This is a genomic window from Streptomyces sp. NPDC059567, assembly GCF_042735655.1.
GTDB lineage: Bacteria > Actinomycetota > Actinomycetes > Streptomycetales > Streptomycetaceae > Streptomyces.
In genome coordinates this window covers 11,549-54,441 of sequence record NZ_JBHWBS010000037.1, presented here as the reverse complement: position 1 = coordinate 54,441, position 42,893 = coordinate 11,549, and the positions used below count along the sequence as shown (strand labels likewise).

The following is a 42,893-nucleotide window of genomic DNA, read 5'->3' as shown; positions in this document are numbered from 1 at the left end:
CCGCGGCGGCGGCGCCGCCGGCCGCCCCCGCGTCGCGCGGGGCGGTCGCCGGGGGCGGCGCGCCCCCCGGCTCCCGGCAGAAGCTCCTCGCGCTCGGCCCGGAGGGCTTCGCGCGGAGCCTGCGCGAGTCGCCGACGATCGGTGTCACCGACACCACCTTCCGCGACGCCCACCAGTCGCTCCTCGCCACCCGGGTCCGGACCAAGGATCTGCTCGCCGTCGCCCCCGCGGTGGCGCACAACCTGCCGCAGTTGCTGTCCCTGGAGTGCTGGGGCGGCGCCACGTACGACGTCGCGCTGCGTTTCCTCGCGGAGGACCCGTGGGAGCGCCTTGCCGCCCTGCGCGAGGCCGTGCCGAACATCTGCCTGCAGATGCTGCTGCGGGGCCGTAACACCGTCGGGTACACCCCGTATCCGACGGAGGTGACCGACGCCTTCGTGCAGGAGGCCGCCGCCACCGGCATCGACATCTTCCGGATCTTCGACGCGCTCAACGACGTCGACCAGATGCGCCCCGCCATCGAAGCCGTACGGGAGACCGGGACGGCGGTGGCCGAGGTCGCGCTCTGCTACACGTCCGACCTCTCCGACCCGGCGGAGAAGCTGTACACGCTGGACTACTACCTGCGGCTGGCCGAGAAGATCGTCGCCGCGGGGGCGCATGTGCTGGCGGTCAAGGACATGGCGGGCCTGCTGCGCGCCCCCGCCGCGGCCAAGCTCGTCTCCGCGCTGCGCAGTGAGTTCGACCTGCCGGTGCACATCCACACCCACGACACCGCGGGCGGCCAGCTCGCCACGTATCTCGCGGCGATCCAGGCCGGGGCGGACGCGGTGGACGGCGCGGTGGCCTCCATGGCCGGTACCACCTCTCAGCCGTCGCTGTCGGCGATCGTCGCCGCGACCGACCACTCCGATCGGCCCACCGGCCTCGACCTGCAGGCGGTCGGCGACCTGGAGCCGTACTGGGAGAGCGTCCGCAAGGTCTACGCCCCCTTCGAGGCGGGCCTGGACTCACCGACCGGGCGCGTGTACCACCACGAGATTCCCGGCGGGCAGCTCTCCAACCTGCGCACGCAGGCCGTCGCGCTCGGCCTCGGCGACCGCTTCGAGGACGTCGAGTCGACGTACGCCGCCGCGGACCGGATGCTGGGCCGGCTGGTGAAGGTCACGCCGTCGTCGAAGGTGGTGGGTGACCTCGCACTGCATCTCGTGGGCGCCGGGGTGGCGCCCGAGGACTTCGAGGCGGCGCCGAACCGCTTCGACATCCCCGATTCGGTCGTCGGCTTCCTGCACGGCGAGCTGGGCACGCCTCCGGGCGGCTGGCCGGAGCCGTTCCGCAGCAAGGCGCTGGAGGGCCGTGCCGGCCCCAAGCCGATGCGGGAGCTGACCGCGGAGGACCGCACCGGCCTGGCCAAGGACCGGCGCGCGACGCTGAACCGTCTCCTCTTCCCCGGACCGACGAAGGCGTTCGAGACACACCGTCAGGCGTACGGCGACACGAGCGTGCTCGACAGCAAGGACTTCTTCTACGGGCTGCGCCCCGGGAAGGAGTACACCGTCGACTTCGGGCCCGGTGTGCGGCTGCTCATCGAGCTGGAGGCCATCGGCGAGGCCGACGAACGCGGCATGCGCACCGTCCTGTCGACCCTGAACGGCCAACTGCGGCCGATCCAGGTACGCGACAACGCGGCGGCCGCCGACCTCCCGGTGACCGAGAAGGCCGACAGGTCCAACCCGGGCCATGTCGCCGCGCCGTTCGCCGGCGTGGTCACGCTGGCCGTCGCCGAGGGCGACGAGGTCGAGACCGGTGCGACGGTGGCCACCATCGAGGCGATGAAGATGGAGGCCGCGATCACCGCTCCGAGGAGCGGACGGGTGTCCCGCCTGGCCATCACCAGGATCCAGCAGGTGGAAGGCGGCGACCTCCTCGTCGAGATCGGGTGAGGCGCGCGTCGTGAGGCGGCCGGGGCACCGAGCCAGGTGTCCCGGCCGCCTGCCCGGTTCGGCGGCGGGGCGGTTCGCCGGTGCCCGACCCGCTCAGCCGGTGCCGGTGTGGACGAAGAGCCGCAGGGACCACGACGTGCGGTTGCTCCCCTGAGCGTCGTTCATCGACTGGACCTTGGAGTGCCCGACGGCGCCTCAGGCGTCGCCCTTCGGGGCGTGCGTCAGGTCCCTGCGGCGGAAGGCGACGCGGTAGGCGCTCGGGCGGTGGCCGGTGTGGCGGGCGAAGAGGGCGGCGAAGGTGCCGGGGTCCTGGTAGCCGACGGCCGCGGCGACGGCGGCGACGGTGCGGTCGGTGGTCTCCAGGAGGTGGCGGGCGCGGCGGACCCGGGAGGCCTGCAGATGAGCCAGCGGGCTGCGTCCGGTCTCCTCGGCGAAACGGCGCAGCAGCGTGCGGGTGCTCACCCGGAAGGCGTCCGCGAGCGCGGCGAGGTCGTACCGCTGGGCGAGGTTCTGGTCGAGCCGTCGCATGACCCGCTGGGAGAAGTCACTGCCGGGCTGCGGCAGGAGCCGCGGGTCGACGTACGGGGTCTGGGAGGTCCGCGCGTCGTCGACGAGCGCCACCCGCGCGGTGGTCCGGGCCACCCGGGCACCGCTGTGCCGGCGGATGAGGTCCAGTGCGAAGTCGTACATGGCGCTGAAGGCCGCCGTGGTCGTCACGCCCGTGTCGGTGACGACCAGATGCTCGGGCCGGACGTCCGCCTCCGGGCAACGTCTGGCCAGTTCGCCGGCGTGCAGCCAGGACGTGGTGGCCCGGCGTCCGTCGAGCAGCCCGGCCTCGGCGAGCAGGAACGCGCCGACGCAGAGGGAGACGACGGCGGTGCCGGCGGCGGCCCGCGCGCGGATCGCCGCGGTCTCGGGGGCCAGCCCGGCGAGGCGTACGTCGAGGTCCGTGGCGGGGTCCAGTTCGAAACCGGGGACGACGAGGACGTCGACCTCGCGCAGTGGACGCACGTCCAGGCTCGCGCCGCCCGAGGCGGTGACCCGACGGCGGGGCGAGACGATCGACACCCGGTAGCCGGGCGCGTCCGGTCCGGCGACGTGCGCGGCCATCGTCAACAGGTCGGGGACCCCGAAGACTTCGGAGGCGAAGCAGCCCGGGTATGCGAGGACGCCGACCCGCAGCGCACCGGGGCCGCCACGCTCCTCGGCCCGCCGCGTCGCCTCCGCCATCGTCCCCGTACCCCCGTCACCGTCTCGTACGGCTCCTCGCCGCGTGGCGAGATTACCTCCGGGCTTGGCGGTCCGGCCCCTCAACGGACCGCCGGGCACCGGGCCACGCTGTCGCCATGAGCGACGACCCGATCACCGATTTCACCCGCCGGAGCGTGGCCGTGGAGGGGGTGGAGAAGACAGTGTACGTGGCCGGGGCCGGGCCCGCGGTCGTGGTGCTGCCCGAGATGCCGGGCATCAGCCCCGACGTCCTGCGGCTCGCCCGCTGGGTGCGGGACGCGGGCTTCACCGTCCATGTGCCCTCCTTGTTCGGGACGGACGGCGCCCTCCCGACGGTCGAGGGCGGCCGGGAGGTCGTCCGCCGCGCCTGCGTCGGCGCGGAGTTCCGTGCCTTCGCAGGCGGCGGCACCAGCCCGGTGACGGTGTGGCTGCGGGGCCTCGCACGCCAGGCCCACGGCGCTTGCGGCGGGCCCGGGGTGGGCGCGATCGGCCTGTGTTTCACCGGCAACTTCGCTCTCACCATGGCGCTGGAGCCGGCGGTGATCGCCCCCGTGGTCAACCACCCGTCGCTACCGCTCGACGACCCCGGCGGACTCGAACTCGACGCGGCGGACGCGCGTGCGGTGCGTGACCGGCTCACGCGCGACGGACTCACCGTCCTCGCCTACCGCTTCGAGGGCGACCGCTGGTGCACGGGGCAGCGCTTCGCCGCGTACCGCGCGCTGCTCGGCGACGCCTTCGACGGCCGCGTCCTGCCGGACGACGCCGCGAACCCGGCCCCGCCGCCCTTCTTCGCCGAGCTGGTCGGCACCCCGCACAGTGTGGTCACCGCCCATCTCGTCGACGAGGCGGGCCACCCCACGGTCCGGGCGCGCGACGAGATCCTCGCCTTCCTCACCGACCGCCTCCACCAGCCCGGAGCATGACGCGTCACCACCCTCCTCCCGGGCTCGCCGGCCTTGGCGGGGGTGATCTCGTACACCGCCGTGGCGGCGAGAGCGCGGCCGGGAACCCGCCCGCAAGGTCGGGGCGCTTCCGGCGCAGCGCGGCCGGATGTACGAGGCGGAGTTTCCGATCGTGACTCCGTGAGACCGGATCTCACACGAGGGCACCGCGCCCCGCCCGGGCCTCCGTGATGTCCGAACCGCGGAGCACGGGCAGAATTGACGTGAGCGTCCCGCTCCGCCGGTGAGTAACGCACTCGCCTTTCGTCCGTGCCCGGAAAGGGGGCCCGGTGTCCTCGCCTCGACCGGGGGGTCGACCGTGGGACGAGCAGGCTCCCGAGCCCATCTGGTCGGAACCCGGGACGCTGCTGGAGCACGTGGCCGTGGCCGTGCTCGGCATCGACGAGGAGGGCCGGATCTGCTACTGGGGCCCCGGTGCGCAGCGGCTCTTCGGCCACAAGGCCGCGGACGTCCTGACCCGGCCGGCCGCCGTCCTCTTTCCCGCCGCTCCCCTCGACGGCGCCGGTGCGGCGGAGCGCCTGGCGGAGCGCGGCCGCACCTTGGGCTACTGGCGGACGCGCGTGCCGACGCTGCACCGGGACGGCAGCGTCTTCGACTGCGGGTTCCGGGTCTTCCCGGTGACCGGCGCCGAGGGCGACTCCGTCATCCTCGGGCTGGCGAGCGAGAGCGAGGGGCTCGACCGGGTGAAGACCAACCTCGCCTTCCTCGACGCGCTCTTCGAGACGTGCCCGATCGGCCTGGTGATGCTCGACGAGAACCTGCGCTACGTCCATCTCAACCAGGCTCTGGCGGACATGGACGGGATCCCGATCGAGGACCACATCGGCCGGACCATGGAAGAGTTCATGATCACGTCCGACGGGGGCGAGTACCAGCGCATGCTGCGGGCCGTCGCCGACGAGGGCCGGCCCGTCGTGAGCACGCTGGTCGTCCTGCGCACACCGGGCCGTCCCGACCGGGACCAGGTACGCTCCGTGAGCTTCTTCCCCCTCAGCCAGGCCGTCGGCACGCGGCCCGGCCTGGGCGGTCTCCTCGTGGATGTCACCGACCGTGAGCAGGCCATCGTGGAGGCGGCGGCGGGGCGGCAGAGACTGGCGCTGCTGGACCGGGCCGCGAACCGCATCGGCACCACGCTGGACGTGAACGTCACCGCCCGCGAGCTGGTCGACGCGGTCGTTCCCGAGTTCTGCGACGCCTCCGTCGTGGAGGTCGTGCGGTGGAAGGACGAACGCGAGGTGTTCGATCCGGAATCGGTGCTGGTCACCCGCCGGATCGCGGCCGGTACGTGCCTGCCGCCTCCCGCCCCCGAGCTGGTCGGCGGCCTGGAGAGCGTGACCTACCCGCCCGGCTCCAGCATCCACGAGACCCTGATGACGGGCCGGCCCGTCTGCGTCCCCGTGAACGCCGATTTCATGACCCGCACGGTCATCCACCAAGCCCGGGCCCAGCTCCTGATCGACAGCGGCCTGACGTCTCTGCTCATCGCTCCGCTCATCGCGCGGGGCACGGTGCAGGGAATCGCCATGTTCGGCCGCTCCGGTGGCCGCCCGGTCTTCACCGGGCAGGACCTCAGCCTGGCGGGCGAGCTCGCCTCGCGGGCCGCGCTGTGCCTGGACAACGCGCGGCTCTACAGCCGGGTCCAGGACATCGCGCTCACCCTCCAGCGGGAGCTGCTGCCCACCGCCCTGGCGAACAGCCCGTCCGTGCGCGTCGCCCACCGCTACCTGCCCGGCAGTCACGCCACGGAGGTCGGCGGCGACTGGTACGACGTGATCGACCTGCCGGGCGGCCGGGTGGCGCTGGTGGTCGGCGATGTGATGGGGCACGGCGTGCCCGCGGCGGCGGCGATGGGTCGCCTGCGCATCACCGCCAAGGCCCTGGCGCGCCAGAACCTGGAACCCGACAGTCTCCTCAGGGAGCTCGACGCCTGCGCCCAGGACGCCGGCATCGCGTACGCGACCTGCCTCTACATCCGCTACGACCCGGCGACGGGCCTGGCCCGCATCGCGAACGCGGGTCACCTGCCGCCGCTGCGCCGACGGGCGAACGGCACGGTCGAGTCGATCGACGAGGTGCTGGGGGTGCCGCTGGGCGTCGGCGAGGTGCCCTTCCGTACGACGGAGATCGAGCTCCACGACGGCGACACCCTTGCGCTGTACACCGACGGCCTGGTCGAGGCGCGCGGCGTCGACATCGGCGAGGGCATGGCGGCACTAAGGTCGGAACTCGCGTGCGCGACCGGCACGTTGGAGGAGACGGCGGACGGCATCCTGGCGCGCCTGCTGCCCGACGCGCCCACCGACGACGCCGTGATCGTCCTCGCCCGGATCCGGCGTCAGGACCCCGGGCTCGGGCCCGGTGACCAGGGCTGAAGCCGAGCCTGGTCGGGCTGTTCGGGATCGGGACGGCGCGGGCGCTGCCCCAGCCGCGTCAGCCTCCGCTGGACGAGCGCACCCGCAGCCGCGGAAGGACGAACAGCCGGTGCCGGGGAGCGTCGGGCTGCTGGAGTCTGCGCACCAGCAACTCCACGGCGGACGCGCCGACTTCGTGCTTCGCCGGGGCGATGGCACTCAACGGGATGTCGGCGAGCCCCGCCACCTCGTCGTCGTACGCCACGATCGCGACGTCGCCGGGGACCTGGACCGACCGCGCGCGCAGCCGCCTCAGCAGCGCGAGCGCCTCGTTGTCGGGGTGGGCGATGACGGCGTCGACGCGGCCGGCCGCCGCGGCGTCGAGCAGCTCCTCGACCGGGCCGTCGTACTCCGGACTCCCGGGGCCCGCATCGGCGGTGACCAGGACGGACGTCGGAAGGGGGGCTTCGAGCCCGGCCGCGCGGACGCCGGCCTGGAAGCCCTCGATGATCCACTGTGCGGTCGGGCTCGTGCCGCGTACGAGCAGCGCGAGGCGCGTGCGACCCGCCTCCGCGAGATGCCGCACGGCAAGGCGCGCCCCATGGACGTGGTCGGACACCACGTGGTCGATCCCGGCCGTCTCGTCCGCCTCGGGCCGGCGCTCCACGATCACGACGGGGACGGGCAGTTGCTCGTACCAGCCACGCGGGCCGGTCGGAACCACCAGCAGCCCGTCGATGCCGTCGCCGATCATCCTTTCGACCTGGGTGCGCTCCTCGTCCGCGTCGTATCCCGAGATGTCCAGCACCAGCCGGGCGTTCCGGGCGGCCGCGGCCTCGCGCGCGCCCTTGATCACCTCGGGGTAGTAGTAGTCGGCGGACGGCACGATCAGACCGATGACGCGCTCCCGGCCGCGGGCCGGAGCGACGGGATCCCCGTCGGCGGGTGCGGTCTCCGCCCAGGTCTCGGGGAGCATGGCCCCGCCGTGCACCCGCGCGACCAGACCGCGGTCGGCGAGGACCTCCACGTCCCGGCGGATCGTGACCGGGGAGACGCCCAGCTCGGCGGCGAAGTCGCTGACCCGCAGGGAGCCCTCTTCCCGCAGCCTGCGCAGGATCGCCTGGTGCCTGTGTTCCGCGTGCACTTCCCCGCTCCCCTCGTACGCCATCCCAGATCAGAAGCAGTGTAGCCAACCCGCGATCGATGCTGTCTGTTTTCTATCGAATGGACAACCGGAGGCCGTTTCTGTCCAAACCGTTGCCCTCTTGGTTTTCCGCGTGTTAGAAACCCCACGCTTACGAGCCAGCGACAGCGCCGAGGCAACGACGCGCTCCTCCCGTAAAGGTCGTCTCCCATGCCATCTCCCTGGCGTCGCCGCACATTCCTCCATGCCGCCGGTGGGGGCGCGCTCGCCCTCGGACTCACGGGAACGCTCGCGCACCCGTCCCACGCCTCGGACGCCCTGGGGTCCGGCGACACATCCGCCACCGCGTCCGACGCGGAGTTCGACGCGCTGCGAGGCAAGTGGCGCGACCTCATCCTCGGTACGGGCTTCAGCCCGACCGCGGAGCCGTACCGGACCATCCTCGGCAACCTCGGCACGACCGCGGCCGGCTACCGGGCGACCATGGCCCCGGCGAGCGGTTCGCTCTGGCCCGGGCGCTCCTGGACCGACCCGGAGCCCGATCTCGACGCCGAGTCCTACGCCTTCTCGGCGACCATGAACGACGGATACAACCGGCTGCGCACCATGGCCGAGGCGTACTCCCAGCCGGGCACCGGACTGACCGGGGACGCCGGGCTCCGTGACGCCGTCCTCACCGGCCTCGACCACCTCCACTCCGAGGTCTACAACGAGAACACGACGCGGTACGGCAACTGGTACAACTGGCAGATCGGCGCTCCGCAGGCGCTGATGGACACCTGCGTGCTGATGTACGACCACCTGTCGGACACGCAGATCGCCGACTACTGCCGGGCCGTCGACGCGTTCGTGCCGGATTCGGTCTTCGCCTCGTACACGGGCACCAGCACCGGTGCCAACCGGGTCGACCTGTGTCGCGGGGTCATCCTGCGCGGGATCGTCGGCAAGGACCCGGCCAAGATCGCGCTGGCGTCCCAGGCGCTGGCCCCGGTGTTCCCCTACGTCACCTCGGGTGACGGTTTCTACGACGACGGATCGTTCGTCCAGCACCGCAACGTCCCCTACATCGGCGGCTACGGCGCGGTGCTGCACGACGGTGTGGGCCGGCTGCTCGCCCTGCTGCGCGGGTCGAGCTGGGAGGTGAAGGACGCCGGCACCCAGCTCTTCCTCGACACGATCGACAAGGCCGTCGCGCCGTTCATCTACAACGGTCTGATGATGGACAACGTCAGCAGCCGGGGCATCAGCCGCATCGGCACCAACGAGCATCAGCGGGCCCACGGCCTGATGGCGACCATCCTGCTGGTCGGCCAGGGCGCGAGCCCCGAGGAGAACGCCCGCTGGCGGGCGATGGTCAAGGGCTGGCTGCAACGCGACTACCACTACCCCGCGCTCAAGAACCCGGGTCTCAGCCTGATCAGGGCATCGCTCCTGCAGGCGCTGCAGGACGACACCTCCGTCAAGGCCGCCCCCGAGCCCGTCGAGCACCGGCTGTTCCACAACATGGCACGAGCCACCCACCGCCGTCGCGACTGGGCCGCCTCCGTCTCCATGGCCTCGAACCGCATCGCCCACTACGAGTTCGGCAACGGCGAGCATGCCCGCGGCTACCACACCGGCGCCGGGTGGCTCTCCTGGTGGGGCAGCGACTTCGGCCTGGAGCAGTACTCGGACGCCTACTGGCCCACCGTCGACCCGTACCGCCTGCCCGGTATCACCGCCTCGCGCAAGCCGCTCGCCGACGGCGAGGGCGGCAACTGGGGTCAGCCGATGCCGGACGCGGCCTGGGTCGGCGGGACCACCGACGGCGAGTACGCCGCCATCGGCCAGCACCTCAAGGGCATCTCCAGCACCATGGATGCCAAGAAGTCCTGGTTCTGCCTCGACGACTCCATCGTCTGCCTCGGCGCCGGCATCACCTCCGCCGACGGTCACGCCGTCGAGACGACCGTCGACAATCGCGCCCTCGGCGCCACCGGCGCCCCGGTGCTCACGGTCGACGGCAGGACGCAGCCGGTGACACAGGGCTGGACGGCCACCTTCGACGACGCCGAGTGGGCCCACATCGCCGGGCAGGCGGGCTATGTCTTCCCCGGCGGCGCCAAGCTCAGCGCGGTACGCGAGGAGCGCACCGGCTCCTGGCGGGACATCAATACCGGGGGCTCCCCCGACCCGATCACCCGCCGCTACCTCACCCTCTTCACCGACCACGGCGTCGACCCGACCGGCGGCGACTACGCCTACGTCCTGCTGCCGGGCGCGAGCGCCAGGACCACGGCCCACCGCGCGTGTGACCGGGGGTGGTTGCGGATCCTCGCCAACTCCGGGGACCAGCAGGGCGTCCGCGTCCCGAAGCTGGGCCTCACCGCGGTGAACTTCTGGACCGCGGGCACCGTCGACAGGCTCCGGGCGAGCGCCCCCGCCTCCGTCCTCGTACGGGAGCACCGCAACGGCACGGCGACCATCGTCGTCTCGGACCCCGCACGGCGGGCCACCTCCCTGGACATCGTCTGGAACCGCGGGGTGGGCAAAGTGCTCTCCAAGCCCGCCACGGTCACCGCCGCGACCACCGGCGCGTCGCTGAAGCTGACCTTCGGCGACCTCACCGGCCAGGCCGGCGCACCCCAGAAGGTCACCGTCCGCCTCGGCTGACACCAGGCCGGAGGTGCCTGCCCCTGCCATGCGCAAGGCCGAGGCGGGCGGGCACCTCCGGGACGGTGGCCCGCAGCCCCGTCACCGACGGACGACTCGGCACCCCCTGCCGACATCGTCCCTGCTGAGGTCGTACCCTCCCCCACCGCTGCCGGGGTGCGCACCTCTCGTTGAAGTCCCGCTCTCCCCCACCGGAGGAATCCATGCGTCACGGCAACGCTCGAAATGTCCCCCGCGTCTCCCCCTCGGACCCCCACCGGTCCCCCGCCGATCGGCAGGCGCCGCGCCGCCGGCGCGGGCGCCTGTCGGCCCCCATGGCGCTGGCCGCGGCGCTCTCGCTCGTCCTGGCGACACCCGCGCATGCGACGGTCGAGTGGGACGGCGACGCGGACAACGGAGGCACCGCCGTGTTCGCCTCGGTGCTCTGCGACTCCCCGTCGTACGTGTACCAGCCGGACTGGGGCGACGGTCGCGGGAAGATCTTCGGCTTCACCAAGGCGGTGGGCTCCGAGCGCTGCGAGGGCCACGGCATCGCCGGCCGCACCCTCACGTCCGGCAGGACGTACTGGTTCGGCTGGGAGTCCATGACCAAGACCGGCAACGCCCAGACCGTCTTCCAGTGGAAGTCATGGGGCACCGGTGACGAGCACGACCAGAACTATCCGGTGATCATGAAGGTCGAGGACAGCCGGCTGAAGGTCTGGTACGTCGCCCCGGGCGAGCAGTGGATCTCCGTCGGCAGCGTCGCCTGGACGCCGGCCACCTGGAACAAGATCGAGCTGGGCATCAACGCCCAGACCTCCACGAGCGGTTCCTTCGCCCTGTACGTCAACGGCCAACTGGTCGTCGACCGCCAGAACGCGCGGACGTGGGATCTCAAGGGCAACGTCCCCCGCTGGGGGTCGTACGGTTCCACCATCGTCGACGTGGAGTCCGTCCACTGGGTCGACGGCCTGAAGATGGGCACGACGCGGGCCGACGTCGACTGAGGCCCTCTGCACCTCGGTGGCCGCTGAACCTCCCCGGGACTCGGGGGTTCGCATCCTCGCAGGCGGGGAGGGGTCGGCCCCGTCCTCGGCGGGCCGGAGGCGGAGCCGACCCCCTACTTTCGTCACCTCGGACGCCGACGATGGGCACCCCCGGCGGGGCCCGATGCGCCGGGACGATGGAGTGGTGGCGCGGCACCGCCCTCCTCCTTCCCTCCTCGGCAGGGCGGCGCCGCCCCCCAGGAGCTCGTTCATCCAGGCGGTTCGGACCCTCGGGTCCCGCCTCCGGAGGCGAAGCGACAGGAGCCGCGGGGGCCAGGGGACCCGTACCGCCCGCCAGGGCGCACCGAGACCGGGAGATCATCGTGAACGCACACAGCGGCATCGCCGTCCTGCCCCGCCACCCCCGCGCCGCCGCCGACGCCCGCCACGTCCTCGGCCGGATCGCGCCCGAGGGCCACGACGAGGTGGACATGGCGGCCCTGCTCCTGAGCGAGGTCGTCTCGAACGCGGTCCGGCATGCGGAGGGACCGGCCATCGAGATCGCCGTCGGCTATGACCGGGGGGCCGGTGTGGTCACCGGGGCCGTCTTCGACACGAACCCCCGCATGGGTTCGGGTGCCCGGTCGAGCCGGGACGAGGCGGACACGGACGAGACGGAGCTGGAGACGGGCCGTGGGCTGGATCTGCTGGATGCGGTGGCCGGGGCTTGGGGCGTGGCCACGGTCGGCGACCGAGGCAAGTGGGTCTGGTTCCAGGTCCACGCCGCCTGACCCTGGGGCGCCCGCGGACACGGCCGAGACGGCGACCGCGGGGCACGGGATGCCCCGACGTGCCGGCGAGGCGGGTCCGGGTGGTGAGGAGTCCGGGTCGTGGCGGTGGTCGGGGCCGAGCTCCTCGCCCATGGCGGGAGCTCGGCGCACGTCAGGGGCCGTCTACCAGATCGCCTCGACCCACTCGGGGTGGTCGATGAACGGGTTGCGGTTGCCCTGGTAGGTGCCGTAGATGACGTCGTTGCGGCGTTCCTCGAAGGCGCTCGGCGGGTCCTGCTCGTTCCACTGCTTCAGGACCGAGAGGCGGCCGTGGAAGCGGACGCTGCCGTTGGTGGTCGACTCGTTGGGCTCCAGGTCGGCCCAGGCGTCGTCGCCCTCGTAGCGGACGGCCATGTAGAGGATCATGCGGGCCACGTCGCCCTTGTCCGCGTCGCGCGGCTCGAAGGAGTTGGAGTCCGTGTAGCTGCCGGGCGCGCCGCTCACCGCGCTGCCGCCGTTGTCGAAGTCCTTGTTGCCGCGGATGCTGTTGACCTGGACGTCCGCGGGGCGCAGGTGGTGCAGGTCGGTACCGGGGCCGGCCGAGGTGCCGAAGTTGCCGTGGGACTGGGCCCACACGTGCTCGCGGTTCCAGTCGCCCACGTCGCCGCCGTTGAGGGCCTTGCTGCGCGAGGTGCCGCTGTACAGCAGGATCACGTTGCCGCTGTTGTTCGGGTCCTGGTCGGTGACCTTCAGCGCGTTCCAGACCGCGTCGTACGAGATCTTGCTCTGGCTGCTGATGATCGTGTGCAGCGAGGACTTCAGGCTCGTTCCGGTCTTGCCGATCGCGTTCTTGTAGTAGGTGCTGTCGTACGCGGTGGTCGTGGCGCTCGCGGGGGGCGCGGTGACCGCCGGAAGGGTGAGGCCGAGGATGACGGCGCCTATGGCTGCCGCCTTCGCCTTCCATCTGCCTATCTGTACAACGGACATGGGGGATGTCCTTTCCTGGGAACGGCCGCGCCGGGACGGGAGGTGCGGCTGAACGGCCTCGCGATCTACGCGTGTTGACTTCTGGCAACCGGGAGCGTGGCATGGATGCCTGGTCGGCCGTGTAACCGGGAGAAGGCTTTTCCGTGACGTTCTCGCATACGGCGCAACCGCCGCCCGAGGGGCGGTGAACTCCTCCGGAGAGGAAGAAAGTTCGGCCGGAGGTGAATCCTTTCCGGACCTCCCCGCCTCCTATCTGCGAACCGGCCGAACGCGCCGGAAGAACCGGGAGGAACCACCCATGTTGGTCACTGGCATCGTCGTGATCGGAGCCCTGCTCGTGGGGGCATGCAGCTGGCACCTGATGCGGCGCTACAGGAGCCGGCGTTGACCAGGTCCGCGAGCGGGGGCTTCCGATATGAGTAGCTCATGAACAAACGCTTCCACTGGCCGGACGAGCGGCTGATCAAGGCCGCCCAGAACGGCGACGTCATGTCGCTCACCACCGTCGTCATGGAATCGCAGCCCCATGTGCGCAAGTTCGCCCGATCGCTGTGCGCCTCGCCGCAGGACGCGGAGGACGCGACGCAGGAGGCGCTGATCATCCTCTACCGGAAGATCGGCACCTTGCGGGCCACCGGCGCGCTGGCCTCGTGGATGTTCCGGATCGTGCGCAACGAGTGCCTCCGGCAGGTCCGGCTGCTCGTCTCGCGGAGCGACGAGGCGTCGGACGAAGCGGGGGCGTCCGCGGAACCGTCCGCCGAGGAGGCGGTGTTGCGCAGGCTGGAGGCGGAGCGGATCGCTGCTGCGGTCGGCGCCCTTCCCCGCGATCAGCGGCAGGTACTGATCATGCGGGACGTCCAGGGGCTGCCGGGCAGGACCGTCGCCCATTCGCTCGGCCTGAGCGACGCCGCGATGAAATCACGGCTGCACCGAGCACGCGCGGCGCTGCGTGACTCCTTGGCAGCGAACGAGCAATCACCCGAACACACCGTCGACCGACACGTCGGAGGAGACTCACCATCGTGACCATCGTGAAGCCCTCGCGGGGAGCGAAGGCCCGCGCCACCGACCGGGCCACGGCGCCCGGGACGAACTTCGCCAGCACGTCCGTCCCACGCCACCTGGCGCGCGGCGCCATCGGATTCGGGCTGATCATCGGCTCCATCGCCCTGGTGCCCGTCGTCGGCCCGGCCGCCCTGCTGGCGGCCCCGTTGGCCCTGATCGCCTTCCGCGGCTGCCCCACCTGCTGGATGGTCGGCCTGGTACAGACCGTCTCCCGCGGCCGTCTGGAGCGCCAGTGCGCGGACGGCGTCTGCACCCTCGCCAAAGCGCATCCGGCGGCGATCGACAGCCCCTGACCACCCCCGCGCCGACACCCCCATTACCGCTCCTAACCGGCCACGCGCAAGCCATGGACGGGAGAATCCTTGCCGACGCATTAGACTGGCGGGCTGTTTGGCGCCGGATCGGAACAACCTGGGCAGACCCGGGCTCCGCCGGCGACCCGGACGTTGCCGGGAACGAGACGCGAGGTCCGATGGCAGCCACACCAGAGCGCGGTGACATCACTCTGCTCGACGACGGGGGCACGTGGGAGGAGGAGTCCGGCAAGTCCGCCCGGTTCTCCGCCGGGCCCGCCGCCCCGGTGCGCACGCTCCTCGACGTCTTCGAGGCGTCCGTACGGGCCTACCCCGACGAGCTCGCCCTGGACGACGGCGGCGCCCGGCTGACCTACCGGGCGCTGGCCGCGGAGGTCGAGCGCCGACGGCGCGCCCTGGCGGCCGCCGGAGTGGGGCTCGGCGACCGGGTCGGCGTCCGCGTGCCCTCCGGGACCAACGAGCTGTACGTCGCCATCCTCGCCGTACTCGCCGCGGGCGCCGCCTATGTGCCCGTCGACGCCGAGGACCCGGACGAGCGGGCCGAGCTGGTCTTCGGCGAGGCAGGTGTGCGGGCCGTCCTCGGCGCGGGGCAGCGGATCGACGTCACCGCGCGCGAGGGGGACCACGCCCCCGCCACCCGCCCCGGCCCCGAGCACGACGCGTGGATCATCTTCACCTCCGGCTCCACGGGCAAGCCCAAGGGCGTCGCCGTCAGCCACCGCAGCGCGGCCGCTTTCGTGGACGCCGAGGCGGCGCTCTTCCTCGTCGAGGAGCCGATCGGACCCGGCGACCGGGTCATGGCGGGACTCTCCGTCGCCTTCGACGCCTCCTGCGAGGAGATGTGGCTGGCCTGGCGCTACGGCGCCTGCCTCGTGCCCGTCCCCCGGTCCCAGGTGCGCAGCGGCGCCGACCTCGGCCCGTGGCTGGTGGAGCAGGAGATCACCGTGGTCTCCACGGTGCCGACCCTCGCCGCGCTCTGGGAGCCGGAGGCGCTCGACGAGGTCCGGCTGCTGATCTTCGGCGGCGAGGCCTGCCCGCCCGAGCTGACCCAGCGTCTGGTCACGGAGGGCCGCGAGGTCTGGAACACGTACGGCCCCACCGAAGCCACCGTCGTCGCCTGCGCCTCCCTCCTGACCGGTGAGGAGCCCATCCGGATCGGCCTCCCGCTGAACGGCTGGGAGCTGGCCGTGGTCGACGAGTCCGGCGAGCCGGTGCCGATGGGCGGCAGCGGTCAGTTGGTGATCGGCGGCGTCGGACTCGCCCGCTACCTCGACCCCGAGAAGGACGCCGAGAAGTACGCCCCGCTGGAGTCGCTCGGATGGGACCGCGCCTACCGCAGCGGCGACCTGGTCCGCGCCGAGCCGGAGGGGCTGGTCTTCCTCGGCCGCGGCGACGAGCAGATCAAGCTCGGCGGCCGCCGTATCGAGCTGGGCGAGGTGGACGCCGCGCTGCAGGCCCTGCCCGGTGTCGCCGGCGCGGCCGCCGCCGTCCGTACCGCCCGCAGCGGCAACCAGCTGCTCGTCGGCTATCTCGTCACCCAGGAGGGCTGGGACCATGCGGCGGCGGTCGAGCGGCTGCGCGCCGAGCTGCCCGCCGCCCTCGTACCGCTGCTCGCGCCGGTCGACGAACTACCGACCCGTACCTCCGGCAAGGTGGACCGGGACGCGCTGCCCTGGCCCCTGCCCGATCTCGAGACCACCGGCCCCGCCGAGCAGCTGTACGGCACGGAGGCATGGCTCGCCGAGCAGTGGAGCGAGACCCTTGGAGTGGCCGTCACCAGCGCCGCCGACGACTTCTTCGCGATCGGCGGCAGCAGCCTCGCCGCCGCCCGGCTCACCACCCGGCTGCGCACCCGCTATCCGAGCGCGGCCGTCGTCGACATCTATCAGCAGCCCACCCTGCGCAAGCTGGCCCGGCGTCTGGAGAAGTCCGTCCAGGACGACGGCGCCGTCCGGACCGTCGCACCGGTTCCGCTGCGGACCGGGCTCGCACAGACCGCCCTGCTGCTCCCGCTCTTCACCGTGGTCGGGCTCCGCTGGACCGTGGCGCTCCTTGCCCTGGGCAACGTACTGCACTGGTTCGGGCCCTACCCGTGGGCGCCGACCGCCTCGTGGTGGCTCGTCGCGGCGGGTGCGGCGCTGCTCTTCAGCCCGCCGGGCCGGCTCGCGATCGCGGCGGGCGGCGCACGCCTGCTGCTGCGCGGGGTGAAGGCGGGACGCCACCCGCGCGGCGGAAGCGTCCACCTGCGGCTGTGGACGGCCGAGCGTCTTGCCGAGTGCGTCGGCGCGACCTCGCTCACCGGCTCCTGGCTGGAGCGCTACGCACGGGCTCTCGGCGCCAAGGTCGGCCCCGACGTGGACCTCCACTCGCTGCCGCCGGTCACCGGCATGCTCAAGCTCGGCCGCGGCTGCGCCGTGGAGTCCGAGGTGGACCTCTCCGGCTACTGGCTGGACGGCGACCGGCTGGAGATCGGCCCGGTCAAGGTCGGCGCCGGCGCGGTGGTCGGCACCCGCAGCCTGCTCTTCCCGGGGGCGCGGGTCGGCAAGCGGGCCGAGGTGGCGCCCGGCTCCGCCGTGGCGGGACAGATCCCGACCGGACAGCGCTGGGCCGGCGCGCCCGCGGGCAAGCTCGGCAAGGCGAAGCGGAACTGGCCCAAGGAGCGGCCGGCGCGCGCGGTCCGCTGGCGGGCCATATACGGCGCGACCGGCTTCTTCCTCACGGCTCTGCCCGTGCTCGCCGCCCTGCCCGCCCTGCTGGTCGTGAGCCGCTTCGTGCCCGCCGACGCCGGGATCGCCGAGGCGCTGGCGGGAGCGCTGCTCGCCGTGGTGCCCGGGGCGCTCGCCTACGGTTTCGCGTACGCGACGCTCGTGCTGGTCGCGGTACGGCTGCTCAGCCTCGGGCTGCGTACCGGAAGCCATCCGACGCACGGTCGGGTCGCCTGGCAGGCGTGGACGGTCACCCAGCTCATGGACCTGGCGCGGGAGACGCTCTTCCCGCTCTACGCCGGGCTGATCACTCCGGTCTGGCTGCGGCTGCTCGGGATGAAGATCGGCCGGGGCGCTGAGGTGTCGACGGTGCTCGCGCTGCCGAGCCTCACCACCGTCGGCGAGGGCGCGTTCCTCGCCGACGACACCCTGACCGCGCCCTACGAACTGGGCGGTGGCTGGGTGCGGATCGGGCACTCCGAGATCGGTCGCCGGGCGTTCCTCGGCAATTCCGGCATGACCGCGCCGGGCCGCACCGTCCCGGACGACGGCCTGGTCGGCGTGTTGTCCGCGACGCCGAAGAAGGCCAAGAAGGGCAGCTCGTACCTGGGTCTGCCCCCGGTCAAGCTGCCGCGGTCCGCGGCGGACGCCGACCAGAGCAGGACGTACGACCCGCCCGCGCACCTGCTGTGGGCGCGCGGGCTGGTGGAGCTGTGCCGGCTCGTTCCGGTGTTCTGCTCGGCCGCCCTCGCGGTCCTGACCGTGGCGGCCCTCTGTGCCGTGGCCACGGCGGCCGGTCCGGGCGTCTGGGGCACCGCGCTGCTGTCCGGGGCGGTCCTCCTCGCCGCCGGAGCGGCCGCGTGCCTGGTCTCGGTGGCCGCCAAATGGCTGCTCGTGGGCAGGCACCGGACGGGCGAACACCCCCTCTGGTCCGGCTTCGTATGGCGCAACGAGCTGGCCGACACCTTCGTCGAGGTGCTGGCCGTGCCGTGGCTGATCGGATCGGTGCCGGGAACCCCGCTGCTCGGACTGTGGCTGCGCGGACTCGGTGCACGAATCGGCCGGGGCGTGTGGTGCGAGAGCTACTGGCTGCCCGAGACGGACCTGGTGGTGCTGGGCGACGCGGTCAGCGTGAACCGTGGATGTGTGTTGCAGACACACCTCTTCCACGACCGGATCTTGAGGACGGATACTGTGGTCCTCCGCGAGGGCGCCACGCTGGGCCCGGGCGGAATCGTCCTGCCCGGCAGTACGGTCGGGGCCCGCTCCACACTGGGTCCCGCCTCTCTCGTGATGGCCGGGGAATCCGTCCCCGACGACACCCGCTGGCTGGGCAATCCGATCGAGGCGTGGCGGGCCTGAACGGGCACCACGAGCACAGCACAGGGCAGGGAGCGGAAGCAGCAGTGAGCGGCGAGCGGCGAGCGGCATCGGACCCGTACTTTCCTGACCACGGCGACTCCCGTTACCGCGTGCATCGGTACGAACTCGCTCTGGAGTACCGTCCCGGTCCCAACCGGCTGGCCGGGACGGCGCGGCTCAGCGCGATCGCCGGACGGGCACCGCTCACCGAGTTCCACCTCAACCTCGCCGAGTTCAAGGTCGGCCGGATCCTCGTGGACGGCCGTGCGCCGCACTACGCCCACCGGGGCGGCAAGCTCCGCGTCCGGCCGGCCAAGCCGCTGCCGGCGGGCGCCGCCTTCACGGTGGAGGTGCACTACGCGGGCAACCCCAAGCCGGTCCGCAGCCCTTGGGGCGGGCTCGGCTGGGAGGAGTTGACCGACGGCGCGTTGGTGGCCAGCCAGCCCGTCGGCGCGCCCTCCTGGTACCCCTGCAACGACCGGCCGGCCGACAAGGCCTCGTACCAGATCTCGGTCAACACCCCGTCCGCGTACACCGTGGTGGCGGGCGGCCGGCTGCTCACCCGTACGACCAAGGCCAGCACGACCACCTGGGTGTACGAGCAGCCCGCGCCGACCTCCAGCTACCTGGTCGGCCTCTCCATCGGCATGCACCAGACGGTGCTCCTCGGGGACCCGGGGCTCGGGGGTGTGCCGCAGAGCGCCCATGTGCCGGCGCATCTCCTGCCCCGCTTCTCCCGCGACTTCGCCCGGCAGCCCGCGATGATGCAGCTGTTCGAGGAGCTCTTCGGGCCCTTTCCCTTCGGCGAGTACGCGGTGGTCGTCGCCGACGAGGAACTGGACGTCCCGGTGGAGGCCCAGGGGCTCTCCCTCTTCGGCACCAACCATGTCGACGGCGTGCGGGGTTCCGAGCGCCTCGTCGCCCATGAGCTCGCGCACCAGTGGTTCGGCAACAGTGTGACCATCGCCGACTGGCGGCACATCTGGCTGAACGAGGGCCTGGCCAAGTACGCCGAGTGGCTCTGGTCGGAGCGCTCCGGCGGCCGTACCGCGCACGACCTGGCGGCCGCCGCGCACCGACTGCTCTCCACCCAGCCCCAGGACCTGAAGCTCGCCGACCCGGGGCGCAAGCTGATGTTCGACGACCGGCTGTACGAGCGCGGAGGTCTCACCGTGCACGCGGTCCGCTGCGCCCTGGGCGACGGCGCGTTCTTCCGGATGCTGCGCGACTGGGCCACGGTGCATCGCCACGGCGTGGTGACCACCGCGGGCTTCACCGCCCATGTGACCCGGTACGCGGTCGAGCCGGTGGACGAGCTGCTCACGGCCTGGCTGTACCAGCCGTCCCTCCCGTCCCTGCCCTCTCCGCACGGCTCCCCGTCGATACCGCAGCGCCCCGCGTACCCGCCCACGAACGACGGGTCCGCGGGCAGGGCATCCGCATAGGAGGCGTGGACGGACCGGGCGGGACAGCTCGGAACGGCACGGCTCGGAATGGCACGGTCGGACGAGCCTTGGGATCCTTGTCTCCGGAGGACCCGCCATGACGCACGACCCGCCGTTGTCTCCCTCGGAGGGGCCCACACCGCGCGAGAACGACCGCCGGGTGGACCGGCCCGGCGGCGCGGACACGGACGGGAAGCGGCGCCGGCTGCCCCGGCTCACACTGCCCGGCTGCTGGGGTGCGCTCGCCCTCGCCTGCCTGTCCTTCACGCCCTCACTGCTGCCTCGCGGGGGCGTACTCCAAGGACTCGTGTGCGGCATCGCCGCGGCCATCGGCTACGGGCTCGGCGTGGTCGCGGCGTACGTGTGGCGCGCCTTCGCCGACCGGGACGCCCGAAGCCCCTCCCGCAGGTCGTGGCTGGTCCTCCTCGTCAGCGCGATCGTGCTGTTCGGCCTCTCGTTCGGGCTCGGTCAGTACTGGCAGCACGAGATCCGCCGTCTGATGGGGGTCACCGACTACAGCGTCCTCGCCACCGTCGCCTGCCCGTTCGTCGCCGCTCTCGTCTTCTGGCTGCTGCTGATGGCCGGGCGGGGGCTCCGGCGCCTGTATCGCTGGACCACCCGTCTCCTCGGGCGCTGGATCGGTGAGCGGGCGACGAAAGCGGTCGGCTGGCTGCTGGTGGCGGGCCTCGCGTGGTCGGTCTTCACCGGAGTGCTGTTGCAGGGCCTCGTGAGCGCGGCCAACGAGACGTTCTCGCTGCGTGACACGCACACACCGGAGGGCGTGCACCAGCCGACGTCGCCCTTGCGCTCGGGCGGCCCGGGGTCCGTCGTGCCGTGGGACTCGCTGGGCAGGGAAGGCCGGGCCTTCACCGGCAGCGGACCATCGGCCCGGGACATCGGCGCGTTCACCCATCGCACGGCGCAGGAGCCCGTCCGGGCCTACGCCGGTCTCGCGACCGCCGACGACGCGGAGACCCGGGCGGCGCGGGCCGTCGCCGACCTCCGCCGGGCGGGCGGCTTCGAGCGCGAGAACCTTCTGGTCATGACCACGACGGGGAGCGGCTGGGTCGATCCCGCGGCCGTCGAGTCGTTCGAGTACCTGGGCAACGGCGACTCGGCCACCGTGGCGATGCAGTACTCGTACCTGCCGTCGTGGCTGTCCTACCTCGTCGACCAGTCCAAGGCCCGTGAGGCCGGGCGCGAACTCTTCGACGCGGTCTACGACACCTGGTCCAAACTGCCCCAGGACCAACGGCCGCGGCTGTTCGTGGCGGGCGAGAGTCTGGGGTCGTTCGGCGGTGAGACGGCCTTCAGCGGGGAGTACGACCTGCGCAACCGCACGGCCGGCACCCTGTTCGCCGGCCCGCCGAACTTCAACTCCCTGTTCCGCGGGTTCAGCGATCACCGCGACGCGGGAAGTCCCGAGATCGAGCCCGTCTACAAGGAGGGGCGGACCGTCCGGTTCACCGACGACCCCTCCACCGGGGCGCCCCCGGCGGACCGGCCGTGGGAGGGCACGCGAGTGCTCTATCTGATGCATGCTTCCGATCCGATCGTCTGGTGGAGCCCCGACCTGGTCTTCACGGAACCCGACTGGATCGGCCAGGCGCCCGGCAGCGACGTGCTCGAGGCGATGGTCTGGATTCCCTTCGTGACCTTCTGGCAGGTCACCGCCGATCTGCCGTTCTCCACGGGTGTGCCGGACGGCCACGGCCACACCTACAAGGTGGCGTACGTCGACGGCTGGAACGACATCATGAGGCCCACCGGGTTCACGGCGGAGGATCTGGACCGGCTGAGGGACATCATCCGGCCGGAGGACTGAGCCCCACCGCCACGGCGCGCCGCTGCCCGCGGCGTCGCGCGGTCAGCGCAGCAGATGTCCGACGACGTAGCCCAGTGCGTTCACCGCCCAGTGCAGCCCCATGGGAGCGAGCAGACTCCCGCTGCGGCGCCGCAGTTCGCAGAACAGCACGCCCGCGGCCGCCGTGAACAGCACGGCCGACAGGACCGCCAGGGCGGCGCCCGGTCCGGAGTCGCCGAAGACCGTGGACAAGGCGGGTTTCGCGGTGGCGAGGTGCAGGGACGGCAGCACGTGCCACAGGCCGAACAGCAGACTCGACACGGCTGTCGCCCAGACCGTCCCGCGGGCGCGGCGCACCAGACCGTACAGCACCCCGCGGAAGGCGATCTCCTCCAGCAGGACCGTGCCGACGGGGACCAGCACGAGGACACGGATCATCAGCTCGCCGCCGCTCAGATCGGCGAACCTCCGGTCCTCGAAGAGCGTGCGGGTGGCCGGCAGCAGCGCCCCGGCCAGGTAGACGACGGCGACCAGACCGATCAGGGCGAGTGCCCACCGGGCGCCCCGGGCGAGCGTGCCGGGCGCCAGACCGGCGTCCGCCCAGGTGCCTCCGGCCGCCCGGAGCACTCCCAGGAGCAGGACACTGGCCACGACCGCCGTCAGCAGGCCCGGCAGGCCCGTCCAGCGGTGCATGGCGAGGTTGGCGGCGACCAGGACGGCGAGGGTGATTCCGACGGCCGGCCAGGTGCCGATCCCGTCGGGCCTGGTCGAGGTGGGGCGGTGCGCTCCCGGGGTGAGGGGCATCGGCCTTCCCCATCTCTTCGCCGACGGTTCGTCTCCGCCTCCCCTCGGCCCACGCTACCGGGGACCTTCCCGGGGCGCTCAAGGGAACGCCCTCACCTGACGCGAAAGGTGATCCGCAGCGACCGCAGGCCCGGCCGTTCGGTCGTGCGCAGCACCGTCTCGCCCTTTTCGGTGGCACGGACGTCCCAGGCGCGGAAGCCCGGATCGGACTCGAATTCCACCGGTACGACGACGATCGCCGTGCCGTCGACGGCCGGGGTGACCTCTCGCCAACGGCCGACGAGGCGCAGCTGGGACGTCTCGCCGAGGGCCAGCGTGAGGGTGCGGCCGGCGTCGTCCTGGGTGAGAACGGCCGGGGCGGGCGGCGCGGGTGCGGCAGTCGTCGTTGTGGGGGTGGGAGTGGTGGGGGTGGGGGTGGGGGTGGGGGTGGCTGGGGAGGTTCGGGCGGGCGCGGTCGGGCGGTTCGGCGGCGGGGGTTCGTCGGTGCAGGCGGCCGCCGCCACCCCGAGGAGCAGGGCGGCGGCGGCGCGCGGCAGGAGTTTCTTCCTTGTCATACGAGCGGGATGTTGATGCAGGTGAGGATGGACGCCTGGGCGGAGAGCTGCTGCTTGGTGGCGTTGGGGTCGAGGCGTACCTTCTCGGCGTTCTGGAGGGCCTCCAGGAAGGGGGGTCCGCCTTCAGGTCGCTGTCGGTGTCGACGAGTTCGTACGGCCCGAAGGCTCCGTTGGCGAAGTTGAGCCAGGCGGCGAGCAGTTGGCGGTCGAGGGAACGCTTCGGGTCGAGGAGCAGGTTGAGGAAGAGGACCTCCGCGGCCTTGCCCTGGGTGGACACGTCCACCTTCTCGGGGAACACCGCGCTCGCGTGCCGGACGATCTTCAGATAGCAGTCCAGCGTCTGCTTGCCGAGCCCGGTGAGGTCGCCGGTCAGGTACTTGACGTACCAGACGTCGGCGAGCAGCGACAGCGGGGCGTTGCCCTGGACGATGACCGGCATCCCGTCCGCCCCCGTACCGCCGTCGTCGTCGCGTGCCGTGGAGGACAGGTCGTACAGACAGGGCTTGGTGTACGTGTGGGCCCGGGCCCGTCAGGTCGCGCGGCTGGACGCTCGGGCTGCGGGCGGGATCGGGGTCCGACGGGTTGACGAGCGAGGTGGTCGTGGTGGCCGGTGCCCCGTCGCCCCACGCCCAGCTCATGGTCTCGTCGTCGCTGCCGGGGTCGGTGAGCCGGGCGGTGTACCGCTTCTCCTCGCCCGCGTGGACGACGAGTGTCCGGCCTCCCGCGAGCGGCACGGCATCGGTCTTGTCGATCGTGACGGTCGGGTCGACGTTGGCTACGGTGATCGCGGCCTCGCGGCAGGTGGTGGTGTCGTCGTCGCTGCCGCAGACCTTCACGGTGAAGGTGCCCGTTGTCACCGAAGACGAGGTCGCGGCTGAAGGTGAGGGTGGCGTCGGGACGGTTGTTCTCCAGCGGCAGCTCGCGGGGTAGTCGGTCGCCGGATCGGCCTGGTCCTGGCTCGGTGAGGTGGCGCTCGCGCCCGCGGTTGACGTAGTAGAAGGCCTGGGTCACGACCGCGTCGCGGTCGGTGGTGAGGTCGGTGCCGTCGCTGGTGCGGAAGGCGTCCGTGAAGGTGTAGTCGAAGTGCTGGTAGGCGGGGTCTCCGGCGGCCGGGGTCTGGGGCTGGTGGCCGACGCTCTCCTCGCCGTCGAGGTCCTGGGAGACCTCGGCGTTGTTGCCGGTGGTGACCCGGCCGGTGACCCAGGAACGGCCGAGGCCGCTGAAGGGGACGGTCGTCGCGCTGCCGAGGGTGGGGTTCTGGTCGGTGAAGACCCGGCCCTCGGGGCCCTCGTTGCTGGTGAGATCGGTGCGCAGGAGGACGGTGCCGTTCCCGGCGTCGACGACGGTCTCGTACAAGTGGTCGTTGTCGGCGGTGAGCGTGGTCCGCCAGGCCGGCGGGACGGCGACCGCGCCTCCGGGTGTGGCCGGAGCGGCCGTGCGCGCCACAGCGGGGACGTGGGCCCTTCGGGGGCATCCGACGCGGGCCGCCGCGCGGCGCCGGAGCACGCCCCGAGGGATCGGGATATCAGTGGTCGCAGGCGGCGGTCGGCGGCGACCGCCACGGTTCGGAAAGGCCGGAGCCCGATGACCGTCCAACCCATTCCCGAGGAATATCCGCGAGTCACGCCGTATCTCTGTACCGACGGAGCCGCGGCCGCGATCGACTTCTACGTGTCCGTGCTCGGCGCGGTCGAGAAGATGAGAATGCCCGCGCCCGGCGACAAGATCGGCCACGCCGAACTGGAGCTGGGCAACTCGCTCATCATGCTCGCCGACGAGTACCCGGACATCGGATTCCGCTCGCCGAAGACGGTGGGCGGCACGCCCGTCACCCTGCACGTGTACGTCGAGGACGTCGACGCCGTCTTCGCCAAGGCCCTCTCCCGCGGCGCCAAGGAAGTGTCGCCGGTCAAGAACGAGTTCTACGGCGACCGGACCGGGCAGTTCGAGGACCCCTTCGGCCATCGCTGGAACGTCGCCACGCATGTGGAGGACGTCCCCGCGGACGAGATGGAGAAGCGTGCCGCGGAGGCCCTGCAGTCCATGGACCCTCCGGCGGACGGCGGCTGAACCGCCCACCCGAGAGGGGCGGCGCGCGCAGGCCACACGCTCCTGCCCGCCGCTCCCTTCCGACGGAGCGTCACCCACCCCGCGAGCCCTCGCGGGCGCTCTCACCGGACCTCAGTGATGGTGGGCACCACCGGAGGTCCGCGCGGCCGGTTCCTCCTGCGCGGCCGCCGCGCCGTGGCTTCCGTGGTCGCCGTGGCCCGGTACGGTGCCGTCCGGCTTCGCCACCAGGAAGAGACCGGCCATGCCCATGTCGGAGTGGCTCTGGACGTGACAGTGGTACATCCAGGCACCGGCGCCGACGTGTTCGCCCGCGATGATCTGGAAGCCGAACGAGTCCGCCGGGCCGGTGATCTTGTTGTCGATGACCCGGCTCACGTCCTCCGGGCCGGACAGGAGACCCGTGCGGTTGTCGGCCCAGCGGTGACCGTGCATATGGAACGTGTGGTAATACTCGCCGTGCGTGATCATGACGATCTCCACCCGGTCGCCCACCGTGGCGAGGAAGTCGGGCGGATCGGCCGCCGGCCGGTTGTTGATGGTCATGTCGTTGAAGACGATCGTGAACTGCTTGTCCGGGAGGATGTCGCCCTTGCGGCGTACGACCAGGGCGCCGTACAGGCCCTTGCGGATGCCTCCGGTGCCGTGGTCCGTGCCCACGACGTGGTCGTGGTAGTGCCAGTACCCGGCGCTGCCCGGGCGCCAGGTGCCGTCGGAGCGGCGGCCGGGCGCGTGGGTGCGCCAGGTGTACGTGCGGGTGGCGCCCGGTTCGACGTGGCTGCCGCTCATCCTCGTACCGTCGTTGTCGATGTCGTAGTCCACGCCGTGCGGATGGAGGCTCACGGGGACGTCCATCAGGTTCTCGAACTCGATGTGGATCGTGTCGCCCTCGTTGAGCTCGATCAGCGGGCCGGGCACGGACGCCTTGCCCTTCTCCAGGCCGTACCCCATCCGCCCGTCGGCCAACTTCTCCGCGTACAGCTTGAGATGGCGTATCTGCCCACCCGCCGGGGCAGTTCTCGGTGTGGCGGCCGCGGCGGGTGCGGCGCCGGAGGCGGAGGTGAGAGACAACGATGTCACGCCGGTCGCGGCGACGGCCCCGCCCGCGAGCAGGCGACGGTTGAAGCTGCGTCTGTCCATGCCGAACTCTCCGCTTCTCGGTGGAGATTGACGGGGTGAAGGGCCCCTGGGGACGGCCCACACGGTAGCGGGACGACTTCAGTTTCTCCACACTCAGGACAAAGTTCGTCCCGTTGTGGTCATAGGTATTGGCGAACCGCGCAAAGGGGTCTAGCTTCAACGGCTGTTGTTGTGACCTCAGAGGGATGGGTGACCCATGAAGCGCACACCACATCACCAAGCGAGATCAAGAACAGGCTTCGCGGTGGCGGTACTTGGGGCGGGAGCCCTGACCGCGTCGCTGCTCGGCGGAGACCCCGCCTCGGCCAGACCGTATCCGGATCCGCCGTCGACCATGGCTTCGACAACGTTGTCCTTTCCGTCTCCACCAGGCGGCGCGAACGTACGGGTGCTCGTCTTCCACGGGTCGGCGACCGAGGAGTCGCCGACGGTCGACGCGGGCATCGCGGCCGTCGAGAGCATCGGGCTGGCCGGTCCGGCCGCCGGCCGCTTCCGTACGGAGGCCACCGACGACCCGAGCGTCTTCACCGACGCCAAGCGGCTCGGCAAGTACAACGCGGTGGTGTTCCTGACCGGGGGCGGCGATGTGCTCGACCCGGAGCAGGAGGCCGGTCTCGAGGCCTACATGGAGGCGGGCGGCGGATTCGTCGGCGTCCACGAGGCGGCGCGCACCGAGCCGTACTCCACCTGGTTCACGGGCCTGGTCGGTGCACGACCCACCGGCGCCCCGAGCAGCGCGCAGCGTGCGGTGGTCGAGGTCGGCGACCGGCAGCACCCTGCCACCAAGTCCCTTCCCCTGGAGTGGAAGCGCCCCGACAAGTGGTTCAACTGGGACCGCAACCCGTCCGGCACGGTGCACACCGTGGCGCGGGTCCGGGAGGCCTCGTACCAGCCCGTGGCCAAGCCGAACGGCTGGGACCACCCGGTGTCCTGGTGCCGTGACTACGACGGCGGCCGGTCCTTCTACACCGCCATGGGCGGCACCGTCGACAGCTACGCCGAGGCGGACTTCCGCGACCATCTGCGGGGCGCGATCTCCTGGACCGCCCGCATCTCCCAGGCGGACTGCAAGGCGGCCATCGACGCCAACTACACCGCCGAGCGCGTCACCAAGCCCAACCAGCCCGGCCAGAACGACCAGATCGGCGAACCGCACGGCCTGGTCGCCGCTCCCGACGGGCGCATCCTGTACATCGGCCGAGGCGGCGCCGACTCCAGCGTGCCGGTGGTCACCGACTGGAACAACCCGGACATCGGCAAGGGCAACGGCGAGGTCCACGTCTACGACCCGAAGACCAAGCAGGTCACCAAGGCCGGCGCGCTCACCGTCTTCGGCAACAAGGGCGGCGGCGACGAGCTGGTCAAGAACGAGGAGGGCCTGCTCGGCATCGAGCTCGACCCCGACTTCATGACCAACGGCTGGGTCTATCTGCACTACACACCGCACTCCCGGATCGACCGCGACGCGCACATGGGCGAGCGGCGGGTCTCCCGCTTCACGCTCGACCTCGCGACCAACAGGCTCGACCTGGCGAGCGAGAAGGTGCTGCTGAGCTGGCCGGTCCAGATCCACAGCTGCTGCCACGCGGGCGGCGGGATGGCCTGGGATTCGAAGGGCAACCTCTACATCGCCACCGGAGACACCAACTCCTCCGGTTCCAGCGGTGGTTACTCGGGCAACAACCCGGCCCCGAACTTCCAGGGCGTCTCCTTCGCGGACGCGCGCCGCACCGCGGGCAACACCAACAACCTCAACGGCAAGATCCTGCGGATCCACCCCGAGGACGACGGCACCTACACCCTCCCCGCGGGCAATCTCTTCACGGGCGAGGAGACCGAGGAGGGCGGCGGGAAGACCCGGGGCGAGATCTACGTGATGGGCGTACGCAACCCCGCGCGCATCTCCGTCGACAGGACGACCGACATCCTCTACGCGGGCTGGGTCGGCCCCGACGCGGGCGCGCCGTCGACGACCTGGGGGCCCGCCAAGTACGACACGTTCGCCGCGATCACCAAGGCGGGCAACCACGGCTGGCCGTACTGCATGGGCAACAAGCAGCCCTACCGGGACCGCGGCCTGACCGATCCGAGCAAGCCGCTCGGCTGGTACGACTGCAACGCGCCGAAGAACGAGTCGCCCAACAACGACGGCCTCGTGAACCTGCCGCCGGTGACGGCGAACACGATCTGGTACTCGCCCCAGGGCGGCGGCGTGGACTACCCGCGGGACGCGAACGGCATCCCGAGCTACAAGCAGGAGGAGCAGAAGGTGCTGCTCCCGTGGCTCAAGGGCGGCGGGCAGGCGACCATGAACGGCCCGCTCTACCGGTACGACGCGGCGAGCGAGTCGACCGTGAAGTGGCCGTCGTACTGGGACGGCAAGTGGTTCGTGGGTGACTTCTACGACGGCGACCAGCCTCGGCATGCCGTGCTGACCGACCCGAAGACCGTCGGCAAAGGCGGACTGCCCGTACACGCCGAGTCGTTGAAGAAGATCGTCCCGGTCGGGCAGGGCGGCATCCGCAACCTGATGGACTGGAAGTTCGCCCCCGACGGTTCGCTCTACGTCCTGGACTACGGGCGGGGCTTCTTCACCTCGCACCCCGACTCCGCGCTCTGGCGCGTGACCTACAAGGGCGGCGGGCCCACCCCGGCCGCGGACCAGCTGGCACGGAAGGCGGCGCGGTGACCATGAGACACAGGAGCGGGAGGCTGTGGGCGGCCCTGCTGGCCGCCGTGGCGATGATCGTGGGGCTGACCTCGGCGGCCGCCTACGGCAAGAGCGACGACGGACGGCGGAACGCGGCGGCCCAGGTGCTGACCTGGAAGGCCGGCGATCCGATCGACCGCTATCTGGAGTTCCCCACCACGGCGGTGGCGGGTGCCACGACCATCGTCTTCGAGAACAGCACGGCCACCGGCAACACGACCGGCATGCCGCACACCCTGACGTTCGACGTCTCCGACCCCGAGTACAACAACGACGTCCCGCTCAACATCCTGGCCAATCCGAGCGACGCGAACGGCGGCCGGCACACGGCCGAGGTGACGCTGACCCCGGGCCGGTACCTCTTCAAGTGCACGATCCCCGGGCACGGCCAGATGCAGGGCATCCTCACGGTCACCGAGGGCGGCGGCGAGGACACCACCGCGCCGGAGACGACGGCGAAGGTCGAGGGTGACCGCAACGCCGACGGCGCCTACGTCGGCCAGGCGACGGTCACGCTCGGCGCCACGGACGCCGGTTCGGGCGTCGACAAGGTCGAGTACGCGGTCGGCGCCGACGGTCCGTGGCAGCCGTACACCGTCCCGGTCGTCGTCGACCAGGTCGGCGCGCACACGATCCGCTACCGGGCGAGCGACAAGGCCGGCAACACGGCCGCCGAGAAGAGTGCCGCGTTCACGGTGGTGGCCCCGCCCACCGACGACACGACGGCGCCGGAGACCTCGGCGACCGTGACCGGCGAACAGGACGACCAGGGCCGCTACCTCGACATGGCCACGGTGACGGTCACCGCCTCCGACACCGGGTCGGGCGTCAACACCATCGAGTACGCGATCGGCGACGGCGCCTGGCAGCCGTACACCGCCCCCGTGATGGTGCACGAGGCGGGCACCCACACCGTCCGCTACAAGGCGAGCGACAAGGCCGGCAACGCGTCGGCCGAGAAGTCCGTCGGCTTCACGGTCGTGACGCAGCCCGATCCCGACACCACCGCCCCCGAGGCCTCCGCCTCCGTCGCCGGCGTGCGCAACTCCGACGGGGCGTACATCACCAGCGCCACGGTCACCCTGTCGGCGACCGACGCCGACTCGGGCGTCGAGCGGATCGAGTACTCGCTCGACGGCGGCCCGTACCTCGCCTACACCACCCCGGTGATCGTCGACCGCGTCGGCCACCACACGGTGCTGTACCGGGCGACGGACAAGGCGGGCAACACCTCCACGGCGAGGAGCACGGCCTTCACCGTCGCCGAGGGCGGCGGGGTGCCCGCGCCGAACTGCCCCGAGTTCGACGAGCGGTCGACCGTCATCGTCGGGACCGTCGACACCGGCGTCCCGAACCGGATGACGAACAGCCGCTGCACCGTCAACGAACTCATCGAGGACGAGAAGGACTGGTCCTCGCATGCGCTGTTCCTCAAGCACGTCGACACCGTGGTCGACCGGCTGCTCGCCGACGGTGTCATCGACACGCGCGAGCACAAGAAGATCTACCGCGCCGCCAAGCAGTCGGGCATCGGCAAGCCGGGCCAGACCGAGGGGTACCGCGACCTGTTCGACGGCACCGCGGCCAGCTTCTCGAAGTGGCAGCACGTCGGCGGCGGCAAGTTCGGCTTGAGCGCGGACGGGGCCATGACCAGCAGCACCACGATGCCGGGCATGGGCATGCTGTGGTTCCCGCAGCGGCAGTACGGCGACTTCTCGCTCAAGCTCCAGTGGCGCGACGACGCCCCTGGCGCCGGCAACGCCAACGGCGGTGTCTTCGTGCGGTTCCCGTACGTCCACGGCAACCCCGAGGAGACCCGTCCGGAGTGGGTCGCCATCAAGTACGGCCATGAGGTCCAGGTGCTCGACCGGCCCGACGGCGACATGTACAAGACGGGCTCGGTCTACGGCTTCGACCGCGTCGGCCTCGCCGGCGCCGGGGTGACGCCCAAGGGCACGTGGAACGACTACGAGATCCGTGTGGAGGGCCAGCACTACTCGGTCTTCCGCAACGGCAAGCTGATCAACGAGTTCGACAACACCGGTGGCCAGGTCTTCCAGCCGCCGCGTGGCGACGACCCGGGCACGGACGGCCGACGCTACGCCTCCGGTTACATCGGCCTCCAGGTGCACGGCACGACGGACGTCATCTCCTACCGCAACATCCGGGTGAAGGAGCTGTAGACCGCGTGAGGCCCCTCTCCCGTACCGGGAGAGGGGCCTGTCGCGCGTCGGTCGCTAGGGCAGGTTCTGCTCCGCCCAGACCACCTTGCCGGTGACGGTGCGGCAGGAGCCCCATCTGCGGCACAGCATGTTGATGAGCTGGAGCCCCCGGCCCCCCTCGTCGCTGAGGTCCGCGTGCTGGATCTGGGGCAGGTCGGGACCCGTGTCCGAGACCTCCACGACGAGGCGGTCGCCGCGCAGGAGCCGGAGTCGGCCGGGACCGTTGCCGTAGCGCAGGGCGTTGCCCACGAGTTCGGAGACGACGAGTTCGCAGACGTCCGCGAGTTCCGTCAGGTCCCACGCGGCGAGCTGGTCCGTGACCAGGCCCCGGGCGACGGACGCGGCCCGCCCTTCCCGCGGCAGCTGCCACTCGCACAGATCACTCGGGGTGCCCGAGGCGGTCGTCGCGACGAGCAGCACGGCCTCGTCGAACCGGGAGGCATCGGCAGGGGCGCACCCGATGAGGCCACCCCCTTCGAGGGCCTCGGGCGTCAGGGAACGGGCCGCCGACCGCAGACGCTCCAGCTGGTGGTCCACGTCCGCCTGCCGGGACTTGACCAGACCGTCGGTGTACATGGCCAGACGGCCGCCCGCCGGGACCTTCAGCCGGATCGGGTCGTACGGGATCACTCCCGCCCCGAGCGGCGCGCCGACCGGGACGTCCACGAACTCGGCGGAGCCCGGTCCGTCGAGGAGCAGCGGTGGCAGGTGCCCGGCGCTGGCCAGCGTGTAGGTGGAGTCGGCCGGGTCGAAGACCGCGCAGAGGAAGGTGGCGACCTGCTCGTCCTCCAGGTCACGCGTGGCGAGGTCGAGCCGGGCCAGGACGCGTTCCGGAGCCATGTCCAGGGTCATCAGGGTGCGGGCGACCGCCCGCAGGCGCCCCATGGTGGCGGCGGCGGGGAGCCCGTGGCCCATGACGTCGCCCACCATGAGGGCCGTACGTCCGCCGGGCAGGGCCATGACGTCGTACCAGTCGCCACCCACCCCGTGGTGGGCCGTCGAGGGCGCGTACTCGGCCTGGACACGCAGCCCCGGTGTCACCGGGGTCGCGCGCGGCAGAAGGCTGCGCTGCAACGAGACGACGTGCTCGCGCTCACGCCCGTACAGCCGGGCGTTGTCGATGTAGACGGCGGCCTGGGAGGCCAGCTGTTCCGCCAGTGCGAGGTCCGTGGAGGAGAACGGCCGTGTCCCGGGGCCGCGTACGAAGTCCGCGCTGCCCAGCAGCAGCCCCCGTGCGATCAGCGGCACCGCGAGGTAGCTGTGCACCCCGGCGGCGCGCATCTGCGCCGCGGCGCTCTCCGTGGGGGCGACCTTGATGAAGTCGTCGTGCCGCATGCGGCTCACCAGGACCGGCCTGCCCTGGCGCAGGCAGTACCGGTGGAGCAGGGTCTCGTGGGCCTCCTCGGTCCGGACGAAGGTCTCGCCCACCGGGGTGGGCTCCAGGGAGGACAGCTCCTCGACGGCGCAGAGCGCGATGGCCCGCATGAGCGGGACGCCCGTACCCGTCCACCGGGCCCCCTCGTCGCCCCGCAGGACACTCTCCAGGATGTCGACGGCGGCCCCGTCGGCGAAGCCGGGCACGGTGAACTCGGCCAGCTCCTGGGCGGTGCGCTCCAGGTCCAGGGTGGTGCCGATCCTGGAGCCGGCGGAGCTCAGCCAGGCGAGCCGGCCGCGCGTGGTGAGCCGGTCGAGGGGGACCTCGCCGCTGCTCCCGCCGAGCCGCCTGCGGGCACCGGCCGAGCGGTGAACCGCGGCGCCCTTCCCGGCCGAGGCACGGCTGGTGAGGCGCCGTCTCCCGTTGCCACCGTTCACTCGTTCGGCCTCCAGACAGGAACTCGACCGTTTGTTGGTGCACATCATGCACCGGCCTTCTGTGGCTCGACGGGCCGGATGCTACGGGGACTTGGCCGGCGGGGGTGTGATGCGGGCGGTGAGCAGGGTGATGTCGTCGTCGGCCGAGCCGGGAACGAGGCGGGTGATCAGGGCGTCGCAGACGTGGTCCAGTGAGGTCTGGGGTTCCGTGAGCAGGCGGGTCAGATCGGTGAGGCGTTCGTCGAGGTCGGCGCCGCGGCCTTCGACGAGGCCGTCGGTGTAGAGGACGAGGACGCTGCCGGCGGGCATCGTGGCTTCGGTCGTCGTGAAGTCGACTCCACCGACGCCCAGGGGGACGCCGGAGGCAGTCGGCAGGATGTAGGCCCTGCCGTCGGGTTCCAGGACGGCGGGGGGCGGGTGGCCGGCGCGGGTGATGGTGCAGTGGCCGGTGGCGGGGTCGCAGACGATGTAGAGGAAGGTGGCGAGCATCGGCTCGGCCAGGTCGGCGAGGGTGGCTTCGAGCTGGTACAGCAGGTCGACCGGGGTCATGTCGAGGCGGGCGAGGGCCCTCACGGTCGCCGAGAGGCGGCCCATGACCGCGGCCGCCGCGATCCCGTGCCCCATCACGTCCCCGATGGCCAGCGCCGCCTTGCCGTCGGGCAGGGGCAGTACGTCGTACCAGTCGCCCCCGACCTCGTTGATGTCGCTCGCGGGCAGATAGCGGTGGGCGATCTCGATGCCCGGCGGCGGGGTGACGTGTTGCGGCAGCATGCTCCGCTGGAGGACCACGGCGGTCTCGTGCTCGTGCTGGTACAGGCGCGCGTTGTCGATGCTGACGGCGGCGCGCGTGGCGAGTTCGCCGGCGAGGGTGACGTCCTCGGATCCGTACGGCGCTCCGGGCCGGGTCCGGCAGAAGGTGGCCACGCCGAGGACGAGGTCGCGGGCGATCAGCGGCACCATCATGAACGAGTGCACGCCCTTCTCGACCAGCTGGGAGGGCACCGAGGTGTAGCGGGCCAGATGCGCGACGGCCTGCTCGTCGAGATGGGCGATCAGATACGGCTGACGGGCTCTGATGGCCTGTGTGTACGGCGCCCTGGCCGGGAAGGTGAGGGTGCGCCCAAGAGGGGCGAGGAGGCGTGTGATCGCGGTGCCGGCCAGCGGGGCCTTCCCCAGGCGCCGCACGGCGACACCACCCGCCAGCCCCAGGCCCGGTTCGTCGCCGCGGGCGAGGGTGTCCAGGATGTCGACGGTGACGGCGTCGCCCAGCTGCGGCACGGCGAGATCGGCCAGTTCCTGGGCGGTGCGCTCCATGTCGAGACTTGCTCCCATGCGAGAACTGGCCTCGCTCAGCAGGGCGAGCCTGCGCCGCCCCGCCTCCGCTTCGACGTGGTCACGGTGCTGGGCGGTGACGTCGACGAGGGTGGCGACCACACCGATCGGCAGACCGCTCGGGTCTTCCATCCTCACGTACGAGCACGACCAGACGTGCTCGTGGTCGGGGTCGGCCGGGGTACGACCGGCACGGTGCCGGTCCAGCACCGGCTCGCCGAAGGCCAGGGCCTGGCGCATGGCCTCCTCGATCTCGCCCGCGTTGACGTCGGGGAGCAGTTCACTGAGGCGCCGTCCGACGTGGGCCTCCTCGGACAGGCCGTTCATCTGCTCCAGCGCGGGGTTGACCCGCAGGAAGCGGAGCTCGGTGTCGAGGAGGCCGATGCCGACCGGTGAGCGGGCGAACAGCCCGTCCCACACCGCAGAGGTGCCGCGGATCCGCCGGGTCGTGTGTGCCTCGGCGGCGAAGATCAGTACCGCCGACGCGCCGCGGCGCCGGTCGGGGACGGGGCAGGCCCAGATCTCCAGCTCCAGCGGGTACTCGTCGTGGTGCCAGGCGGTGACCGTGCCCATCACCCCGCGTCCTGTGGCTGCCGTCTCCCACAGAGCACGGCCGAGGCTGCGGTCGGCGCCCGGATGGAGGAGCTCGGCGATGTGCCGCCCGACCACGTCCGGCGGGGAGTAGCCGAGGAGCTCCTGGGCGCCGTGGTTCCAGCGGACCACCGTCCCGTCGGACGCCGTGGCCACCTGCGCCACCGCCAGGGAGCCCACCCAGCCACCGGCGTGCTGTGCGGCCCCGCTGATCAGCTCCTCGATCGGTTGCTCACTCACCGGTGCCCTCCCTTCACGCTCAGGGGCCGGTGGGTGCCTTGGCGGCACCCGGACGCGGGGCGGTCCTTCCGCGGCCCGGACGGCCTCCGGTCGCGCTTCTCACACCCCCATCGTCGCGCCGGTGGCCCGGCGGCGCCCCCGAACGGACCGGTGTCCCGACGCCGCGCACCCGCCTGGAGGAGACGGACCGCCGACTCTGTCCGGTTTTTACATGAGATGCGCCACAGTCGCCGGAAGCGCTCCCCCCTTCCGCACCCGGTGCCCGCTCTGGTAGACGTGGCGAATCCTGTTCGATTTCGCCGAAAGCGCCGCCATGAACCAGGCCCCCGATCCCGACCACGTCACCTTCACCATCGACCTCACCGCCGAGGAAGCCCGCAGGCGGGCCGAGGTCGTCGCGGCACTGGGACCCGACTGGGACCCGATGGCCGTCCTTCGGGACGAGCAGGCCGCGCACGCCCTGCTCTATTCGGGGCTGGACGCCGAGCAGCAGCGGATCCACGACATGCTGGTGGCGGCGGGAGTGCTGCCCGGACAGGAGCCGGGCCGTGCGGCTTCCCATTGACCCCCACGCCGACCGGGCCCGCCGCGCCTGGGTCGCCTGCCCGGGCTGCGACGACGCCCGCGACTGCGCGACCTGCACGGAGCGCCGCAACTGTTCGGAACACTGGCGGTACCTGATAGCCAACAAGGGGCCGAGGGTCCATCTGCAGTGCCCGAACTGCACCCACACCTGGACCCTCGACACCGCCCGCGACCGCCGCGCCCGGGGCTGACGCTCAGCAGATCCGCGGCAGCTGCTCGCCGAGCGGCATGTCCACCACCCGCGTGCCACCGAGGCCGGTACGGGCGACCACCATGCCCGGATGCGCCTCGACGGTCTCCCCGATCACGGCCGCCCCGGCGCCCAGCGGATGCGCGCGCATCGCGGCGAGCACGGCGTCGGCCTGCTCGCGCGGGACGAAGGCCACCAGCTTCCCCTCGTTCGCCACGTACATCGGGTCGAGGCCGAGCACTGCGCATGCGTTGGCCACCGGCGCGGGAACGGGGACCGCCCGCTCCTGAATGACGATGCCGGTACCCGACGCGGCCGCGATCTCGTTGAGCGAGGCCGCCAGTCCTCCCCGGGTGGGGTCACGCAGCACGTGCAGGTCCGGTGTGACCGCGAGCATCGCCTCGACCAGCCCGCCGAGCGGCGCGCAGTCGCTCTCGATCTCGACCCCGAACTCCAGGCCCTCGCGCACGCTCATGATCGCCACGCCGTGGACGCCGACGGGCCCGCTGACGATCACCACGTCACCGGGTACGACATGCTGCGGCCGAAGGTCGACACCGGGCGGGATCAGACCGATTCCGGAGGTGTTGATGTAGACACCGTCGCCGTGGCCGGCCTCCACCACCTTGGTGTCCCCCGTGGCCACTTGCACGCCCGCCGCTCGTGCCGCGGCCCCGAGAGCGTTCGCCACCCGGGTCACGACCTCGGTCTCCACCCCCTCCTCCAGGATGAAGCCGCAGGACAGATAGGCCGCGCGGGCGCCGCTCATGGCGAGGTCGTTCACCGTGCCGTTGACGGCCAGATCGCCGATGCTGCCCCCGGGGAAGAACAGGGGGCGCACCACGAAGGAGTCGGTGGAGAAGGCCAGCCGGGCGCCGCCGAGTTCGACGGTGGCGGCGTCGGTGGTGACCGAGAGCGCGGGTCCGCCGAAGGCGGGCGCGAAGATCTGCTCGACCAGTTCGGCGGACAGTGCTCCTCCCCCGCCGTGGCCCATGACCACGCGCGGCTGGTCCCGCAGGGGTGCGGGGCACGTCCAGCCGAGCATGTCGGGTGCCTGCTCCGCAGGGGTGGCGCGGGTGAGCTCAGACAACGGAACTGCCCTCCAGGGCCGGGGACTTCGCCGACGGGGAGTGAGACGACGGGGTGCCGAGGTCGAGCCGCCGGTAGAGGTAGTAGGCGGCGCATGCCCCCTCGCTGGAGACCATGGTGGCGCCCAGCGGGGAGCGGGGAGTGCACGTCGTACCGAAGGCCTCGCACTCGTGGGGCTTCAGCAGCCCCTGCAGGACCTCGCCGCTGCGGCACTCGGCCGGCTCACGGGTGTCGATCCCCTCGACGGAGAACCGCTGCTCGGCGTCGTAGGCGCGGTACCGCTCCGACAGCCGCCAGCCGCTGTCCGGGATCACGCCGATCCCCCGCCACGCGCGGTCGGTGACCTCGAAGACGTCGTCCAGCATCGCCCGGGCGGCCGGGTTGCCCTCGGGCAGCACCGCCCGGGGGTAGGCGTTCTCGACGGTGTGCTCTCCTCGCTCCAGCTGGAGCACGGTCCGCCGGACGCCTTCGAGGATGTCCAGCGGTTCGAACCCGGTGACGACGATCGGCACCCGGTGGCGTTCGGCGAGTGCGGGGTACTCCGCCGTGCCCATCACGCTGCACACGTGTCCCGCGGCGAGGAATCCCTGGACGCGGCAGTCCGGCGAGTTCATGATCGCCTCGATCGCCGGGGGCACCCGGACGTGGGAGACCAGCAGGCTGAAGTTGCGGATGCCGAGCTTGCGCGCCTGATACACCGTCATCGCGTTGGGCGGGGCGGTCGTCTCGAAGCCGATGCCGAAGAAGACCACTTCGCGGTCCGGGTTCTGCTCGGCGATCCGCAGCGCGTCGAGTGGCGAGTAGACGACCCTGACGTCACCGCCCTGCCCGCGGACCTGGAAGAGGTCACGGCCGGTACCGGGAACGCGCAGCATGTCGCCGAAGGAGCAGAAGATCACGCCGGGGCGGGACGCGATCTCCAGCGCCTTGTCGATCACCTCCAGCGGCGTCACGCACACCGGACAGCCCGGTCCGTGGATCAACTCCACCTCGGGTGGCAGCAGTTGGTCGATCCCATGCCGGATGATGGTGTGGGTCTGGCCGCCGCAGACCTCCATCAGCGCCCAGGGCCGGGTCACCGTCGCCCGGATCTCGTCGAGCAGCCGTCGGGCCAGCTCGGGGTCCTGGAACTCGTCGATGTACTTCACCGCGTCACCTCTCCGGCGAGGCCGTCCTGCGCCGGCCGCTCGTCGCCCGTCGCTTCGGCGGCCTCCCACGGGTCGCCGAACTCCTCCTGGAGCATGCCGAGGGTCTCGAACAGCTCCAGCGTCCTCCTGGCCGACTCCTCGTCCAGACGCTGCAGGGCGAACCCGACATGGACGATGGCGTACTCACCGGGCTTCAGGTCCGGCAGGTACTCCAGGCACACCTCCTTGACCACACCGCCGAAGTCGACGGTGGCCATCCGGGTGCCGTCCCGGTCCTCCACGTCCAGCACTTTTCCGGGTACCGCCAGGCACATGGGTGTCTCCTCACTGTCGCTCTCGTCGTGGCATGCCGGAGGCCGCCCGGTCGGGTACACGCGCGGCCACGACGAGCTGGCCGAGAGCCAGACCGCCGTCGTTCGGCGGGATCAGGCGATGGCGCAGCACGGTGAAGCCGTCCTCCCGCAGTCCATGGGCGCAGGCGGAGGAGAGCACCGTGTTCGCGAACACTCCCCCGGTCAAGGCGACGGTCTCCACGCCGGTCTCACCGCGGGCGGCGGCGCAGACGGCACGTACCAGGCGGGCCACGGCATGGTGGAACCGTGCCGCGACGACGGCAGCGGAGGTGCCGTCGAGCACGTCGGCGGCCACCGCCGTCAGCAGGGGCGCGGGGTCGGCGGTGAGCGGGGCTCCGGACCGCCGCGGGCCGAGCCGGAAGGCGTAGCGTCCGTCCTCCGTCACGGCCGGTGCGCGCAGTGCCGCCGCCTCCAGCTCGATCGCGGCCTGCGCCTCGTATCCGGCGTGGTGGCAGATCCCCGCGAGGGAGGAGACGGCGTCGAAGAGGCGCCCCATGCTGGACGTGGGCGCGCAGTTCAGCTGGCGCGCCAACTGCCGTTCCAGAACGGAGAGTTCTCCGGGATCACAGGCTCGCACGCAGGGCAGTGCGGGGTCGGCGGCGAGGCCTGCGGCCCGCAGGTGGGACAGGGCCATGCGGTAGGGCCGTCGTACGGCCGCGTCACCGCCGGGCAGGGGTACGTAGGCCAGGTGAGCGAACCGCGAGAACCCGGCGTAGTCCGCGACCAGGAACTCGCCTCCCCACACGGCGCCGTCGAGACCGTAGCCGGTGCCGTCGAAGGCCACGCCGATCACGGGCCGGGTGCCGTCGAGCCCGTTCTCGGCCATCGCCGCCGCGACATGCGCGTGATGGTGCTGCACCGGGGCGACGGGCCGCCCGGCGGCATGCCGCCGGGCCCAGCGAGTGGACCGGTAGGCGGGGTGACGGTCCGCGGCCAGCAGGCCGGGGCGCACGCCCGTGACGGACTCCAACTGCCGCTCGGCGGAAGCGAGGGCGAGTTGTGTGGCGAGGTCGTCCATGTCGCCGATGTGGGCGGAGAGCCAGGCCTTGCGCCCCTCGCCCAGACAGAAGGTGTTCTTCAGATCGCCACCCACGGCGAGGGCGGGAGCCACCTCGACGGGCAACGTCACCGGCAGCGGGGCGTATCCCCGGGAGCGGCGCAGCGTCAGCTGCTCGCCGTCGCAGACGCGGACGACGGAGTCGTCGCAGGGCACATGGATGGGACGGTCGTGGAGCAGCCAGGCGTCAGCCAGACCGGCGAGCCGGGTCAGTGCCTCGGCGTCGTCGGTGACGATGGGTTCGCCCGAGAGGTTGCCACTGGTCATGACCAGCAGCCGGGGCCCTTCGCCGTCCGGTGGGCCAAGGCCGAGGAGGAGGTGGTGGACGGGGGTGTACGGGAGCATGACGCCGAGGTCCGGGCTGCCGGGTGCCACGGCTCGCGCAGGTGCGGCCCCGCGGCGCGGCCGGGCGTCGTCGCGGCGCCGCAGGAGGACGACGGGCCGGACGGTGCCGGTGAGAAGGTCCCGTTCGAGCGGGCCGAGGTGCACGAGGGGCTCGATGTCGGCGAGGTCCGCCGCCATCATCGCGAACGGTTTGTCACCGCGCGCCTTGCGGCGGCGCAGTTCGGCCACCGCGTCGGGGTTCGTCGCGTCGCAGGCCAGGTGATAGCCCCCGAGACCCTTGACGGCGAGGATCGCACCGGCGGCGAGCATCCGACGTGCCGCGGCGATCGGGTCGATGCCGGCGTCGGGGTCGGGGTCGGGGTCGGGGTCGGGGTCGGGGTCGGGGCCGAGGTCGGGACGGGTGCCGGGGTCGGGACGGGTGCCGAGGCCGGGGTCGGGATCGGGCTCGGCACCCCTGCCGGTGCCAAGGTCCGCGCCGGAGCCAGGGGCGGCGCCCCTGCCGGTGCCAAGACGGGACTCGGTGCCGGACGTGGTCCACTGGCCGCCCGGTGCCGTGACCAGCCGCAGCCGGGGTCCGCAGTGGGGGCATGCGACGGGCTGCGCGTGGAAGCGCCGGTCCGCCGGGTCCGCGTACTCGCGGGCGCAGTCCGGACACATCGGGAAGCCCGCCATGGTGGTGTGCACCCGGTCGTAGGGCAGACCGGTGACGATGGTGAACCGCGGGCCGCAGTGGGTGCACGTGATGAAGGGGTGCAGATACCGCCGGTCGGCCGGGTCCGCGAGCTCCGCGAGGCAGTCGTCGCAGGTGGCGGTGTCGGGTGGGACGAGCGTGCGGACGGCGCCACCCTGACGGGAGGGCACGATCGTGAATCCGCTGTCGCCGCTCGCGGCCACGTCGGCCGTCTCCACGGAGTCCACCCGGGCCAGCGGCGGCGCGTCGGGCGCGATGCGCGCGCAGAAGGCGGCCACGTCCGCGGGGTCGCCCTCGACCTCCGCGACGACGCCGTCCGCCGTGTTGGTGACGTGCCCGGACAGCCGCAAGCCGGTGGCGAGGGCGTAGACGTAGGGCCGGAACCCCACGCCCTGCACGACACCGCGCACGACCACCCGGCTGCGCCGCGGGGTCGTGTCGGCGGCGGCTGCGGACCGCGCCGTGGTCACGCGCCGGCCTGGGCCATCACCGGGGTGTGGACGCGGTTCCCCTCGGCCGCGGCGAGGGCCCGGTCCAGCAGGACGCCGGCGCCGCGATCGTCGCGCACCGAGGTGAGGACGACCTCGACACCGGGGTTGACCTGCTGCACGTGGTGACGGAAGGCCGCCTCGTCGAACTCCGCGGCCTCGGCCATGTCGGTCTTCGTGACGATCACCAGCTGGGCCAGGCCGAACGCGGTGGGGTACTTGAGCGGCTTGTCCTCCCCTTCCGTCACCGAGGCGAGCACGACCCGGAGGGACTCGCCCACGTCGTATCCGGCGGGGCAGACGAGGTTGCCGACGTTCTCCACGAACAGCAGCCGGGTGGATTCGGGCAGCCAGTCGTGCAGGTGCCGGGCGACCATGTCGGCCTCCAGATGGCACAGACCGTCGGTGAGCACCTGCTTGACGGGGACTCCCGAACGGGCCAGGCGCCGGGCGTCGTTCTCCGTGGCCAGGTCGGCGGTGAGTGCGGCGGCGCTGACGCCGCGTTCACCGGCGAGGCGCAGTTCGCGTTCCAGCAGGGCGGTCTTCCCGCTCCCGGGGCTGGAGAGCAGGTTCACCACCGTCGTGCCGCGGGCGGTCAGTTCGGTGCGCAGGATCTGTGCCGCGGCCTCGTTCTTGGCGAGGACGGCACGCTGGAGATCGACGGCTCGGCACATGCTCAGCTCTCCTCGGTGATCGGTTGGCGACGTCGTTCGCCCGCCGCTTCGGGGTCGGCCCAGCGGACCTCCCGGATCTGGAGTTCGCGGCCGGAGACGAGCTCGTCGGCCGCGGCGCCGCAGCCGGGACAGAGCAGTCGCGGCGGCATGCCGACCGCCCAGACCTCCGCGCACGGTGCACAGCGCGCGGTGCCCGGGACGGTACGGGTGATCAGCTCGGCGCCCTCGACGACGGTTCCGGCGCAGGCGAGTTCGAAGCAGAAGGCGAGGGCGTCGGCGACGACGCCGGCCAGCTCGCCCACGTCCAGTTCGACGCTGCTCACACCGACGGCCCCGCGGGACCTCGCCGCGGCCTCGACCTGGTCGACGACGGCGACGGCGAGGGACATCTCGTGCATCGGTCTCCGTCCTGGGCGCGGGGGTCTCGGGCGCCATTAGAGGACGGGTGGCCGCGGGGGTCCGCCCGGCGCGCCGGGACCGCACGGCGGTGTCGTCCGTTCGGTGCAGCCGCTCCCGCGCCGGGCCGAGGTACGTCACGAACCGAACGAGGTCACCGGGGAGGGTCACATCCTGCTGATGCGCAGATAGCGCCGGAGGTCGGGGAGGACCGCCACGACGGCGGCCACGACGGCCAGGGCGGCGGTGACGGCGGCGGTGACGCCGAGGACGCTCTTGTGCATGGTGCTCTCCGTTTCGGTCTTCATACGGCGGCTTCCTGGCGGACCAGTTCGGTGACCATGCGCACGGCCTCCGGCACGGCGGCGGCGACCCGCGGGCTGAGCCCGATGCCTTCGTCGAGGGCGGCCGGTTCACAGCCGACGACATGGATGCGCCGTGGTGGTGCGGCTCCGGTTCCCGCGCACAGGGTGTCGAGCAGGGCGAGGACGGCGTCGGGTGTCATCCGGTGGCCGTCGAGCGGCGCGGGCGGCTGTCCGGAGCTCGGCGCGCCGGCCGGGGCGGGGGGGCGCGCCGGCCGCCCCGCCGCCGAACCCCGCGCGGGGGGGGCCGGAGCTTTCCCCCACCCGCCGGCCACCGCCCGCGTCGCGCGGCCCGACGGCGACCGTTCCTCCGCAGCAGCGGATGGTCTCCGCCGTCT

The 42,893-nt window shown here is 72.1% G+C and carries 33 protein-coding genes; 17 read left to right on the top strand and 16 right to left on the bottom strand.

Annotated elements, in window-relative coordinates; translation table 11 throughout:
• Positions 1-1,943, top strand: a 1,943-nt coding sequence (locus ACFVZW_RS18600; protein ID WP_384522502.1) for a pyruvate carboxylase subunit B, incomplete at its 5' end; no start/stop codon positions are given.
• A 195-nt stretch (positions 1,944-2,138) separates the two neighbouring features.
• On the opposite strand, the gene ACFVZW_RS18595 is transcribed toward ACFVZW_RS18600, so the two are convergent.
• Positions 2,139-3,173 (bottom strand): GlxA family transcriptional regulator, encoded by a 1,035-nt coding sequence (locus ACFVZW_RS18595; protein WP_384522500.1) that lies wholly within the window; start codon positions 3,171-3,173, stop codon positions 2,139-2,141.
• A gap of 116 nt (positions 3,174-3,289) precedes the next feature.
• Here ACFVZW_RS18595 and ACFVZW_RS18590 point away from each other — a divergent pair, with 116 nt between their 5' ends.
• Complete coding sequence (locus ACFVZW_RS18590) at positions 3,290-4,099, top strand: dienelactone hydrolase family protein (protein WP_384522498.1); 810 nt, start codon at positions 3,290-3,292, stop codon at positions 4,097-4,099.
• 308 nt (positions 4,100-4,407) lie between these two features.
• Positions 4,408-6,510, top strand: a complete 2,103-nt coding sequence (locus tag ACFVZW_RS18585) for a SpoIIE family protein phosphatase (protein WP_384522496.1) — start codon at positions 4,408-4,410, stop codon at positions 6,508-6,510.
• Positions 6,511-6,568: 58 nt separating this feature from the next.
• Here ACFVZW_RS18585 and ACFVZW_RS18580 read toward each other — a convergent pair whose 3' ends face one another.
• Positions 6,569-7,633, bottom strand: coding sequence for a substrate-binding domain-containing protein (locus tag ACFVZW_RS18580; RefSeq protein ID WP_384522494.1), 1,065 nt, complete (start codon positions 7,631-7,633; stop codon positions 6,569-6,571).
• 210 nt (positions 7,634-7,843) lie between these two features.
• Here ACFVZW_RS18580 and ACFVZW_RS18575 point away from each other — a divergent pair, with 210 nt between their 5' ends.
• From ACFVZW_RS18575 to ACFVZW_RS18565, 3 genes are all read left to right on the top strand, one after another.
• Positions 7,844-10,285 (top strand): polysaccharide lyase 8 family protein, encoded by a 2,442-nt coding sequence (locus tag ACFVZW_RS18575; protein WP_384522492.1) that lies wholly within the window; start codon positions 7,844-7,846, stop codon positions 10,283-10,285.
• 314 nt (positions 10,286-10,599) lie between these two features.
• Entirely contained in the window at positions 10,600-11,274 is a 675-nt protein-coding gene (locus tag ACFVZW_RS18570) for a hypothetical protein (RefSeq protein WP_384522490.1), read from the top strand.
• 362 nt (positions 11,275-11,636) lie between these two features.
• Positions 11,637-12,044, top strand: a complete 408-nt coding sequence (locus tag ACFVZW_RS18565; RefSeq protein ID WP_384522488.1) for an ATP-binding protein — start codon at positions 11,637-11,639, stop codon at positions 12,042-12,044.
• A 162-nt stretch (positions 12,045-12,206) separates the two neighbouring features.
• Here ACFVZW_RS18565 and ACFVZW_RS18560 read toward each other — a convergent pair whose 3' ends face one another.
• The gene (locus ACFVZW_RS18560; RefSeq protein WP_384522486.1) at positions 12,207-13,010 is read right to left on the bottom strand and encodes an endonuclease I family protein; all 804 of its coding nucleotides are present in this window, start codon (positions 13,008-13,010) and stop codon (positions 12,207-12,209) included.
• 426 nt (positions 13,011-13,436) lie between these two features.
• Between ACFVZW_RS18560 and ACFVZW_RS18555 the strand changes: the two genes are divergently transcribed.
• The 5 genes from ACFVZW_RS18555 to ACFVZW_RS18535 all read left to right on the top strand — a co-directional run bounded on the left by ACFVZW_RS18555 (position 13,437) and on the right by ACFVZW_RS18535 (position 21,726).
• Positions 13,437-14,036: an RNA polymerase sigma factor gene (locus ACFVZW_RS18555; protein WP_384522484.1), complete on the top strand. Its 600-nt coding sequence runs from the start codon at positions 13,437-13,439 to the stop codon at positions 14,034-14,036.
• Positions 14,033-14,368: a hypothetical protein gene (locus ACFVZW_RS18550; protein WP_384522482.1), complete on the top strand. Its 336-nt coding sequence runs from the start codon at positions 14,033-14,035 to the stop codon at positions 14,366-14,368. Before ACFVZW_RS18555 ends, ACFVZW_RS18550 begins: the two co-directional genes overlap by 4 nt.
• Positions 14,369-14,547: 179 nt before the next feature.
• Positions 14,548-18,456, top strand: coding sequence for a Pls/PosA family non-ribosomal peptide synthetase (locus ACFVZW_RS18545; protein WP_384522480.1), 3,909 nt, complete (start codon positions 14,548-14,550; stop codon positions 18,454-18,456).
• Between the two features lie 44 nt (positions 18,457-18,500).
• Complete coding sequence (locus ACFVZW_RS18540; RefSeq protein ID WP_384522478.1) at positions 18,501-19,901, top strand: M1 family metallopeptidase; 1,401 nt, start codon at positions 18,501-18,503, stop codon at positions 19,899-19,901.
• A 97-nt stretch (positions 19,902-19,998) separates the two neighbouring features.
• Positions 19,999-21,726, top strand: a complete 1,728-nt coding sequence (locus tag ACFVZW_RS18535) for an alpha/beta hydrolase (protein ID WP_384522476.1) — start codon at positions 19,999-20,001, stop codon at positions 21,724-21,726.
• Between the two features lie 42 nt (positions 21,727-21,768).
• Here ACFVZW_RS18535 and ACFVZW_RS18530 read toward each other — a convergent pair whose 3' ends face one another.
• Positions 21,769-22,509 (bottom strand): CPBP family intramembrane glutamic endopeptidase, encoded by a 741-nt coding sequence (locus ACFVZW_RS18530; protein ID WP_384522474.1) that lies wholly within the window; start codon positions 22,507-22,509, stop codon positions 21,769-21,771.
• Positions 22,510-22,601: 92 nt separating this feature from the next.
• Positions 22,602-23,063 (bottom strand): hypothetical protein, encoded by a 462-nt coding sequence (locus ACFVZW_RS18525; RefSeq protein ID WP_384522472.1) that lies wholly within the window; start codon positions 23,061-23,063, stop codon positions 22,602-22,604.
• A gap of 582 nt (positions 23,064-23,645) precedes the next feature.
• On the opposite strand from ACFVZW_RS18525, the gene ACFVZW_RS18520 reads away from it, so the two are divergent.
• The gene (locus tag ACFVZW_RS18520; protein WP_384522470.1) at positions 23,646-23,993 is read left to right on the top strand and encodes a hypothetical protein; all 348 of its coding nucleotides are present in this window, start codon (positions 23,646-23,648) and stop codon (positions 23,991-23,993) included.
• Between the two features lie 654 nt (positions 23,994-24,647).
• Positions 24,648-25,133 (top strand): VOC family protein, encoded by a 486-nt coding sequence (locus ACFVZW_RS18515; RefSeq protein ID WP_384522468.1) that lies wholly within the window; start codon positions 24,648-24,650, stop codon positions 25,131-25,133.
• Positions 25,134-25,244: 111 nt separating this feature from the next.
• Here ACFVZW_RS18515 and ACFVZW_RS18510 read toward each other — a convergent pair whose 3' ends face one another.
• The gene (locus tag ACFVZW_RS18510) at positions 25,245-26,270 is read right to left on the bottom strand and encodes a multicopper oxidase domain-containing protein (RefSeq protein WP_384522466.1); all 1,026 of its coding nucleotides are present in this window, start codon (positions 26,268-26,270) and stop codon (positions 25,245-25,247) included.
• A gap of 196 nt (positions 26,271-26,466) precedes the next feature.
• On the opposite strand from ACFVZW_RS18510, the gene ACFVZW_RS18505 reads away from it, so the two are divergent.
• The gene (locus ACFVZW_RS18505) at positions 26,467-28,959 is read left to right on the top strand and encodes a ThuA domain-containing protein (RefSeq protein WP_384522464.1); all 2,493 of its coding nucleotides are present in this window, start codon (positions 26,467-26,469) and stop codon (positions 28,957-28,959) included.
• A gap of 2 nt (positions 28,960-28,961) precedes the next feature.
• Positions 28,962-31,163 carry an OmpL47-type beta-barrel domain-containing protein gene (locus ACFVZW_RS18500; RefSeq protein ID WP_384522462.1) on the top strand — a complete coding sequence of 734 codons (2,202 nt, stop codon included), beginning with the start codon at positions 28,962-28,964 and terminating at the stop codon, positions 31,161-31,163.
• 54 nt (positions 31,164-31,217) lie between these two features.
• Here the strand turns inward: ACFVZW_RS18500 and ACFVZW_RS18495 are convergent, their stop codons facing one another.
• A complete protein-coding gene (locus tag ACFVZW_RS18495; protein ID WP_384522460.1) occupies positions 31,218-33,014 on the bottom strand; it encodes a SpoIIE family protein phosphatase in 1,797 nt (598 codons plus the stop codon).
• 81 nt (positions 33,015-33,095) lie between these two features.
• Positions 33,096-35,177, bottom strand: a complete 2,082-nt coding sequence (locus ACFVZW_RS18490; protein WP_384522458.1) for a SpoIIE family protein phosphatase — start codon at positions 35,175-35,177, stop codon at positions 33,096-33,098.
• A 313-nt stretch (positions 35,178-35,490) separates the two neighbouring features.
• On the opposite strand from ACFVZW_RS18490, the gene ACFVZW_RS18485 reads away from it, so the two are divergent.
• Entirely contained in the window at positions 35,491-35,742 is a 252-nt protein-coding gene (locus ACFVZW_RS18485) for a DUF6400 family protein (protein WP_384522456.1), read from the top strand.
• The gene (locus tag ACFVZW_RS18480) at positions 35,726-35,953 is read left to right on the top strand and encodes a hypothetical protein (RefSeq protein WP_383561455.1); all 228 of its coding nucleotides are present in this window, start codon (positions 35,726-35,728) and stop codon (positions 35,951-35,953) included. Before ACFVZW_RS18485 ends, ACFVZW_RS18480 begins: the two co-directional genes overlap by 17 nt.
• A gap of 3 nt (positions 35,954-35,956) precedes the next feature.
• Here ACFVZW_RS18480 and hypE read toward each other — a convergent pair whose 3' ends face one another.
• The 8 genes from hypE to ACFVZW_RS18440 form a co-directional block, all read right to left on the bottom strand.
• The gene (gene hypE / locus ACFVZW_RS18475; protein ID WP_384522528.1) at positions 35,957-36,997 is read right to left on the bottom strand and encodes a hydrogenase expression/formation protein HypE; all 1,041 of its coding nucleotides are present in this window, start codon (positions 36,995-36,997) and stop codon (positions 35,957-35,959) included.
• Positions 36,998-37,034: 37 nt separating this feature from the next.
• A complete protein-coding gene (hypD, locus tag ACFVZW_RS18470) occupies positions 37,035-38,189 on the bottom strand; it encodes a hydrogenase formation protein HypD (protein WP_384522454.1) in 1,155 nt (384 codons plus the stop codon).
• Positions 38,186-38,503 carry a HypC/HybG/HupF family hydrogenase formation chaperone gene (locus ACFVZW_RS18465; protein ID WP_384522452.1) on the bottom strand — a complete coding sequence of 106 codons (318 nt, stop codon included), beginning with the start codon at positions 38,501-38,503 and terminating at the stop codon, positions 38,186-38,188. The genes hypD and ACFVZW_RS18465 overlap by 4 nt, the downstream gene beginning before the upstream one ends.
• Positions 38,504-38,513: 10 nt before the next feature.
• Positions 38,514-41,105: a carbamoyltransferase HypF gene (gene hypF / locus ACFVZW_RS18460; RefSeq protein ID WP_384522450.1), complete on the bottom strand. Its 2,592-nt coding sequence runs from the start codon at positions 41,103-41,105 to the stop codon at positions 38,514-38,516.
• Positions 41,102-41,797, bottom strand: a complete 696-nt coding sequence (hypB, locus tag ACFVZW_RS18455) for a hydrogenase nickel incorporation protein HypB (RefSeq protein WP_384522448.1) — start codon at positions 41,795-41,797, stop codon at positions 41,102-41,104. The genes hypF and hypB overlap by 4 nt, the downstream gene beginning before the upstream one ends.
• Positions 41,798-41,799: 2 nt before the next feature.
• Positions 41,800-42,195: a hydrogenase maturation nickel metallochaperone HypA gene (locus ACFVZW_RS18450; RefSeq protein ID WP_384522446.1), complete on the bottom strand. Its 396-nt coding sequence runs from the start codon at positions 42,193-42,195 to the stop codon at positions 41,800-41,802.
• A gap of 165 nt (positions 42,196-42,360) precedes the next feature.
• Positions 42,361-42,501, bottom strand: coding sequence for a DUF6893 family small protein (locus tag ACFVZW_RS18445; RefSeq protein ID WP_384522444.1), 141 nt, complete (start codon positions 42,499-42,501; stop codon positions 42,361-42,363).
• Positions 42,498-42,698, bottom strand: coding sequence for a hypothetical protein (locus ACFVZW_RS18440; RefSeq protein ID WP_384522442.1), 201 nt, complete (start codon positions 42,696-42,698; stop codon positions 42,498-42,500). Before ACFVZW_RS18440 ends, ACFVZW_RS18445 begins: the two co-directional genes overlap by 4 nt.
• Positions 42,699-42,893: the final 195 nt, after the last annotated feature.

What these genes read in the sequence shown, in the direction of transcription:
- ACFVZW_RS18595 (WP_384522500.1), bottom strand. Translation starts at nt 3,173, where the DNA reads ATGGCGGAGGCGACGCGGCGGGCCGAGGAGCGTGGCGGCCCCGGTGCG.
- ACFVZW_RS18590 (WP_384522498.1), top strand. Translation starts at nt 3,290, where the DNA reads ATGAGCGACGACCCGATCACCGATTTCACCCGCCGGAGCGTGGCCGTG.
- ACFVZW_RS18575 (WP_384522492.1), top strand. Translation starts at nt 7,844, where the DNA reads ATGCCATCTCCCTGGCGTCGCCGCACATTCCTCCATGCCGCCGGTGGG.
- ACFVZW_RS18570 (WP_384522490.1), top strand. Translation starts at nt 10,600, where the DNA reads ATGGCGCTGGCCGCGGCGCTCTCGCTCGTCCTGGCGACACCCGCGCAT.
- ACFVZW_RS18560 (WP_384522486.1), bottom strand. Translation starts at nt 13,010, where the DNA reads ATGTCCGTTGTACAGATAGGCAGATGGAAGGCGAAGGCGGCAGCCATA.
- ACFVZW_RS18555 (WP_384522484.1), top strand. Translation starts at nt 13,437, where the DNA reads ATGAACAAACGCTTCCACTGGCCGGACGAGCGGCTGATCAAGGCCGCC.
- ACFVZW_RS18545 (WP_384522480.1), top strand. Translation starts at nt 14,548, where the DNA reads ATGGCAGCCACACCAGAGCGCGGTGACATCACTCTGCTCGACGACGGG.
- ACFVZW_RS18535 (WP_384522476.1), top strand. Translation starts at nt 19,999, where the DNA reads ATGACGCACGACCCGCCGTTGTCTCCCTCGGAGGGGCCCACACCGCGC.
- ACFVZW_RS18530 (WP_384522474.1), bottom strand. Translation starts at nt 22,509, where the DNA reads ATGCCCCTCACCCCGGGAGCGCACCGCCCCACCTCGACCAGGCCCGAC.
- ACFVZW_RS18525 (WP_384522472.1), bottom strand. Translation starts at nt 23,063, where the DNA reads ATGACAAGGAAGAAACTCCTGCCGCGCGCCGCCGCCGCCCTGCTCCTC.
- ACFVZW_RS18515 (WP_384522468.1), top strand. Translation starts at nt 24,648, where the DNA reads ATGACCGTCCAACCCATTCCCGAGGAATATCCGCGAGTCACGCCGTAT.
- ACFVZW_RS18510 (WP_384522466.1), bottom strand. Translation starts at nt 26,270, where the DNA reads ATGGACAGACGCAGCTTCAACCGTCGCCTGCTCGCGGGCGGGGCCGTC.
- ACFVZW_RS18505 (WP_384522464.1), top strand. Translation starts at nt 26,467, where the DNA reads ATGAAGCGCACACCACATCACCAAGCGAGATCAAGAACAGGCTTCGCG.
- ACFVZW_RS18500 (WP_384522462.1), top strand. Translation starts at nt 28,962, where the DNA reads ATGAGACACAGGAGCGGGAGGCTGTGGGCGGCCCTGCTGGCCGCCGTG.
- ACFVZW_RS18485 (WP_384522456.1), top strand. Translation starts at nt 35,491, where the DNA reads ATGAACCAGGCCCCCGATCCCGACCACGTCACCTTCACCATCGACCTC.
- hypE (WP_384522528.1), bottom strand. Translation starts at nt 36,997, where the DNA reads ATGCTCGGCTGGACGTGCCCCGCACCCCTGCGGGACCAGCCGCGCGTG.
- ACFVZW_RS18465 (WP_384522452.1), bottom strand. Translation starts at nt 38,503, where the DNA reads ATGTGCCTGGCGGTACCCGGAAAAGTGCTGGACGTGGAGGACCGGGAC.
- hypB (WP_384522448.1), bottom strand. Translation starts at nt 41,797, where the DNA reads ATGTGCCGAGCCGTCGATCTCCAGCGTGCCGTCCTCGCCAAGAACGAG.
- ACFVZW_RS18450 (WP_384522446.1), bottom strand. Translation starts at nt 42,195, where the DNA reads ATGCACGAGATGTCCCTCGCCGTCGCCGTCGTCGACCAGGTCGAGGCC.
- ACFVZW_RS18445 (WP_384522444.1), bottom strand. Translation starts at nt 42,501, where the DNA reads ATGAAGACCGAAACGGAGAGCACCATGCACAAGAGCGTCCTCGGCGTC.
- ACFVZW_RS18440 (WP_384522442.1), bottom strand. Translation starts at nt 42,698, where the DNA reads ATGACACCCGACGCCGTCCTCGCCCTGCTCGACACCCTGTGCGCGGGA.